The sequence below is a fragment of the Arthrobacter sp. NPDC056727 genome, from assembly GCF_042790555.1.
GTDB lineage: Bacteria > Actinomycetota > Actinomycetes > Actinomycetales > Micrococcaceae > Arthrobacter.
The window spans coordinates 1-57671 of record NZ_JBHTZA010000001.1 but is presented as its reverse complement, the minus strand read 5'-3'; the positions used below and the strand labels follow the sequence as shown (position 1 = coordinate 57671).

The window sequence follows — 57671 nt, the reverse complement described above, 5'->3', positions numbered from 1 at the left end:
ATCAAGTCCGCCCGGGGCCACTCCTTCAATGCCTGCGAACTCGCCGTCAGCCAGCTCGATTCACGGCGCTACCCCTTGGAGAAGCTGGCCACGCACCGCTATGGCATCGACCAGGTGGACCACGCCATCCGCGTGCTCGCCGGCGAAACCGATGAGGATGCCATCCATGTGTCGATGATGCCCGAACTAGTGGGCCAGCCGGGCGGAGCGGTGCGCTGATGGCCGGGCTCGTTGTCACCAACCCGCCACGGGCCGAACGCGCCGTCGTTGACGCTTTCGCCGAGTACGGCGTGGCCACCGTCCACGAGGCCCAGGGGCGCGAAGGCCTGCTGGGCTCGCACATCAACCCCGTGCAGACGGGAGCCCGGATCGCGGGCAACGCCGTCACCGTCACGGTCACCCCGGGCGATAACACCACTATCGGCGTCGCCGTCGAGCAGTGCGGCGAAGGTGATGTGCTGGTGGTTGCGCCCACCGCCCCGTGCGACATGGGCTACTTCGGAGACCTCCTTGCCACCTCGCTCAAGGCGCGAGGCGTACGCGGGTTGGTCATCGAAGCAGGAGTACGCGATGTGGCTGATCTCCAGGAGATCGGCTTCCCGGTGTGGTCCAAAGCGGTATCGGCGGAGGGAACCGGCAAGGGAAGCCTGGGTGACGTCAACGTCCCCATTTCCATTGCCGGCCGGATCGTCCGTCCCGGTGACGTTGTGGTGGCGGACGACGACGGCGTGGTGGTGGTGCCGCGACTGATGGCCGCCCAGGTCCTCGAGGCTTCCAAGGCCCGCGAGGAAAAGGAAGCGAGGGCCCGTTCGCGCTACCAAGCCGGGGAGATCGCCCTGGACGTCAACAACATGCGCCCGCTGCTTGAAAAGGCCGGCATCCGCTACATCTCCTACGAAGACTGGACACAGGAGGCCCAGAAGTGATCATCGACATCCACGGCCACTACACCACTGAACCTGCGCAGCTGTTCGCTTTCCGTAAGGCCCAGCTCAACGGGGAGAAGGCCACGCTCGCCCCCATCAGCGACGACGAGCTTCGCGAAAGCGTGGAACCCAACCAGTTGCGCGTCCTGCGTGAGCGCGGCGGGGACCTCATGGTCCTCTCCCCGCGGGCGTCGGGCATGGAACACCACGTCCCGAATGCAGCTACGGCCAATGCCTGGGCGCGGGCCTCGAACGACCTCGTGCACCGCGTGAGCGAGTTGTACCCGGAGCACTTCGCCCCCGTGGCCCAGTTGCCCCAGACCCCTGACGGCAACTTCGCCGGAGTTATCGCCGAGCTGCGGCGCACAGTGACCGAACTTGGTTTCGTGGGAGCGAACCTCAACCCGGACCCCTCGGGGACCTGGGCTGGAAAGCCGCTGACGGACGAGTCCTGGTTCGACCTCTACGAGGTGATCCAGGAACTCGACATCCCGGTGATGATCCACGTGTCCACGGCCTGCAACCCGAACTTCCACACCTTGGGCGCCCATTACCTGAACGCGGATACCAGCGTCTTCATGCAGCTGCTGCAATCAGACCTTTTCAACCGTTTTCCGGGGCTGCGCTTCGTGATTCCCCACGGCGGCGGCGCCATTCCCTATCACTGGGGCCGGTACAGGGGCTTGTCCATGCGCAACGGCTGGCAGGACCCGTCCGAGTTGCTGATCAACGTCTATTTCGACACTGCCGTGTACCACCAGCCCGGCATCGACCTGCTGACCCGCGTGGTTCCGGCTCGGAACATCCTGTTCGCTTCCGAGATGCTCGGCGCTGTGCGCGGTGCGGATCCGCAGACCGGCGTGGAGTGGGATGACACCCTGGTCTACGTGAAGAATGCAGGTTTGTCCGAGGAGAACGAACGCCGGATCCTGCGGGAGAACGCGCGCCGGGTCTACCCGGGGCTCGCCTCCCGCGTTCCTGCGGCCTCCTAGGACCGTCAGCAAAAGCGCCCCCCACCTCCGGCGAGGTGGGGGGCGCTTTTGCTTCGCCTGCTGGTTGGCTTGGCTCAGACCGTTACGGCGGCCGCGAGGTTCTTGAGCGGCACGTTGGTGTCCCCGGCCAGTTCAGCCCGGATGCTGCCGCCGGTTCCCAGGAGCTTGCGAACTGCCATGTAGTCACGGGGCGCATTGATCGCATCGATCGCGATCAGCCGGCCGCCGGCGTAGTAGAGGACGGAGAACTGTTCCTCATCCGGTTCGCCACGGACCACCACTTCGTCGTAGCCGTTGGAGAGGCCGGCAATCTGCAGCTTCAGGTCCGCCTGGTCCGACCAGAACCACGGCACAGCCGCAGGTCCCTGCGGGCGCCCCATGAGCGTCGCCGCGGCGATTTGTGCCTGGGCTATGGCGTTCTGGACCGACTCGATGCGGTAGCGGCCCTCACCGGTGAGGGGATGCGGGAGCGTGGTGCAGTCACCGGCGGCCACGATGTTGGGGTTGCTGGTGCGGGCCAGTGCGTCCACGACGATTCCACGATCGACTTCAAGACCGAGACTTGCGGCCAGGTCGGTATTTGCCACGAGCCCAACGCCCACCAGTACGACGTCAGCGGGCAGCACCGTGCCGTCGCCCAGGCGGACTCCGGTTACGCTGTTCTGCTCGTTCCCCTCGATGGCGTCGATCCCGGTGGACAGGAGCACCTTGGTGCCACGCCGACGGTGCGCTGCCAGGTAGAAGGCCGAGACTTCCGGGGCTACCGCACGGCCCAAAAGCCGGTCGGCGACGTCGACGACGGTCACGTCCTTGCCTGCCGCCGTCGCGGCCGCAGCCGCTTCCAAGCCGATGAATCCGCCGCCGATGACGACGACGTTGGACGCGGCCTCCAGGCGCAGCCGCAGATCGTCTGCATGGGCGATGTCGCGAAGTACGCACACGCCGTCGAGCTCTGCGCCCGTGATGGGGAGCCGGCGCGGCGAGCCGCCCACGGCGAGGGCGAGCCGGCGGAAGGGAACCTTCTCGCCGGCGCCGGTCACGGCTACGCCGCTGCCCGAGGAGGGGCCGTCAAGTTCGATGGCCTGGATGTGGGTGGACAGGCGGAGCTCAATGCCCTTCTCCGCATACCAATCAGGGGATCGGAAGCTGAGGGACTCGGCCGTGGCCTTGCCGGCCAGGTAGGCCTTGGACAACGGCGGGCGCTGGTAAGGGGCAACGTCCTCGTTGCCGACCAGGATGAGGGGATCGGTATTGCCGAATTCGCGCAACGACGATGCAATCTGCAGGCCGGCTTGGCTGGCGCCGACTATAAGGGTTCCGGTCATGTTATCCTCCATTGGTTAGACCATTATACCGTAGCGCGGACGTGGCGATTTGGCGAGGGGTGGAGGCGGAATTTAACGGAAAATTTTCTGTGGGGAACGCAGCCGGATCTGCAGCCCAGCCGGAATCGAGGCGCGAAGGAGCGCCCTGTCCGACCCAAGCGCTGTCAGGCTCAAGCGCTGTCAGGTAGCGGTGGGGTGGCGCCCCGCAATGCGGGCATGGCAACGAAGCCGGCTTTATGGCCGGCCCGGAGCCCTATGGGCCTGGCCTAGGAGCTGGGAAGAACGCGGGCCGCAGTCCGCTTGAGGTGCTCAGTCATCAGCCTGACTGCCGCGTCGACGTCGCGGGCCTGGATGGCCTCGGCGAGCTTGCGGTGCTCTGCCACGCCTTGTTCACCCATGGGTGCGGCAGTGTGCGACTCTTCGAGGGACATCCGCATGGGGCCGTTGAAGCTTTGCATCATCATCTCAATGGCCGGGTTGTGCGTGCATTGGGCAATGCGCGTGTGGAAGGCGGCAGAAAGTTCAATGTTGTACTGGCCGGCCTTCACGGCTTCCTCGGACTCCTCGACCATGGCGAAGAGGGCAGCGATGTCTTCCTCCGTTGCCCTCTCGACCGCCAAGGGAAGGGTGCCGAGCTCGACGATGAACCGGGCTTCGGTCACGTCGTGCGCCGAGACCGGCGCGAGCGAGATGAGGTCCGCGAGGCCCACGCCGAGCCGCTCGGCCGAAGGACTTGTCAGGAAGGCGCCGCCATGGGAGCCGACCCTGATGGTCAGCAGCCCTGTGGTCTCAAGAACCCGCAAGGCCTCACGGACCGTCACGCGGCTGACGTTGAACCTCTGGCAGAGTTCGCGTTCGCTGGGCAGGCGATCGCCCGACTGCAACTTGCCCGCGCGGATGAGCATCTTGATTTGGTCCACGATGACCTGCGATGCCCGGTCAACGTTGACAGGGACGAACAAATCCTCGGTACTGGTAGCCATTTGTCCCCCTGTCGACCGTCAATCAGACGGTTCGCCGAGTGCGATAAAAAGTAAGCCGGCCCTTCCGCCCATGCGCGGTAAGACAGCAGACAAATCATACCGCAATGGCCTAATGGATGGACTCATGCAGGGACAGCGTATGCGTCCCTGATCTCCTTGGCGGTGGCGACGTGCCCATACTTGGCATTCATCTCAAAGAGACTAACGTCATGGCTCAGCTTCGCCCGGTCAAAGACCCCCTCTTCCGCGACCACGACGGGCCAGCCGTGCGAGTGCCCGTCCACCACGGAGGCACGGACACAACCGGAAGTAGTGCAGCCGGTGACGATCAGGCTGTCCACCCCTTCCTTCACCAGCAGCGCGGCCAGCGGGGTGCCAAAGAAGGCACTGGCGCGCGACTTGGCGATGACCGCCTCGCCGGCCAGGGGCGCAATCTCGTCAGGGACCTCCGCAATCTCCGACCGGCCGGCCTCCCGCTCGTCAACAGAGCGCGTCAACGCGCCGCCCAGGATCCCCGAGTCCCCCACCGTGTAGATAACCGGAAAGTCCCGCTCGCGGGCCCACGCAAGCAGGTCCTTGATGTGCGCCAGGGCGGACCAGCCTGCCGGCCCGCAGCTGAGCGGACGGTCTGCAATCGACTCCTCCAAGGACAGCCCACGCTCCCCAAGGAACGAAGTAACCACGTCAATGATCAGGAGTGCAGGCCGCCGGCCCGGAACAACGGGGCGTTCCGCCGTGGCACCGAATGCTTTGTAGGCTTCGCCGGACATGACATTTCGCCAAGATTCCATTTTCTTTCCTAACGCTTGTAATCGATTTGGTGCGCACGGTCGCCAAGCACGGGCTACGGGGCCGGGTAGCTCGGTTGGTAGTGGCGTGCGATTTCGTCACTCGTAGTCAGCCAGACAGCCGGCTGGCTGGCAATAAAGCCCAGGATCAAATCCAGGTACTTTGTCCTGTGCTGCTGGCCAATAAACGTGACATCAATCATACCATCTTTTGGTTAGACCTTTGCGATTCGAGAGGCCAGTCAAGCCACTGTTGGTCGCCGCGAAAGAAGCCCAAAGAAACGACAACTAAGTCCCACCCTTGTGGCGGGACCGCGGACATGAGCCGCATGGGTTTGTCATGAAAGCCCGAAGGCCGGTACTGGGCCTAACGGGGTCCTGGGGTTCCTGCTGCTGTCCGAATTGAGCGCCCGCACACGCGACCGACGGAACGGGCGGTCTTACGGCATCGTCACCCCGCACGACATGCTCGAGGACTCGTCTGCCAGATCCGCGACAACAGCCGGGGGTCCAGGACAACCACGCCCAGGGCCTAGGAAAACCACGGCTGACGCGGACCCAAACTATATCCACCCGCGTCAGCCTGACCCCTCAGCCGAGGCCACAAGACATCCACCTTGCCACCGGCAGGCGAGACGTCCTGAACCGCCCCCCGGCCGTCGCGGCGGCCTGCCCCGTTACCCCCCCCCCCCCCCCCCCCGGCGACCATCCCCTAAAACTGCCCGTCGGGACAGACTGCACGCGGGTCCGTAACAGATCTCCAGCTGGTTATAACGACCTCAACGGTTGGCGACCCGGCGGCCCATGTAGCGTTAGATACAGTCCCGGATTTCCTTGTCCGTAAGACCTTCCCGGCGTCGTTTTTCCACGTACTCTCGGGTTTCGGCATCGTGGGTCATCTTCGTTACCGCGACTATGCCAAATGCGCCTTTCAGCGCCCTGCCGCCGCCTCAGTTGCAGCCAATCCCTGACCGTGTTGCAGGAAGGGGCTGGGACAGATTCACGCCAGCCAATGAGGCAAAAGCGGCCTCGTTGCGAACTCTTCCTTGGTGCGGCCGAGGTGTGATTTCATTGTCCTCCTCCGACCTGGCGCTCAGAGGTGGTCTGGTGGGGTAGGCAGTGGGCGGCCAAGAGTTTTAGGTCCTGCGATGTGTCGATGTCCAGCCCTGCTCCGATATCGCTGCAATCCGCATACGTAAGTATTTGCGGATGCAACCGAATGAACTTGCGGGCTCCAACATCGCCACTTGCCATGGCGGCTGCCTTCTGCGCTAGGACAGGGTCCATGTGGACCGGATGCCCTGGCTGACGGGAGAATACAGGGACGGTGCTTCGTCTCCAGCGGTGGTGGCCGCTCAGCCTAGGTCCAACCCCTAAACGGCGGCCCTGGCCGGCGGCGAGGATCGGTCCGGACAAGGGACCGGCCTCTCCCACTAAGCCTCCAGCCCTTCATACCTGCCCGGGATTCAGTGCACACCGCTGTCGCCGGGGAGTACGCTCTCACAAACTTGTACCTTGGTTTTAGCTTGGTTAGCTTCCCTCCCGGAGCACTCGGGCCCTATTCCGGCGCCCCACTGGTCCAGAGCTTGAGACGAATGTTGCGCGACTCGGTGAAGTGCTCGGCTGCGCGCTCAGCGGCCACATCGCCCTCGCGTGCCTCGATGGCGTCAAGAAGGGCACTGTGCTGATCGTTCGCCCGTTCCCAACGACCCGGGTATGACAGCGTCGTCGCTGGATACCGGCCCAGATGAAGGCTCAACCGGTCCAGCAAATCCATGAGCGAGCGGTTATGGCTTGCTCGCCAAACAGAACGGTGGAAACGGTCGTTCGCCTCTACCATGGCCTGCGGATCGCTGTTGTCCATCGCCTTCATGTGCTCCGCCAGCTCGCGCATCTGAAGCAGATCATGGAAGGTGCGCCGTTCGGCTGCCACCCTCGCGACCGTCGCCTCCAGCGCAATGCGAGTCTCGTACAGATCGAGCACGTCCTCGGGGCTGTCGTCCCGCACCATAAGACCCCGGTCGGTCCGTACCACAATTCCATCTTGTTCCAAGCGCGTGAGGGCCTCCCGGATTGGGGTGCGGCTAACCTCACACCATTCGGCAAGCGCCGTCTCGATCATCAGTTCGCCGGGCTTGAAATCCCCGGAGACGATTGCCTGCTTGATTCGCTCGTAGGCACTGCGGCGACGGTCCAGGATGGGCTTTTGGCCCTGGCCTGAAGCGGCTGCCCGTGGTCTGGCTGCCATGAGGATCTCCCCGTTGGGTTGTCTATTAACGATGGAAAGCCATGCCCAAGGCATGACCAGACACACGCCTGTGCCTTCTGTGTACAGTAGTATCCATTTTCACCCAACACAAGGAGGAGTGTGTTCATGGAACGTGTCACCCCGGACAGCGGCGCCCTCGCCGTCCTCGGCATCAAGCTCACCGACTGGGGCCCGGCCTTCGCGGACGCGGAGATGCTGGTCGGCGCCGAGAACCTCAACCAGCAAGGAAGCGTCCAGGGCGGGGTTTACGCCGTGTTCGCCGACGCGGCCGCCGGCTGGGCGACGGAAGCGGCACTCGGTTCGCCCCGCTACGTGACCATGGACTATTCGTGCAATCTCTTGGGCGCCGCGGGCGAAGGTGACCTGCTCCGCGCACGCGCCTCGCTGGTGCACCGTGGCCGGCGCACGGTGGTGGTGAACGTCGAGGTGGACAGGCTCCGGGACTCCGCCGAACCGCGCCGGGTGGCGTGGTTTACCTGCACGCAACTGGTATTTGAAGGTCCCCCGGCGCAGTAGGCGCGCGGCGCAAGGGGCCTGCATTCACATAAAAAATTTTTCGAAAAACCCCTGCATTATTCGGCATCCATGTGTATACAGTTTCCGCATGAGAACTTCGGAAAGCATGTTGGGCCGGTTAAAAACAGCCGCCCGTACAGCCAGTTGGCCGGGTATCGTCATGGCGTTGGCAATCTGGGAAATAGCCCCCCGCCTTGAGCTGGTGCCCTCCAACTTCGTGCCGCCGGCGTCCCACGTCCTGGCAGAGTTCGTCGCGATGCTCGTTACGGCACCGTTCTGGGCAGACGTCCAATCAACAATGCTCGCCTGGGGCGTCGGCCTGGCAATCGCCATGGTTGCCGCCGTCGCCGCAGGCATCCTGATCGGCAGTAACGTCTACGCCTACCGCGCCACCCGATTCCTGATCGAGTTCCTGCGCCCCATACCCGCCGTCGCATTGATTCCCCTGGCCGTCCTGATCTTCGGCATCACTACCGATATGAAGGTCTTCCTGGTGGTCTTTGCGACGTTCTGGCCCATCCTGTTCCAAGCCGTCTACGGCGTGAGGGAAACGGATTCGGTGGCCCGTGACACCGCCCGCTCCTTTGGTTTCACCCGCGCCGAGGTCTTCTGGCATGTCACCCTGCCCAGCGCCGCACCGTCCATAGCGACGGGCATCCGGCTCGCTTCGGCCCTGGCGATCGTGATCGCCGTGACGGCCGAACTCATCGCCGGCGGACCCGGCCTGGGCACGGCGATCCTGTCAGCCCAGAGTGCGGGATCGAACGTGCGCATGTATGCGCTGATCTTCGCTGCCGGCCTACTGAGCTACATCACGGGATTCCTGATCGTCACACTTGAACGCCGGCTACTGCGCTGGCACCCGAGCCACCGGGAGGCAGTTGTATGAAAACGCGCAAGCCGGGCCTGCTCGGCCTCGAAATACTCACCACGGTGGCGGTGCTTGGAGCGTGGTACGTCCTGTCCGCCGGGTCCAAGTCCCTGTACTTCCCGCCCCTGTCCGCCATTTTGGACAGCTTCCGTGCGGTGTGGGTGGGCCAGGGCTTCTTTGAACACGTGGTTCCCAGCCTGAGCCGGATGTTGGCGGGCTACCTCCTGGCAGCCGTGGCCGGCATCGCTGTCGGCCTCGCAATCGGCATGTCCTCCTGGGCTCGCCGGTTGCTGGCTCCCGGCATTGATTTCCTGCGCGCCCTGCCCGCTGTCGTGCTGGTGCCGTTCGGACTCATTGCCTTCGGCGTAGGCGCTCCGATGCAGATCTTCGTCATTGCGCTCGGATGCTCCTTCCCCATCATCCTCAACACCGCAGCGGGCGCAGCCTCCGTGGAACCGGTCCTGCACGACGTTTCCCGCAGCTTCCAGTTCTCCCGGGCAGAACGGCTCTTCCGGGTAGTCATGCCCGCTGCTGCGCCGAGCATCTTCGCCGGACTCCGGGCCAGCCTCGCACTGGCGCTCATCCTCATGGTGGTCGCCGAGATGGTGGGCAGCACCAACGGGATCGGCTATTCGATCCTGCAGTCGCAGCGGATGTTCGTCATCACCGACATGTGGGCCGGACTGCTCATGCTGGGCATCGTCGGCTACGTCGTCAACCTAATTTTCCTCGGTGTCGAGCATTTCGCCCTGCAATGGCACCACGGCCTGAAAGCGAGCACACGAGACGCATGACAGCTATTCACGAAACCACCACCGGGCAGGAACAAACCACCATGCTCATCAACGTCAAGAACCTGCAAAAGACCTACGGCTCCGGAAGTACCGCGCATGTGGCGGTGCGGGACGTAAGCTTCGAGGCCGCCGTCGGCGAATTTGTTTGCGTCGTCGGCCCCTCGGGCTGCGGCAAGACCACCTTGCTGCGGTGCCTGTCGGGACTCATGCCGCCCACGGGCGGAGCGGTAAACCTGCACGGCAAGCCCATCAGCGGACCGCCGCGGGAGATGGGCCTGGTGTTCCAGGAATACAACCGTTCGCTGTTCCCGTGGATGTCCGTACGCCGCAACGTCGAACTGCCGCTGCGCAAGCTCTTCCGCGGAGCCGAGCGTGCCGCGGCCGTCCAGGAAGCCCTGACCGCCGTCGGCTTGCAAGGCCACGAGGACAAGTACCCCTGGCAGCTTTCCGGTGGCATGCAGCAGCGTGTGGCGATCGCACGCGCGATCGCTTACCGGCCCGAGATCCTCCTCATGGACGAGCCGTTCGCCTCCGTCGATGCGCAGACCCGCATCGAACTTGAGGACCTGCTGCTCGACCTGAAGGCCAAGTACGGGATCACCATCGTCTTCGTCACGCATGACATCGACGAAGCGGTTTACCTCGCGGACCGCATCGTGGTCCTGAGCGAACCGCCGTGCGTAGTCCGGGAATACCTGAATGTCCCCTTGCCCCGGCCCCGCAGCCAGACCGAAACCAAAGCGTTGCCCGAATACAGCCGGCTGCGCAACCACGTCTACAACCAAATCGTCGGGGAACACTAGCGCCGGCGTCCCGGCATCCCCCCAACACCGTTAGAGAGGCTACACAGATGAAAAAACGACTTGCGCTCACGGCCGCGCTGGGGGCGGCCTCCCTGTTCCTCGCCGGTTGCGGCGGCCCGGCTGCCTCCGACGGCGGAAGCAAAGGGAGCGGTGCCCTCGCCGACATTACTGTCGGAACGCTGCCGATCGTTACGAACACGGTCCTCGCCTTGGGCGTCGAAAAGGGCTTCTTCAAGGAAGAAGGGCTCAACGTCAAGCTCGCCAGCGCCCAAGGCGGCGCCGCACTCGTGCCTGCAGTAGTCAGCGGCCAGTATGACTTCGCCTTTTCGAACAACGTGTCCCTGCTGACGGCGCGCGCCCGTGGCTTGCCCATCAAGATCGTGGCCGCGGCCAGCAGTGCCGGGACCAACCCCACCCCGCCGGATGAAGCCATCGTTGCCGGACCGAAAAGCACCGCCAAATCCCTCGCCGAGCTGAACGGCAGCACAGTCGCCGTCAACGGCCTGAAGAACATGGTGGAAGTCGCCGACCGGGTCGCACTCGAGAAAGCGGGTGTCGACGTCGGAAGCGTCAAATTCGTCGAAGTCGGCTTCCCGGACATGCCTGCGGCGCTCGCCAGCGGACGAATCGACGTCGCCCATGTCGCCGAGCCCTTCCTGAGCCAGGCCGTCAAAGGCGGGGCGCGCATCCTCTCGGCGCCCTACCGCGAGGTCCTGCCCGACGTCTTCATGTCTTCATGGTTCACGAGCGAGAAGGTGATCGCCGAGAAGCCCGACAGGGTGGCCGCATTCCAGCGCGCGCTGGAAAAGTCCCGGGCCTACGCCGTCCAGCACACTGACGAGGTCCGTGCCTATATGCCCACGTTCCTCAAGATGGACGCCACGGTGGCCAAGGAAATCGCCATGGGCAACTGGCCCGCAGGGATGCCGAGCAACGCTTCGCTGCAGGCCTGGTATGACGCCTGCGTCAAGTACGGCATCTTCGCCAAGGACGCCCTCAAGAACCCCACCGACATCCTGGCGCGCTGACCAGATGGCGAAACACCCAAACTCAGACGAAAGGGAACCGGCATGCAGGTCCTGAGACCGACGAGCGTCACCGAGGCGTTGGCACTGCTTGACGCCTCGGACGAAGACGCGAAAATCATCTCCGGCGGCACGGCCCTCATGCTCATGCTCCGCAACGGCTTGGTGTTCCCCAGCGGGCTCATCGCACTCGATCGCATCGAGGGCCTGGACTACATCAAGGCCGACGACGCCGAGATCCGCATCGGCGCGCTCACGACCCTCAGGACGATGGAGCGCTCGGCCGAGTTGCAGGCGCTGCTGCCGACCCTCACCCAGGCGCTGGGCATGGTGGCCAACCATCGTGTACGCAACCGGGCGACGATCGCCGGCAATGTTTGCGAGGCGGACTACGCCTCCGACCCACCCTCCATCCTGACAACCCTCGGCTGCCAGGTGCGCGTCGAGGGCCCGGAGGGCGAACGGCTGATTCCCCTGCCCGAGCTGCTGGTGGACTACTACGAGACAAGCCTCGAGCACAACGAACTTGCAGTGGAGGTCATCATCCCCACGCCGGTGGCCGGCACCCGGACCAACTACCTCAAGTACGTCAGCCGTTCCTCCGAGGACCGGCCGTGCGTCGGCGTCGCCGCCTCGCTCTCAACCGGCGACGACGGCCTGTGCCGCCGCGTCAACGTCCAGATCGCCGGTGCCACGGCAACGCCCTTCAGTATCCCTTCCGTCCTCAAGGAATGCGAGGGAGCGGAACCGAGCAAGGAAACCTGGGAGCACATCGCACGGTCCTACGCCGAGGCTATCGAGCCGATCGACGACGTGCGGGGCTCGGCGGCCTACCGCAGGCGCGTCACCCGAGTCCTGGTCGAGCGGGCGCTGCGCGAGATGAACGACGACTATGTGAACGGAGCGACGAAGCTGTGACCAATCACGCTGCGATCAATGAAGCGGGGGCTGTCCGGGTTGCGCCTGGTTCCAGTATCGGTACCCCGATCAACATGTATGAAGCCCGTGACCGCGTGGACGGAAGCATCAACTTCGCGCTCAACGCCGAAGTACCCGGAATGGTCCACGCGGCCATCCTGCGGAGCACGGTGCCGCACGCCGAAATCCTCTCCATCGACGTTTCGGCAGCGGAGGCACTGGACGGGGTCGTTGCCGTGCTCACGGCGGCAGACTTCGACGCACCCGGAGCCCCCCTCCGCCATTTCGGGCCGGTCATCAACGATCAACCCGTTGTCTGCGGCCGCAAAGTCCGCTTTGTCGGGGACCCGGTTGCCGCCGTCGTCGCCGAGACCGCGGAGCTCGCGCAGGCAGCCATTGCACTCATTGAAGTGGAATACGACGAGCTCCCCGTCGTGGCCTCAATAGACGACGCACTCGCCGCCGACGCAGTGCTCGTGCACGACACTCCCCCGCGTCCGAATGAACGCAGCTATTCGGACATCAAACTCCTGGGGCGCGGTGGAAACGTCTGCACGAAGTTCCAAGTGCGTCGCGGAGATGTGGACAAGGCCTTCGCCGAAGCGGACGTGATCGTCGAGGACGTCTACTACAGCCCCGCCGTCGACCACGTCACGATGGAGCCGCACGTGGTGTTGGCGACGTTCGCCCACGGGAAGCTGGACGTCCTCACCAGCAGCCAGGCGCCCTTCGCCGTCCGCGACACGCTCTGCGAGATGTTCCGGCTTCCGAGCTCCAAGGTCCGGGTGACCGTACCGCCCATCGGAGGCGGGTACGGAGGCAAGACCTACGCGAAGCTGGAGCCGATCACCGCCGCCCTGGCCTGGAAATGCCGCCGGCCGGTGAAGCTCGTCCTCTCCCGGGAGGAGGAGTTCTCCGCCACCACCACCAAGCACGCAGCACAGATCCACATGCGCTCGGCCGTGATGAACGACGGAAGCATCATCGGCCGCGACGTCGTTGTCTACTTCAACGGCGGAGCCTATGCCGACATCAGCCCCCGGCTCATCAAGAACGGCGGCTACAGCACCGTGGGCCCCTACCGCATCCCCAACGTGCGTATCGACTCATACGCGCTGTACACGAACCAGGTGCCGGCAGGTGCCTACCGCGGCTACGGCGTCTCCCAGGCCGCGTGGGGATACGAAAGCCAGATGGATCAGATCGCCGCGGCCCTGGGCATGGATCCGGTTGAGTTGCGGCACAGGAACCTGCTCCGTCCCGGCGACGAATTCGCCACGGGTGAGGTCATGACCGAGGCAAGCTACGCTGAACTCCTCGACATGGCGGCGGAAGCCATTTCCTGGAAAGAGGGCGTTCGCGAGGTCGTTTCTCCCGACCGGGTCCGTGCCAAGGGCATCGCGGTCATCCTGAAGTCGACCATCACGCCTTCCACAACCCATGCCTCGGTTCGGCTCGACGCCGATGGATCCGTCCAGGTGCTCGCCTCCGCCATCGAAATGGGCCAAGGAGCCCACACGGTGCTGGCCCAGTTCGCCGCCCAGGCGCTGGAAGTGGACGTCAACCGCGTCAACGTGGCCACCCCGGACACCGCATACACCCCGTACGACCAGACCACGAGTTCCAGCCGCACCACCCGGGCGATGGGCGGGGCCGTGACGAAGGCCGCCCACGAGGTCCGCGACAAGCTCATTGCACGCGCCGCCCCGATTCTTGGCTTCACCGGGGACAAGCTGCGGCTTCGCAATGGACGCGTCGAAGTCATCGACGTGCCGGAAACCAGCCTGAGCATCCAAGAGGTTTTCCACGAGACCCGGACCGGCAGCATCCAGGGCGAGGGTGAGGTGCTCACCTCCGGCGGTCTTGACCCCGAGACGGGTCAGGGCCTGGCCAGCGACCACCGGCACCAGGGAAGCGCCGCCGTCGAGCTGGAGGTGGATCTTGGCACCGGAAAGATCTACCTTGAGCACATCTACGCCGCCGCGCATGCCGGCAGGGTGATCAACCCGAAGCTCGCGAGGCTGCAGATGCACGGCAGCATCGTCTTCGGCATCGGCCACGCCCTGTACGAGGAGCTGATTTTCGAGGACGGCTTCGTGACCAACCCAAACCTCTCCGATTACGCGATTACGACCATGGGCGACATGCCGCGCAAGCTGGAGATCGCACTGTTGGAGGACGACGGCGAGGCCACCGTGCATGGTCTCGGCGAGACCGTGCTCCCGCCGGTCATCGCGGCAATCGGCAACGCCGTCGCGAACGCAACCGGTCACCGCGTGCGCCGGCTCCCCATCACACCGGAACGAGTGATCGACGCCATGGAGGCACGATGAATGAAATGAACGACGAAATCACGGTCACGTGCCGGATCAATGGCGGAGAGGCCACGCTGCAAGGCGACCCAGCCGGGTCTACCGTCTCGGCCCTGCGCGCCCGCGGCCTATACGGAGTGCGGGAAACCTGCGGCCTCGGGGTCTGCGGCACCTGCACGGTACTGCTTGACGGCGAGCCTGTGAGCAGCTGCATCGTGCCGCTCTATGCCTTGGACGGACGAAACGTCCAGACAGTGGAAGGCGCGGCCAACGGGGAAGAACTCAGTGACCTGCAAAAGCAGTTCATCGAGTCCCAGGCCTTCCAGTGTTCCTTCTGCACACCGGGATTCCTCGCCAGCGCCCAAGCACTGCTTGACCAGACCGAGGGCGAGCTCAGCTGGCAGGAAGTCGAGGAGGGGCTGCAGGGACACCTGTGCCGCTGCGGTTCCTACGAGGCGATCAATGAGGCCGTCCGCACGTGCAGCCGCAACCGAAACTGCGCCGCCGACTGTGCCGCGTCCTGAACGGAAGGAGGATCAGCCTTGACCTGGGACCATGAGCGGCCGTTCGCTCCGATCCATGACCGCTTGCCTTACGACGCGATAGTCGACCGCCCGGCTCCGCTGTGGCCGGGCGGTGCTCGGCTCGCTGTATGGGTTGTGCCCAACATCGAGCATTACGAGTACCTTCCGCCGGACCAGGCCGTGGACCCCTATCCGCGCACGCCCCACCCGGACGTGCGGAAGTACAGCTACCACGATTACGGCAACCGGGTGGGCTTTTGGCGGATGCTGGAAGTCCTGGACCACCACGGGATCCCGTGCACCACGTCCCTCAACGTGGCAGTGCTTGACCACTATCCGGAGATAGGCCAAGCCATGGCCGAACGCGGTTGGGACCACATGAGCCACGGGCTCTACAACACCCGGTACCTGACCGGCCTGGACGAACCTGCAGAAAGGGCCTTCCTGGAGGAGTGCAACTCGGTGCTGCGAAGGCACACGGGCCGCAATTTCTCCGGGATGCTCGGGCCGAACATCACCGGCAATGCGTGGACGCCGGACCTGATGGCCGAACTTGGCATGACGTTCCACGCGGACTGGGTGCACGACGAACGCCCCGCCCCGCTCATCACGCGTTCCGGCCAGCCGCTGGTGGCCCTGCCGTACACGTATGCCTTGAACGACGCACCCCTGCTCATGCGCTCGTGCGTGGAAGGTCCTGGGTACGCGGAGTACCTCATTGCCCAATTCGACGAGCTCTACGACCACCAGGAAAACACCGGACGCATGATGTGCCTCTCGCTCCACCCCTTTACCATCGGGCAGCCGCACCGGGCCCGCCACCTGGACCGGGTCTTTGCCCACATGCGCGCCCGCGACGACGTCTGGTTCGCCACCGGCTCGGAGATCGCCGAGCATTACTACCGGACGGCCTACCAGCAGGACCTGGAGCGGGCGACGCAGGCGGTGTGCGCATGAGCGGCTCCGAAATGAACGTCGTGCGCCGGTCCTCGCCTGCCGCAGCGGGATACGACCATCATTGGTTCCCCTACACACCGCTCCCCCAGCGGCCCGTGAAGCCCTTCGGCCAGGCAGGGCTCGCCCTCTCCGTCATCATTGACGTCCGGGCGGCCGAATGGGAAGACCCGCTGCCCGCCGTCGAGGTACCCGGGGGCCGGGGCCAAGCACCCTACCCCGACTACCCGCGCATGTCCCACCGCGAATTCGGACACAGGGCCGGACTGTTCCGCCTCGCGGGGATCCTGCGGAAAGCCGGCGTACCGTGGGCCGCGGCGGTGGATGTCCTCACTGCGGAGCACTACCCCCGGGTCTTGTCCCTACTGCAGGAGGAGGCTTCCGAAATCCTTGCCGGTGGCCTGAGTGGCAGCCGTGCCATCACCAGCCGGATGTCCGAACCGGAGGAGGAGCACTACATCGCACAGACCCTGGAGCGGTTGGAAAGCGCCTTGGGCACCCGCCCCCAGGGGTGGATGAGCCCACAAGGGTCCCAGTCCTTCCGGACTCCCGCCATCCTGGCCAGGCACGGCGTCGGTTACATGGCCGATTGGGCCAACGACGAACAGCCCTATGCGGTGACGGGCGCGGACGGACAGGCGACGGGCGCGGGCGGACTGTGGAGCCTTCCGGTGTCCTGGGAGCTCAGCGACGCGGCGTCGATGTTCGTGCGGGGCGTCGGCCCTGCCGCCTACGTGCGCGCGGTGTTCGACGCCGTCGATGTCCTGGCCGAGGACAGTAACCGCTCCCCCCGCACGCTGTGCCTGCACTTGCACCCTTGGATCAGCGGGGAGCCCTTCAGGGCGCGTGCCATCCGGGAACTCGTGGCGCAGTTGGCCTCGCACCCGGGGGTGTGGTGGGCCCCGCCCGGGGTGATTGTGGAGCGCGGCCGGAGCGCACAGCGATGAGCGGCCTTCCGCGCGTCGCCCTTATTTCCACGGGCGGCACGATCGACGCCGTCGGCGCTTCCCGGCTGGATCTGGCGTGGTACACCGAAACGAAAAACCGGCTTCCCGACGGCGAACTGCTTGCGGCCCTGCCCGAGCTCGGTACCGTCGCCGACGTCGTGCAGGTGCCTTTTGCACGCTTTCCCAGCTACGCGCTGTCCCTTGATGACTGGTCGCTGCTCGCGAGCACCGTCCAGGAGCTTGCCACGGGCGGCAGCTATGACGGGATCGTCATCACGCACGGGACGAACACCCTCGAGGAGACGGCCTTCCTCTTGAGCCTGACCGTCAGCACGCCGATCCCGGTGGTGTTCGTGGGGGCGATGCGGCCGGCCAACGGGCTGGGCAGCGACGGTGCCATCAACCTTTTCCAAGCGGTGCGCCTTGCCGCCTCGCCGAACGCCCGCGACCACGGAGTCCTGGTGATGCTCAACGACACCGTCTTCGCGGCACGCGATGCGACCAAGACGGCCACCTTCCGGGTTAACGCGTTCGCGGCCCCGGGCCTTGGGCCGCTTGGCCACGTCGACGCCGACGGGGAGGTCCGGCTTAGCCACATCCACAGCACCAACGGCGTCCCGGCCTTCGATGTGGGGGACATAGCCGGCATGCCGCGGGTTGACGTTGTGCTCTCGTATGTTGGCGCCGACGGTGCCTTGATCAAGGCCGCGGTGGCCGCGGGAGCCCAGGGCATCGTCAGTGCCGGCACCGGCGCCGGCCGCCCGACTCCGGCGGAGAGCGACGCCTTGGATGCGGCGGCGGCCGAGGGCGTGGTGGTGTGCCAAAGCACGCGCGTCCCGTCCGGGCGGGTGTCCTTGTCCCCTGCCATGAAGGCAGCGCGCCGGGTGACCACTCCCGGAATGCCCCCTTGGCAAGCGCGGATTGCGCTGGCTTTGGCACTGCAGCGCTCACGCGACGCTGATGAGATCCAGATCACTCTGGACAGCCTGTAATACCAAAAGTATGCTCATGTATGCAGCTGTATACGACCATCTAGGAGCGTTATGCAAATCGACACAGAGTTCACCGTGGCCGCCCCTCATGGGAAGGTGTGGAACTACCTACAGCGCACCGAGGAAGTCGTGGAATGCATTCCGGGTGCCGAGATCGACGAAAAGATCTCAGACGACGAGTACAAGGGCCACGTCACCGTCAAGGTAGGCCCCCTCTCCCTGACCCTCGAGGGCCTGGCCGAGATCACGGAACGCAACCATGACCAGATGATCCTGGCCATCACCGGGAAGGCCAAGGACAAGCGGGGACGCGGGGCCACTGACGCCACAGTGACAGCCCAGGTGCACCCGGCGCCGGACAACTCCACCCGCGTGGCGATCGTTTCGGACCTGCGGGTGAGCGGCAAGATCGCACAGTTCGGCCGCGGCGTCATGAAGGACGTGGCCCAGCGCATCGCGGAGGAATTCGCCCGCAACCTCGAGGCCCGCATCGCCGCGGACTCGGATCCGTCACTTGCGACGGCGGCAGCCGGGTCCGGCGCGAAGCCCGCCGAGGCGATCGGCGGCATCGGGCTCGTGGTCGGTGCGCTGACGCGCTCGGTGGGACGCGGCGTCCCGGGCCTGTTCGGCCGCGACAAGAGCTGACGCCGCCACAGCGCCCTCGGAGGAGACGACTACCACTATGACAAATCGAATGCTGACCCGCCTGGACCTGCCACAAGCGCACAGGTACTACGCAGAAGGCCACTGGCAGGACGAGACGATTTACGGACTCGCCCGGAAAGCGGCCACCCTCTACCCGGACAAGACCGCCGTCATGGAACGGTCCCGGAACATCACCTACCGCTCAATGCTCGACGCCGTGGATCGCCTCGCCGGCCACCTCGCCGACGCCGGGCTAACAAGCGGGGACCGGGTAGCCATCTGGTTGCCGAGCAGGGCCGAGGTCGCTGTCGCCCTGCTCGCCTGCTCCCGCAACGGCTACATCGCCTGCCCGGCGCTCCACCGCGACCACACCGTAGGAGACGTCCTTGCCCTCACGGAACGGATCCGGGCGAAGGCCTTCATCGGGCAGCACGGCTACGGGGCGGACAGCGACCGCGCGGACATCTTCACCCGGCTGGACGAGGTGGAGTCGGTCCGGACCCACATCCGGCTGGGGACCGCCGGGCCGGACACGGATTTGTTCCCCACGTGCCCGCCCAGGCCGGCACGCACTGCCCCGCATCCAGACCCCGATTCGATCGTGTACCTTGCGTTCACTTCAGGAACCACCGGCCTGCCCAAGGGAGTGATGCACTCGAGCAATACGCTCCTGGCACCGGTCCGGGCACTGGCGAAGGACTGGGACCTCGCTGCGGACATGGTCATCTACTCCCTCTCGCCGCTCAGCCACAACCTCGGATTCGGGGCGATGCTCCTGACCCTGACCGGTGGAGGAACGCTGGTGGCCCACGACCTCCGCCGGGGGGAAAGCGTGGCCCGCCGCATCGCATCAACGGGTGCCACGTTCGTCTTCGGCGTACCCACCCATGCGATCGACCTGCTGGCCGAACTCGAGCGCGGCGACATCGACTCGTTGCCCGAGCTGAAGGGCTTCCGGATTTCCGGCGCCGCGATTCCCACTGATGTAGCGGAGCGCTTGATCGCCTCGGGCGTGGTGCCCCAGAGCGGCTACGGCATGACTGAAGCAGGCTCCCACCACTACACGCTTCCCGACGACGGTGCCGAGCTGATAGTCGGCACGTCGGGGCGGCCGTTCGGAGGCCACGAGGCCAGGATCGTGGACCGGGAGGATCCGTCCGTTGAAGTCCCGGCGGGCACCGTAGGGCAGATCGTCGGGCGCGGACCCAGCGTCATGCTCGGCTACTTCGATGACCAAACCGCAACGGAGACGTCCTTTACTCATGACAGCTGGTTCCTGACCGGCGATCTTGGCTGGGTGGACGATGCCGGGTACATCCGGATCACCGGGCGCAAGAAGGACGTCATCATCCGCGGCGGCCACAACATCTTCCCCGCGAAAATCGAGAATCTCGCCTCGCGGTTCGAGGCCGTGGGCAAAGCCGCCGCCATCCCCGTCCGGGACAGCCGGCTCGGCGAACGGGTCTGCCTGGTGGTGACGCGTGCCGGGCTGTCCGATCCCGATCCCGAGGACCTGCTGGCGTTCCTGGACAAGGAAGGGTTGTCCAAGTACGACATGCCCGAATTCCTGCAGGTTGTGGATTCCATCCCCCTCCTGCCCTCCGGAAAGCTGGATAAGCGGAGCCTGGTGGCGCAGGTGGATTCCGGGGAAATCACCCCGACGCCCATCCGCTTCACGGCGGCCGTCCGATGAGCGCGGGCATGCGGGCGGTCCGCATCCGCGAGTTCGGCAACCTGGCCACTGCTGGCGTCGTCGATGGCGATGCGCCGGTTCCCGGCGCCGGTGAGGTCGTGATCGACGTTGAGGCGGTGCCGGTCAACTTCGTGGACCTCGTGACCATGCGGGGCGCCTACCAGTTCCGCCCGGCCCTGCCCTACACGCCCGGCAAGGGCCCTGCAGGCTATGTCAGCGCCGTGGGACCGGGGATCGAACACCTCAAGGTCGGCGACCGGGTCCTCGGCATGGCGGAGTACGGCGGCTACGCGGAGAAGTGCGTCGTTCGCGGGGACCAGGCCTATCTGCTTCCAGAGGATCTTGGCTTCGTGGACGCCGCCGCGATGTCCCTGTCGTTTGATACCGCTTGGATGGGCCTGGTGGAAAGGGGCCGGCTCGCACCCGGCGAATCCGTCCTGGTGCTCGGGGCCAGCGGGGCCGTAGGCGGAGCGGCGGTGCAGCTTGCCAAGGCGCTCGGCGCGGGCACGGTCCTGGCCGGAATCTCCGACCCCTCCCGGTTCCAGCAAGTGGCAAACTTCGGGGCGGACGACTACGTCCTGCAGTCCGGACCCAACCTGCGCGACACGCTGCGGGACCGCGTCATGGAGTTGACCGACGGGCGGGGCGTCGACGTCGTGATCGACGCAATCGGCGGTGATGCGTTCGACGGCGCCGTCCGGGCCGTGGCCTGGAGGGGCCGCCTGGTTATTGTGGGGTTCGCCGCCGGACGGATCCCCACGCTCAAGATGAACTACCCGATGCTGAAGAACATCGAGGTATCCGGCCTCCAGATCAGCGACTACCGGAAACGCGCGCCGGAACTCATGCGGGAGTGCTTCGACAGCATTTTCGGACTCTATTCCAAGGGGCTCCTGACCCCGCCGCGAAGCGAAACATTCGCGCTGGATGACTGGAGGAGGGCCGTGGAGGCACTCGCGTCCAAATCCACGAGGGCGCGGCTGGTCCTGACTCCCTGAGCCACAGGCCACCTAAGCAGCAGCCGGCCACCCGGCAGCCCACCAGCGTCCCAGGCCAATGGCCGACGACTGCCCCCAAATGTATACAGAAATATTCAAGTGAATCCACGAGGGTCGAAAAGGAGATCCACATGTCCCGTCAAGAAGATCGAACAGACGTCGTAGTTGTGGGTGGAGGCAACGCTGGTTTCAGCGCGGCCATCGCTGCCGCCGAGCGCGGCCGCCGTGTCGTCCTGCTGGAGAAGGCGCCCCATTCCGCCCGCGGCGGCAACAGCTACTACACGGCCGGTGCCTTCCGGATCACGCACGACGGACTGGGCAGCCTGGGCGACCTCATCGAGCCGGACCCCCGGCACGCCGCCACCGACCTGCCCAGCTACACGGCGTCGGACTTCCAACTCGACATGAAGCGGGTGACCAACGGCAGCAACGACCAGACCCTGACCGACGTCCTGGTGGACAACAGCGCCGACACCCTACGCTGGCTCCACGGCCACGGCTTGCGCTTCCGCTTGATGTACGAACGCCAGGCCTACCCGGACGCAGCGGGCAGGCACCGGTTCTGGGGTGGCCTTGCGGTGGGATCCGTCGGCGGCGGTGTCGGACTGATCGAACAGCACGCAGACGCAGCCGCGCGCCTCGGCGTCGAGGTCCGTTACGAGGCGGCGGGCGAGTCGCTCCTCGTTGAGGACGGTGCCATCGTCGGCGTCGTTTACCGGGACGCTGCCGGAAAGCAGGCCGAACTCCGGGCTGATTCGGTCATCCTCTCCGCCGGCGGCTTCGAAGCTGACGCTACCATGCGGCGGAAGTACCTGGGCGAGGGTTGGGAACGCGCCAAGGTCCGCGGCAACCCGCTCAACACCGGTGACATGCTTCGGGCAGCGCTCGACGCCGGTGCCGCACCTTACGGTGACTGGACCACCTGCCACAGCGTGGCTTGGGATGCGAACGCACCGGAGAACGGCAGCCGCGTCCTCACGAACCAGCTGACCCGCGGAGGCTACTTCCTGGGCATCGTGGTCAACATCAACGGCGAGCGGTTCATTGACGAAGGCAGCGACTACCGCAATTACACCTACGCCAAGTACGGTGCCGAGATCCTGAAGCAGCCGGAAGGACGGGCCTTCCAGATCTACGACGCAACCACCAGGCCCATGCTGCGCAGCGAAGAATACGACTCCGACGGCGCCAGCGTGCACGTGGCCGATTCGCTCGACGAACTCGCAGCCTCCATTGGCGTCAACGCCGATGCCTTCCTCAAGACGGTGCAGACCTTCAACGCCAACATCGACGCCGCACGGCCGTTCGACGCCAGCACCAAGGACGGGCGCTCCTCCGCCGTGGAACCGCCCAAGAGCAACTGGGCCGTGGAAATCAAGGAAGCACCCTTCTACGCATTCCCGGTAACGTGCGGTATCACCTTCACGTTCGGCGGCCTCCGCGCCGACGATCACGGCCGGGTGCTCAAGGACGACGGGTCCGGCATCCCCGGCCTCTACGTTTGCGGCGAAATGCTCGGAGGGCTGTTCAGCGGCAACTACCCGGGCGGTTCCGGACTGACCTCCGGCGCCGTCTTCGGCCGCCGCGCCGGGTCGCTCGCCTAAGAAGCGGCGACGGCGCCTGGAAGACACACGGGACTACACGGGAGGAACTGATTCATGCGCGACATCCTTGAGGACATCGCATCATGGCACCGCGACGGCAGGCGCTTCGCGGTAGCCACGGTGGTACGCACCTGGAACTCGTCACCGCGCCCCGCGGGGGCATCCATGGCGGTGGCCGAAACCGGAGAGGTGATCGGCAGTGTCTCCGGCGGGTGCGTCGAAGGCGCAGTGTATGAAGTGGCCCGGGAGGTCCTGGAGACGGGGGTTCCGCAGCTCGTCCGGTACGGCGTTTCGGATGACAACGCCTTTGCTGCCGGCCTGACGTGCGGCGGAATCCTCGAGCTCCTGGTCCAGGTGGCGGATTCGACGGCCTTCCCCGACTTGGGCGAGGTCATGGAAGCCGTTGCCGCCAGGCGCCCAGTGGCGATTGCCACCATCATCGTCGGTTCGGATTCGCTTGGACACCGCCTTGTGGTCGAGCCGTCCGGGACGCGCGGCTCGCTCGGCCCCGAGGGCTTGACAGAAGCGGTGGCCAGCGGAGCCCTCGGAATGCTGGAGCACGGAACCAGCGGCGTCCTGCACGTGGGAAGCGAAGGAGAACGCCGGTCCGATGAAGTGTCGGTCTTCGTCGAGTCGATGGCACCGCCGCCGCGCATGATCGTGTTCGGGGCCATCGACTTTGCCGCCGCCGTCGCCCGCATCGGAAAGTTCCTCGGCTACCACGTGACGGTCTGCGACGCCCGGCCCCTCTTCGCCACCAAGGCCCGGTTCCCGGAGGCCGACGAGATCGTTGTCGCCTGGCCGCACCAATACTTGTCGAAGACCGACGTCGACGAGCGCACGGTCCTCTGCGTCCTGACCCATGACCCCAAATTCGATGGCCCGCTCCTGGAACGGGCGCTGCGCACCCAAGCGGGCTACATCGGCGCCATGGGCAGTCGCCGGACTCACGACATGCGAATAGCCCAACTGCGCGAAACCGGCTTTTCGGAGGAAGCACTGGCCAAACTTCGATCCCCGATCGGCCTAGACCTGGGCGCCAGGACGCCGGAGGAGACCGCCGTGTCGATTGCCGCGGAAATCATCTCGACGTTTTGCGGCGGCAGTGGTCATCCATTGACTAACACGACCAAACCCATTCACCGACTGCCACTGGCCTCACACACGCTCATCGCGACAGACCATTAGACTCTTCAAATAAGGGAAAACTCGGTAACCTTTGTGTCTGTCCAAGTCCCCATTCTGAGTGTGGATAAGGTCTCACCTGAACCGGACTCAGTGGCTGGTTCGTAACGCCCCAGTGCATGCGCCGCCGGAAGTCGGCCGTCAAGCTTCACGCATGACGTCAGGGTGGGATACACCCCAACCTGACGTCAGGAACATGGCCGAAGGTTTGTCAGTGTAAGGTCAGACTCAGAATTTCTGGCAAAGGGCCAAGAAAATCTGAGACCCCATTCGACAGAAAAGTGTCTGTTAAGGCAGCGCGGACATACGGATCCAGCGCAGGTTGCTAGACAGAGCGACGAAACGACTTCTCCCCCGCCGGTGATGATGTCGTCCTGTCTCGGGTCAACGTCTCGCTACCCTCGGCTGAGGTCGCATGCGCTTCCTGGCGGGCGGCAGGGGGCCATTGCCGGCCATTCTATGACGAAGGGCGGCTAGGTCAGGGAGAGGCCATGGTCTTGCAGGCTTCCTCGATGACGCGGAGCGCCTTGGGCCCTACGCCATGTAGCTTTGACAGTTCGGCGCGGGACACGCCGGCCAGCCCACTGAGTGTGGTGTAGTCGGCAGCATTCAAGGCGCGGATGGCGGGAACTCCTACCCTCAGAATGGCGTCAAGTGTTGATGTTGTCATTCCAATACCGTCCGGCTCCGCAGCACCGACGGCCGCGGCTACCGCTCCCACGAGGAGAACCAGAAGGTGTCCTTGGACGTTGAGCAAATCGCCAAGGGCCTTCGGGCGCAGAACATCACCGCCTCGTAACCAAAGACGGTCCGCTCCACCGAACGTTGCGCTGGCAGAGTTGGCCTCGCCTGAGGGGGTGGCCCGGCAGGGCTCACCAGTCCGCCCAGGCCGCGCTTACATAGCGGGCTCCACCACGAACTCCCCCGCACGGGAAATCAGCCGAACGGGCTGGGCCTTGAAGTCGGCGCCAGTGGGGTCGTTGGTCCTGCGCTTTACCGGCGCGCCCTCCCTCCAAACCGGGCAGCATGGCCGGTCACCCCTTTCCGTATGAGCAGCCGCCCGTTAATCTTCCTGGCCCTGTTCTCTTGGCAGCCGAGGTGGCTGCCCCGCGAATCTCAGAGAGCCTGGGACAAAAGCCTAATAGTCATGCAGTCAGCCAGAAACCCAGCCATGAACAGTCGTGGAGGCAGAAACAGGCAACGTCACAGCACCGCGGCCGGCGGCAATCGCACTGGCTCTCGCACGGTCGGCTGCAGCCAGGATCTCCCGGGCTGATGCTGTAAGCGCCACTCCCGCCGCGGTGAGCTGGACAGTGCGTGTGCTGCGGATGAAAGGGTCAACGCCAAGGTCTCTCTCCAGCTGCCGCATCATCCGGCTGACGGGCGGCTGGGCCACGTGAAGCCGCGCTGCAGCCCGGCCGGTGGAAGTGGGCATCAAATCGTTTTGCCAAATCGACTTGGCGTCCAGATTAAGGGCGGTGCCGAAGTGTGTCAAGCGTCCGCGTTGACTCATTGAAAACCTCCGCGTAGCCGGATTCGTTGCCTCATTTGAATACCTCCGCGTAGCGGCGTGGTTGAAGGTGTTGGTGGCGGTTGCGGGCTATGCCCGTTTTCATGGAGCTAACGATGGCCCAGCGGCAAGCTGTGACGAAGAAGAAGGCCCTCGCCTATCAGAGCGCGGACCGTGCAGGGAAGTCCCGGATCCTGGACGAGCTGGTCGACCTGACCGGTTGGCACCGCGACTATGCCAGGGCTGCCCTGAGGGACGCGCTGGTGCTGAAAATCGTCAGGCCGAGGCCGGGCAGGACACCCGTCTATGGGCCGGACCTGCTGCCGGCGCTGATCAAGTGCTGGGCGGTGCTGCGGGCCCCGGCCGGCAGGCTGCTGGCGCCGATGCTGCCGGTGCTGGTGCCGTTGCTGCGGCGGGACCGGGAGCTTGAGCTCACCGATGAACAGGCTGTGTTGCTGATGCGGATGAGCGCGGCGACGATCGACCGCAAGCTCGCCGGCGAGCGGGCCAGACTGATCCCGCGGGGACGGTCCCACACCAAGCCGGGGACGCTGCTGAAGTCCCAGATTCCGGTCCGCACCTGGGCCGAGTGGGACGACGCGGTCCCGGGGTTTGTGGAGATCGACCTTGTCGGTCACGAGGGCGGGAACAGCTTCGGGGAGTTCTGCTGCACGCTGACCGTGACCGATGTTTGCACCGGGTGGACGGTGAACCGGTCGGTGCGGAACAAGGCCGCGAAATGGGTCTTTGAGGCCCTTGAGCACGTCACTGCCGTGTTCCCGTTCCCCATCACCGGCATCGATTCGGACAACGGTTCCGAGTTCATCAACGAGCACCTGCTGGCCTACTGCCACGCGCACCAGATCACCTTCACCCGCTCCCGCCCGGGGAACAAAAACGACGGCGCACACGTCGAGCAGAAGAACTGGGCCCGGGTCCGGGAACTGGTCGGCTACCTGCGCTACGACACGCCCGCGGAGCTGGAGAAACTCAACGAGATCTGGGAGGTGGACCGCGTCTTCACCAACTACCTGCTGCCCCAGCAGAAACTGCTCTCCAGGCAACGCCACGGCGCGAAGATCACCAAGAAGCACGACGCGCCGGCCACACCCCACCAGCGCGCGGTCCGGCACGAACGGGTGCACAAACGGCCGGTCATCCAGATGAACGCGGCCTTCAAACGCATCAAACCCGGCGCCCTCTCCCGCCAGATCCTGGCTCTGACCGCAGAGCTGGAAACACTCGCCCTGGCCAAGAAACCAGCCCCTCTCAAACCGGTGAACCGCGCCTGGAACGGCTAACCAATCCGGAGGTTTTTCAACGAGGCAACGAAGCCACCCATCCGGAGGTTTTCAAATGAGGCAACGTATTACCCCTCCCGGAGGTATTGCAATGAGGCAACAGGGCGTCACTCGAAGCTCTTCGGTCCCCTAGGCTGCTGCGGAAGAGCGGCCATAACGTGGGCGGCACACTAGGCGACAAATCGTTTTGCCAATATCGCCGAACGCCTGCTCCGCCATTTCCGGGCCACTGAGGAGCCTAGGCACGCCGCTGAGACCATGGCCAGGACACCGGCACGGAGCCAAGCAACCGGCCAGTACACCGCCCCGGCCGCCCGGCAATCAACCATCTGAGCGCTAGTTATCCGCGCGGCCTAATGGGTGTCGCCATCCACCGCGACCTTCTGTTGCCTTTAGGATGAGCCTCATGACATCTGACGATGAGAAGGATCCTCCTGTGCCCGCCGATTTGGTCGGGGCACCGAAGCGCATCCACCATGACGATGCCCCGAAGCATGGCCGGGCCGGCCACGAGGCCCCTTTCGGACGAGCCTGACGACGGAGACTGAGAAGCGGATCAGTTCCTGGCCATCAAGAACCAGTGTTAAGAATTTTTCTTGGTCCTTGTCGATCCGACGCTTGCCCTGAGGCAGTAACAGAAGGACGCATAAGACGTTCTCGGTACCAAGAAGAACATTGAAGTTCATTGCTGATCATGCGCGCCAGCGACGAGGCTAAAAAAGCTTGAAGCAGCGGACATCGAACAGGTCATCAATGCCAGGGGCGCCTAAAACGAATCCCCATGAACGCCGGGGTGCTGCTGGCCGGTGAGGGGGTCGCCGCTGACATGAGCGAAGCTTCTGTTGTTCATATTTCAGGTGAAATCCCCGTTGTCACCGATGGCCCATATAGGGAAACCTATGAGCTGTTCAACGGTTCTGGATCATCCAGACCGCCAGCAAGGAAGCCGACTGCTGTGGGGAACTCAACCAGCCCTGACGCCATGGCCGACAGCTGATGCTGTATTCCTTCATTGGAGCACTTCCGTCGTAGCAGCGCTCCCACATATGCGCCGGGGTGTGGACGCCGACGTGTATGCCGGGCGACCTCGGCCTGATCGGTTTCCGGGTCCAGCCACCTATCGGGGGCACCGGCTGGGTGTTCCCTGTGCCGGAACGTTCACCCAGGTCACTGTCCGGCTGCACTTCCGCGGCATTGCGGGGCGCCCACTGGCACGCGAGTTTGTGGAGACCCGCCCGGACCATCGCCGCCTTCGCCACCGACGACTGCAGTGGAGCCGCCGTCTCGCTGGAGCGCGACCCACGACTGAGCGGAGCTCGTCCAGGGCCCCATCCTGTCCCTCGCTCCGTTGTGGCGACGGGCGGAGCTGTCAATCAGAAGGTTACGTGAGACTTTGCCCGTCTCGCTGAGTGAGACCATAATGCTTAACGTGAATTCCACTGAACCGAAGCCCCCTGCCAGCATGATTGAGCGGGTTTCACTGCTCCTTGACGTCTTCAGTCCTGAAGAACCAGTCCTGACGGGTGGGGAGATCGCACGCAGGGCCGGACTTTCCCGGGCGACCGCGGCACGGATACTCTCGGAACTCGCCAAGCACGATTTTGTCGACCGGGTCAAGTCGGGATACCAGATCGGCATCCGGTGTTTTGAATTGGGGCAGATGGCGCAGCAGCCAAAGGATCTTCGGCGCCTGGCCCTGGCAACGATGTTCGACCTCCGGCGGGCCACGGGCTTGACAGTTCAGCTGGGTGTTCTCGAAGGTAACGACGTCGTCTATATCGAGATCCTGCGCGGACAGTACCGGGACTTGACCATCCCATCCCGGGTTGGTGGACGTGTACCGTGCTATGCGACTGCTGGCGGGAAGGCCCTGCTTGCCCACGCTCCTGACCAGCTGGTCGAGGATCTTCTGAACGGTGAGTTGGAGAAGATCGGGCCCAACACTGTTACCGATCCCCAGGAGCTTCGCGCCGAACTGGACCTGGCGCGACGTGAGGGAATTGCCTATGAGCGCGAAGAATCCCATGCCGGCCTGGCGTGCGCGGCGAGTCCCATTCTGCGGGGTGATGGGACTGCTGTGGCGGCCATTTCCATCACTGCTCCGGTGGGGGTGGTGGAGATGAGACTGGTTGGTCCCGCGGTCCATGCAGCGACACTGGGACTGAACCGGCAGATGGGGGCAGTTCCGCACTGGGCCAAACTATAGGCGTCTCACTGGGTGAGAGGAAGATTTTGACGACGGCGGTCCGGACCTGATGCTTATGCTCAGTTCCCGTGATTTCAAACACGGGGTATGAGACCTAAGCAACAAGGAGTGATCGGTGAAGGCCGCAATCATGAACCAAGCAGGCGCACCGCTTGCCGTCGTCGATCTTGACCTACAGGCGCCTGGTCCGGGCGAAGTCCGGGTGCGCGTTGACGCGGCGGGCATCTGCCACAGTGATTACCACTACATGGTCCAGGACCTGGCATGCCGGACGCCTATCGTGCTGGGCCACGAGGGCGCGGGCATCGTGCAGGAAGTCGGAGCCGGCGTCACCCATGTCAGGCCAGGCGACAAGGTCATTCTGACCTGGCGGCCAAGTTGCGGCCGGTGCGAGTACTGCAGCAGCGGTTCGCCTGCGCTCTGCCGCCTCGGCGCGGCGCACGCGACCCATAACGAACTGCTGCGCGGCGGAACGCGGCTGTCACAGGACGGAAAGCCCGTACATCACCTGATGGGGGTGTCCTGCTACGCGGAAGAATGCGTCGTATCCGGCGAATCGGTGATCAAGATACCCCAAGAGGTTCCGGCCGCTGTGGCAGCCATCATGGGCTGTGCAGTGATCACAGGGATGGGTGTTGTGCTGAACGGAATGGGGGCTCCCGCCGGTGAGTCGATCCTCATCGTTGGAGCCGGCGGAGTGGGGCTTTCGGCGGTCATCGGCGCCGCAGCAGTCGGGGCCCACCCGGTGATCGTTGCCGACATTGACGACGAAAAGCTCGCGAAGGCGCGGGAGCTTGGGGCAACCCACACGATCAACACGCGTGAACACGATCTGGCCACCACTGTGCACGAGATCACTGGCAATGGAGCCCACTGGGCTGTCGAGGCAATCGGTCGGCCCCAGTCCATTCGCGAGGCAGTCATGGCACTTCGCCCCCGCGGCACGGCTTTCGTGGTGGGACTGTCCAACGCCGAGGCCGAGATCAACGTGCCCCTGAACCAGGTTGTCCAGCAGGAGAAATCGGTGAGGGGGAGCCTGTACGGTTCCTCCAATCTGTCAGTGCAGATACCCCAGATCCTGGACATGTATCTGGCCGGCCGTTTGCAGCTTGATGCCCTTGTCGGCGAGAAGTTCAGCCTGGCCCAGATCAACGATGCATTCGACTCGCTGACGAACGGAAACATCGGTCGTTCGGTGGTCCTGATGGGCAGCAGCAACTAATCCATACCTTCAACGTCGAAGGCCTTCCCTTAGGAGAAAAACATGTCATCAACTGTCGCAGCGCCACAGATCGTGGTCTCCGACCAGGATCGGAAGCGCGCCCTGTGGGGCAGCGCAGTCGGTAGCACAATCGAGTGGTACGACTACTTCCTTTATGGCACCATGTCCGGGCTGGTATTCGGCCCCTTGTTCTTCCCGTCCAACGATCCGACCGTCAGCCAGCTCTTGGCCTTGGCGTCCTTCGCCCTGGCCTTCTTGATCCGTCCGATCGGCGGCATTCTGTTCAGCCATGTCGGAGACCGGATCGGCCGGAAGAAAACACTGGTCGTCACGCTGACCCTGATGGGCGTCTCTACTGTCGCGATGGGTTTGATGCCCACCTATTCAGCTATCGGCGTCGCGGCTCCCATCATTCTGACTGTGCTCCGCCTGCTCCAGGGCCTTGCCCTGGGCGGCGAATGGGGAGGGGGCCTGCTTCTGGCCGTCGAGTACTCCCCCAAGAACCGGCGCGGATTCTTCGGCGCAGTCCCGCAGACCGGTGCTATGCTCGGCCTCGCTCTGGGCAACATGATCACCCTGGCCGCGGGCGCGGTCTTCTCTGACGAAGCGTTCCTGGCCTACGGGTGGCGGATACCGTTCCTTCTGTCGGTTGTCCTGCTGGCTGTCGGTCTTTGGATCCGCCACAAGGTCGACGAGACACCCTCATTCCGGATGGTGAAAGCCGCGGGTGCGACGAAACAGGTCCCCCTCGTCGACACCCTGAAGCACCACTGGCGTGAAGTCCTTATCGCAACGGGCGCCAAGATCGTTGAGACCTCGACGTTCTTCATGTTCGCGACGTTCACCGTCTCCTACGCCATGACCTTGGGGTACAAGCGCGAAGCCGTACTCTCGGTGCTGCTGGTCTGCGCCGTGATCGGCGTGTTCTCGATGGGCAAGTTTGGTGCGCTCTCGGACCGGATCGGCCGGAAAAAGGTTTTCCTCTGGGGCACCGTGGCCCTGATGGTGTTTATCCTCCCGTACCTCTGGATGCTCAACCAGAAGTCCCTGCCGTTCCTTGCCGTTGCGCTTTTCATCGGGTTTGCCGTCATCTGGCCCACCTATGGGTCACTGATCGGCACCGTGATCGCAGAAAGCTTCTCCCCGGACATCCGCTACACAGGCGCTTCCCTGGGCTACCAGCTGGGAGCAGCTATCGCGGGCGGGCCGGCTCCGCTGATCGCCACAGCACTCCTCGCAGCCTTCGGCGGCAGCTATCTTCCGGTGGGCCTTTTCATCATCCTCTGCGGCGCCATCTCACTCGTGGCTGTGTTGTTCGCCAAAGAAAAGAGCAACCAGGAGATCGACTAGGGCCCAAGTGTCCGCCGACCATCTTGGATACAAACAAGAGAGCAAGTCAAGATGACTATCGAAACTATTGAAAACCTGAGCCTGGACGAAGTCCTGAACGCGGCCGAAACCGCCTTCGAGAGCTGGTCCCGGATGCCCTCCACTGACCGTGCCCGCCACCTTGAGGCGATGGCTGCAGCCATGGAGACGCACGCCGACGAGCTCATCGAACTCGCCATGGCAGAGACGCATCTGACCGATGCGCGGCTGCGGGGAGAATTGACGCGGACCGTTTTTCAAATGCGGCTCTTCGCCGAGGAACTACGGATCGGCCGCTACGTTGACGCACGCATCGACCACTCCGATCCCGAATGGCCCATGGGTGCACCCCGCCCCGATCTTCGACGGATGCTGCTCCCGCTGGGGCCGGTGCTGGTCTTCGCCGCCAGCAATTTCCCCTTTGCCTTTTCCGTCGGTGGCGGCGACACCGTTTCAGCCCTGGCGGCAGGCTGCACGGTCATCGTCAAGGCGCACCACGGACATCCGGGGCTCTCGGCGCGCACCGCCGCGATTCTCCTCAGGGCCTTGGAAGAGTCCGGGGCACCTGTTGGCGTGCTGGCCCTGATCCACGGAACAGAAACCGGCGTCCGGGCCCTGAAAGATCCCAGGATCCAGGCGGGCGCTTTCACCGGAGGAATCCCCGGCGGGCGGGCACTATACGACATCGCCCAACAACGGGATGTTCCGATTCCGTTTTATGCGGAGATGGGCAGCAACAACCCGGTTTTTGTTACCCCCGCGGCGGGAGCAGAACGTCCGGCTGCCATCGCTGAGGGCTACGTGGCCGCAGTGACCGGCAGCGCCGGCCAATTGTGCACCAAACCGGGAACCCTCTTTGTTCCGTCGGGAAGCCAAATCATCGAACACCTGCGCACCGCGGAACTGCCGGGCGCCACAAGGCTCCTGACCGAACGGATACAAGCGGGCTACACCCGGGAAGTTGCCGAGCTCGCAGGCCACCGGCAGGTCCGCATCCTGAACGGGAACATTCCCGGCGAGCCCGCCGGCCCGGCGCCACTGATCCTGGCCACCGACATCGCAGCAGTCCTCGAGGATCCGGACCTGTTCCTGGCCGAGCGGTTCGGGCCCTTCTCCCTGGTGGTTGAGTACGAGGACATAGATCAGCTCCTGACGGTTGCCCGGAGGATGGACGGCCAACTCACCGCCACGGTACAGGCCACAGACCAGTGCGACGTCCGCCAACTGCTCAGTGTTCTGGCCGGCAAGGCGGGACGCGTCCTGTGGAACGGCTGGCCCACAGGCGTCTCTGTAACACATGCCCAGCAGCACGGCGGACCATACCCGGCGAGCACTGCCGTCCAAACCACATCTGTCGGGACGGCAGCGATTCAACGGTTCCTGCGTCCGGTGGCACTGCAGGGGTTCCCCGACCATGTCCTTCCCGCGGAGTTGCAGGGCAACAACCCGCTGGGGATTCCGCGGCACCTAGGATAATCCCGACGGCTTGAACTTCGGGGCCACATGGACCGGGTCCGGCCCGCGGACACAATGAACAGATCTCGTAGAAGGATGACCTGATGCACGACAACCCCGTCAAGGTGGCTCTGCGCTCCGGCGCCACCTCAACCGGAACTTGGTTAACGCTGGGTTCACCTGCGGTGGCCGAGGCCCTGGCCCATTGCGGGTTCGACTGGCTCGTAGTCGACCTTGAGCACGCCCCTAACGATCCCGCCAGCGCTGTGGAACAGTTGAGGGCCGTCGACGCCGCCCGGGCTAACGGCGGCCGTGCCGAGGCAATCGTGCGCCTGGCCGAAAACGATCCTGTCCTGGCCAAGCGGGCCATGGACATTGGTGCGCGCACTCTTATCTTCCCGAATGTCAACAGCGCGGACGAAGCGCAGGCGGCTGTCCGCGCGATGCGTTACCCGCAGAACGGTAACGCTGGCGTGCGGGGCGTGGCAGGATTGGTCCGGGCCGGCCGGTACGGTCTTGACCCGGTGTACGTGAAGAACGCCAACGAACAAGTGTGCACCATCGTGCAGATCGAATCCCGATCCGGCGTGGACAACGCTGCGGCCATCTGTGCAACCGAGGGTGTCGACTGCGTTTTCCTGGGCCCGTCCGACTTGGCTGCGTCCCTCGGCCATCTGGGCGACACCTGGCATCCAGAGGTCGTCGAAGCCATGCGGTCGGTTGTGGCCCAGGCACGCAAGGCTGGAAAGGCCACCGGCGTTTTCGCGAACGACGCAGACGATGCCAAGCTGTTCATCAGCTGGGGGGTCACTTTCATCGGGCTCCACTCCGACGTTCGCTGGCTATGCCAGGGAGCGCAGCAAGAGGCCGGGCGGCTGGAAGCCGGACTGCAGGCAGAGCAGGCAATCAAGGTCCACACCGCCTCATGACCTGACGGCGAGGAAAAAATACCTTGTAGCAGGTGTGGGCCCCCGGAGGATGCCCTGCGGCCCGCCCCAAAGGGGCGGGACCGCCGTCGTCGGCTGTTCTTGTGCTACTTCGTGAGTGCCCCGTCCAGCCAGGACCTCAGTGCGGGGGCGGGAGCTGCGCCGGCCTGCCTCGCGACGATCTCGCCGTCGACGATGACCATCAACGTTGGCACTGCCTGAATCGCGAATTTGGCGGAGAGCTGCGGTGAGTGGTCGACGTCGACCTTTACGAGTTTGATCTGCCCCGCGCGTTCGTGTGCCAACTGGTCCAGCACGGGGCTCACCATCCGGCAGGGTCCGCACCACACCGCCCAAAAGTCCACCAGTACCGGAACGCCGGAACGTTCGGCGATCTCGCCGAAGTCGTCGTCGCCCGCTTCAACCACCCAGGGAAGCTCCCGGTGGCAACTGCCGCAGCGTGGCCGGCCGTCGGCGACGGCCGGCACGCGGTTGGATTTGCCGCAGTGGGGACATTTGGTGATGGCCTTGTTCATGCGGTTCCGGCCCCTTCCAGTTCCATCGTGCTGTAGTCAACCACTAGTTCCCCTCCGGATGCGGTCACCGTGACCACTCCGCCTTCCGCGATGCTGCCACGCAGCAGGGCCCGGCCCACTTGCGTTTCCACCACATGGGAAATGTAGCGGCGCAGGGGCCTGGCTCCGTAGACCGGGTCGAAGCCGCGTTCGGCTATCAGAAGGCGCGCTTCCTCGGTCAGGTGCAGCTCTATTTGCTGCTCGGCCAGCCGTTGTCGCAGCTGTTGGAACTGCAGATCAACGATGCGCTCGATTTGCGGCAGTCCCAGGGGCGCGAACAGGACCGTATCGTCCACGCGGTTGAGGAACTCGGGGCGGAAATGCGCCCGGAGCTCACCCATCACCATGCCGCGCGCATCGTCGGTGATCGCCCCGCCTTCGGCCGAACCCTCCAAAAGGTACTGGGAACCGATATTGGAGGTCATGATGATGACGGTATTGCGGAAATCGACGGTCCGGCCCTGCGAGTCCGTAATCCTCCCGTCATCGAGTACCTGCAGCAAAGTGTTGAAAATATCCGGGTGGGCCTTTTCCACCTCATCGAACAGCACCACCGAGTACGGCTTCCGGCGTACCGCCTCGGTGAGCTGTCCTCCTTCGTCGTAGCCGATGTAGCCAGGTGGCGCCCCCAGCAGTCGGCTCACAGTGTGGCGCTCCTGGTACTCGCTCATGTCCAGCCGGATCATCGCGTTCTCGCTGTCGAAGAGTGCCGCAGCCAGAGCCTTTGCAAGCTCGGTCTTCCCGACACCGGTCGGGCCGAGGAAGATGAAGGAGCCGATGGGACGGCGGGGATCCCGGATACCGGAACGGGCGCGGATGATGGCGTCCGACACCGCGCTAATCGCTTCTTCCTGTCCCACGACGCGGGAGCGCAGGATTTCGTCCAGGTGCAGGACTTTTTCACGTTCGCCCTGCTTCAGACGTGCGACCGGTATGCCTGTCCACGCCGCGACGATGTCGGCGATCTCGTCCTCCGTCACCACCTCACGGAGCAGGCGTTTTTCACCCTGTTTCGCGGTCAGCCGGTCCTCCTCGGCGGCCAGCCGCCGTTCGAGGTCGGCAAGTCTGCCGTAGCGTAGCTCAGCCGCCCGGTTGAGGTCGTAGTTCCGCTCTGCTTCCTCGGCCTCCTGCCGCAGCCGCTCCAGTTCACTGCGAATTTCCTGCAGTTTGTGGATCGCCTGGCGCTCGGCTTCCCATTGGGCCCGCTTCGCGTCAGCCTCAGCCCGCAGGTCCGCCAATTCACGCCTCAACTCCTCGAGCCGGGTCTTGCTGGCCGGATCGGTCTCCTTGGAGAGTGCAGCCTCTTCTATCTCGAGCCGCGTGACCTTCCGGGTGAGCTCATCCAGTTCTGCCGGCATCGAATCAATTTCCGTCCGCAAGCGGGCGCACGCCTCGTCCACTAGGTCAATGGCCTTGTCCGGAAGGAACCTGTCAGTGATGTACCGGTGGGAAAGGGTGGCCGCAGCCACCAGAGCACTGTCCTGGATCCGTACACCGTGGAAGACCTCAAGGCGCTCCCGCAGCCCGCGAAGTATGGAAATAGCGTCCTCGACGTCGGGCTCGTCAACCGTGACCGGCTGGAAGCGGCGCTCCAAAGCCGCATCCGACTCAATGTGCTTGCGGTATTCGTCGAGGGTGGTGGCGCCGATCATGTGCAGTTCCCCGCGGGCCAGCATTGGCTTGAGCATATTTCCGGCGTCCATCGACCCCTCAGACGCGCCTGCCCCGACGACGGTGTGCAGCTCGTCGACGAAGAGCAGGATCCTGCCTTCTGCCGCCAGCACCTCGGCCAGGACCGCCTTCAGCCGCTCCTCGAACTCGCCGCGGTACTTGGCACCGGCCACCAGGGCGCTCAGGTCGAGCGAGAAGATGGTCTTGTTCTTCAGCCCTTCCGGCACATCCTGCCGGACGATCCTCTGGGCCAGTCCCTCCACAATGGCGGTCTTGCCGACTCCGGGCTCGCCGATAAGCACCGGATTGTTCTTGGTCTTGCGGGAAAGTATCTGGACGACCCGCCGGATTTCCGCGTCGCGGCCGATGACCGGATCCAGCTTTCCGGTGCGGGCGTCCGCCACCAGATCGCGGCCGTACTTCTCCAGCGCTTCGTAGGTCTGTTCGGGTGTTGACGAGGTGACGCGCTGATTTCCCCGTACCTGGGTCAGGGCCGACAGGAATGCCTCGCGGGTGACCCGGTGATCAGCCAGCACCCTTCCGGCGGCAGTGGACCGTCCTTCCTCCGCCAGGGCAACCAGCAGGTGCTCCACCGAGACGTACTCGTCTTTGAGGCGCTTGGCTTCACGTTCGGCGGTATCCAGGAGTGCGCCCAGCCTGCGGCTCACATACACCTGGCCCGGTCCCGCTCCGGGGCCCGTGACCTTTGGCTTGCGCCTCAGCTCGGCTTCGACGGCCGCTCTCAGCTCGTGCACATCCACCTGCATGGCCACGAGCAGGCGCGGGACAAGGCCACTTTCCTGCTCCAGCAGGGCCAGCAGCAGGTGTTCACCGTCAGTCTCAGTGTGCCCATTGCGTTGGGCTATCCGTTGGGCCTCCGCCAGGGCCTCCTGCGACTTCTGGGTCAAACTCTCCATGTTCATTTTGAAGCAGTCCCTTCCACCTGCGTGATTTCAACCAACCGTCGTTCAAGCGAGTCGACCCGCACCAACAGATCGAGTACCAGCGGGATTGCCGCGTAGTTCAGCGACAGCTCCGAATGGAGTCTCATGACGCGCGCTATGAGTTCCGGGGCCTGCGGGCTGAACCATGGTCCGCCCGCGGCATCGCCCAGCGGCCGGATCAGATCCAGATCCACGAACCGCATGACGACGTCTGGGTGGACGCCGCTGCTGCGCGCCACCGCCTCGAGATTCAGGCGCCACGGATAGGCGAGCGGATATTCTCGGCTCATAAGAGCCCCTCTCTCGGGTGAAAGTCGGAGACAGCGGCAAGCTGCTCGTATAGCTTGCGCACCTCACTGCTCAACCGCGGGGGCACCATGACACGGATCTCCGCGTAGAGGTTCCCGGGCTGGCCCTTCGGGTCGGGCACACCTTGGCCGCGAAGCCGAAGTCTGCGCCCGCTGGAAGACCCGCCGGGAACGGTGATGGTGACCGGCCCCGCAGGCGCGTTGACCTTGATCTTGGTCCCGAGAGCGGCTTCCGACGGCGTGACGGGAAGGTCGAAGTGAATGTCCCGGCCCTTGAGCCGGTATCTGGCGTCCGGCTGGATGCGTACGGTCAGGAACAGATCCCCCGGCGGACCCCCGCCGCGGCTAGCGGCGCCCTCCCCCGCGAGGCGGATGCGCTGGCCGTCCAGCACACCGGGGGGCACGTCGACGTCATAGTTCCGGGCTTCGCCGCCCGGCTGGGCCAGGCGGACGGTGCGGCGTCCGCCACGGATCGCTTCGTCGAGGGTCAGCCGAAGCTCGGCTTCGTGGTCCGCTCCCTGTACTGGACCTGCTCCCTGCTGACGGAACCAGCCACCCAGCAGGTCCTCCCAATCCACGTCGCCACCCATATCGACGTCGACATTTCCGTACCCGCCGCGTCCCGGCCGCGGACCTGGCCGGGGGCCGCCGGGCCCCCACCGCTGACCGCCTCCGGCCGGTCCGCCACCGCTGCCGGCGTACTGCCGGAAATCGGCACCGAAGCGATCGTAACGGGCCCTCGTTTCGGCGTCCGAAAGAGTGCTGTAGGCCTCCCCGATTTCCTTGAACCGCTCAGCGGCGTCCGGATCACGATTGACGTCCGGATGATATTTCCGTGCCAGTTTGCGGTAGGCGCGCTGGATCTCGTCAGCGTCCGCCGTCCGGGAGACGCCGAGAACGGTATATGGGTCCTTAGCCACGGTCAGCGTTCACCGCCCGGCTGACAACGACCGCCGCTGGCCTGAGGATGGTGTCCGTGCCGCCGTAGCCCGGGCGCAGTACGCTCAGCACCGTCCCTGGGGGAACCTCGTCCGTTTCCGACACACTGACCACCTCATGAATCCGCGGGTCGAAGGGAACGTTCTCGGCGTCGATCCGCGGGTAGCCAAGGCGGGACAGGGTATCGATGGCCTGGGATCGGATAGCGACTATGCCATCGACGAGCGGGTCCCCGGCAGCCGGGGCGTGAGCCAAGGCCAATTCCAGATTGTCGAGGACGGGCAGCCACGCCAAAGAGACCGCTGCGCGCTCTTGTGCCCTTACCTGTGCGCCGTCCCGGGCGGCGCGCTTTCGGACGTTGTCTGCGTCAGCCAGCGCACGGCGCCACAGATCCTCCATTTTGGCGAGCGCGTCCGCCTGTTCCGTCGCTTTGGTTTCCCTTTCACCGAGTGTGGCGGCCTCTGCCTCGTTACTTCCTGGAGCCGGCCCTGCCTGGTCGCTCATGGCCGTTCCTAGCCACGGTCGAATTCCGCGTCGACGATGTCATCCTCATCTACATCGTTGGACGCTGCGGGCTGAGATGCGGATTCCTGACCCGCCCCTGCGGTGGCCGCGGAGGCAGCCGAGGCGCTCAGCGCCGACTGCAGCTGCTGAAGCTCGGAAATCAGTTCCCTGGCGGTGCCAACGTCTGCCTGGTTGCTGACGGCGTCGCGCGCCTGACCAACGAGCAGTTCCGCTCGGGCCTTGTCGTGCACCGGGACTGCGTCACCTAGCTCATTGACGGCCCGCTCAACGCGGTAGGCCACTGCATCGAGTTCGTTGAGGGTGTCGATCCGCTCCCGGTTCTGCAGGTCCTCGCTTCTGTGGGACTCAGCCTCGGCGATCATGCGCTCGACTTCCTTGGTGTCGAGGTTGGAGCCTTCGCTGATGGTGATGCCCTGTTCCTTGCCCGTGTCCTTGTCGCGGGCGGTCACGTTCAAAATGCCGTTGGCATCTACATCGAACGTGACTTCGATCTGCGGTTCTCCGCGGGGCGCTGGCCGGATATCGGTCAGCTGGAACCGGCCCAGCACCCGGTTATCCGCTGCCAGTTCCCGCTCCCCCTGCAAGACCACCACGTCCACGGCGGGCTGGTTGTCGTCCGCGGTGGAGAACACTTCGCTGCGCCGTGCGGGGATGGTCGTGTTGCGCTCGATGATCTTTGTCATCACACCGCCGCGGGTCTCGACACCCAGGGAAAGCGGCACAACGTCCAGAAGCAGGACGTCCGAGACCTCTCCTTTAAGCACACCGGCCTGGATCGCAGCACCGATAGCCACGACTTCGTCCGGATTGACGCTCATGTTGGGATCTTTGCCGCCGGTCAGGCGCCGGACGACGTTCTGCACAGCGGGAATGCGGGTGGAGCCGCCGACCAAAATGACTTCATCGATGTCGTTGGCGGTGACCTTGGCGTCCGTCATCGCCTGCTTGACAGGATCCATGGTGCGTTCCACCAGGTCGTGGGTGATGTCTTCAAAAACGGAGCGCCTAACGGTGGTCGTCAGATGCTTGGGCCCCGTGGCGTCGGCAGTGATGAAGGGAAGGTTCACCTGGGTCTGGGTCACAGAACTCAGCTCGACCTTCGCTTTCTCGGCAGCCTCGAACAGGCGCTGCAACGCCTGCGGGTCCGACCGGAGGTCGATGCCCGCCTCCTTCTGGAAGTCGTCGGCCAGGTAATCGACAAGCCGGCGGTCAAAATCGTCTCCGCCGAGATGCGTGTCCCCCGCCGTGGAGCGGACCTCAACAACCCCGTCCCCCACGTCCAGCAGGCTCACATCAAAAGTTCCGCCGCCAAGGTCGAAAACCAAAACCGTCTCATGCTGACGTTTATCGATGCCATAGGCCAGGGCCGCTGCAGTAGGCTCGTTGATGATGCGCAGGACTTCCAGCCCGGCAATCCTGCCCGCGTCCTTGGTCGCAGTGCGCTGTGCATCGTTAAAGTACGCGGGAACCGTAATGACGGCCTCCGTCACCTTTTCGCCCAACTGCTTCGCGGCGTCGTCCACTAACTTGCGGAGAACGAGCGCACTCACCTCTTCGGGTGCGACTTTCTTGCCCTGAACCTGAAAACGCGCCACGCCGTTGTCGTCCGCGACGACGTCGAAACTCACGGCTTTGGCCTCATCCGTGATCTCGTCAAAGTGTCGGCCGATGAACCGCTTGGCCGACGTGATAGTTCCCTTGGGATTGAGAATCGCCTGGCGTCGGGCCAATTGCCCCACAAGCCGTTCCCCGTTGTCCGTATACGCGACAACCGACGGAGTGGTCCGGGCTCCTTCGGCGTTGGGGATAACGCGGGCTTCCCCGCCTTCCCAGACGGCGATCACCGAGTTGGTTGTTCCAAGATCAATCCCTACTGCTTTGGCCATGACTCACTCCGGTCCTAGAGGGCGCGCGACCGGTCCTGTGGCGACGTCCGCCCGAGGTTGCACCACATGACTCCACGCCCTGTCCTGCTGGGCCAGGGGGCTCACAGGGCTTTTGTCACGGGGCCTTATAGGGTTGAGTCTGCGCCTTGCACGGGAGCGACGGCATGCCCTCGAGGGTCCAAATATGCTCCCGGGAATTGCCCTATCGGGATAGATTGCACAGGCGTAGTCTGGAAATCGCTGGGATGATTGGGGATCCGCCGCCACGCATCTCGCCCACGAACGAGGCCCTCAGCCGCGGACAGAGAGACCGGCAGGTAACGTGGATGTTCGATCGACTAAGGGCCGAGGAGACTCTCCTCAAGGCCGCACAATCTGTTTCTTCACTGGAATTTTGCCATGTGGCAGCTTGCTTTCTAGTGGTGGACGGTCATCTGCTTCCGGGCCCGAACCGGGCGCCGACGGCCCAGGACCCAGGTGTCCGCCGGTCCGACGCCAGGGATGCCGAACTTCCCTCCACAGGGCCGGGGTGGCGATACGCACTCTCGACCTATGACGGCAGCGGAGAACTGATCGGGTGCCTTGTCCTGCAGGCCCGCACAGCTCCGAGTCCGGCGCAGATGATCGAGCTACACGCAACGGCGGAAACTCCCCCCGGCGTAGTCGAGGAAGCGGCAAGAGCACACCAGCAGGAGCACGCGGCCCCGCTGTCCAATGCCGCCGACGTGGACAATCGCCTGCGTATCCTCACGGCAACGGTACTGCAGCTCGAAACCCGGACGTCGATCCAGAACGCCCTCAATGGCACTCTCACAGCCCCCCTCGGACAAATGAGCTCCCGGGAGTCCCTTCTGGCGGAAGTGCTGTCAGTGCTGACGGGGCACCCGGTCTGCATCGAGGACGCGTTCGGCAACATCCGCGCCGCGGCCGGTACCAAATCCGGGCGTCCGTATCTCCGGCCCAGTGCGGCCGACAGGTCCCGGACGGTGCAGCTCTGGCACGCCTTCGGATTGCCGGTCCAAGAACCCCGAGGGCTCGTGGCGCTGGTTCTGCCGGACCGGGACGTGCTCGGAGCAATGTGCTTGCTCGAGAACGGCAGGCCCTACACGGCCGATGACGTCTTCGCTTTGGAGTATGGAACGCGGCTCTTGCAGATCGAGTTGTCGCACCGCCGCAGCATTGCCCAGCTGGAACTGAAACTGGGGCGCGACCTGGTGGATGAACTGGTGTCGGGAATGGATGAAGACACCGCAGCCATGCGTGCCGAGGCGATGGGATATGACATCACGGGCCCGCAGCACGTAATCGTTGCTCAGTGGCAACCGCCAAGAACCGACGATACGGTCGTGGTCGCCCTGCGCAGAACACTGCGGGAACTGCAGACGCCTGCCCTCGTTTCACGGCGTTCGGACATAACACTTGCCGTGGCTACGGGAGATCCGCTCGATACAAAGCTCTTCACCGTTGCGGCAAGGACTCTGCGCAGCGCCACCGGAGCCGTGGGCATCGGAGGTCCGAGCCACGATGTCACTCAGCTCCCACGCTCTTACGCGCAGGCCCTGCGTGCGCTGCACATCCGGGTACATTCCATCGACCCCTACGGACTCACCCGCTACGACCAGCTGGGGATCTACCGCATCCTTGACATGCCCGGCAGCGAAACTGACCTCTCCGGCTACGTCGCGGAGTGGCTAGGTGCACTGCTGAGTAACGACGCCCGCAGGGGATCCGATCTGGTGCACACCTTGGCGCAGTATCTGGATCATGGCGGCAACTACGACGACACGGCCGACAGCCTTGCCATTCACCGGAGCACGCTGCGATACCGGCTGAAGTCAATCCGGCAGGTCACCGGTTTAGACCTTGCTGACCCCGAGACCCGCCTCAACCTGCACGTTGCCACGCGAGCCTGGCGCCTACGTCCGCACGAACGCGATGAGCCATTGCACGGCTCAGATCAAGCGCGAAATAAAAGCGCCCAACAGTTGCCTCGGATTTGACCTGGGGGACTCAAATTCGGGCCGTTTTTAGGCGTCGCGGGGCCATGCGGGCGCCACGGCGGCGGAGGAGACTCAGACTGGTACATGTCGCCGTCGACATCCAGAGAAGGCAACGGGCATCCAATGAGTATGAGCAGACGAACGGCCGCCGAGGGCAAGGCCCCGCTCCCGTCTCCAGGACGCATGAGGGCGTGGACCGCCATTCTCGGCGCGGGGTTACTCATATTCGGGTCGGCGTGCACAGCGTCGCCTCCGGCTCCGCCATCACAGTCCGCCAGCGCTGGGGGTTCCAGTTCCACAGGGGACCTTTCAGCCGTTCCTGGGATCGTCAGAGAAGTTGAGCCCTCTGTGGTCACGATCCAGACATCAGGGGGCATCGGCAGCGGAGTGGTCTACCGCAGCGACGGCACCATCGTCACGGACGCCCACGTGGTGGAGGACCAGCAAAAGAAGCCGTTCAAGAGCGTCCGGATCCACTTCGCAGACGGATCCCAGGCACCGGCCACCGTCGTCGGTGTTGACGACCCAACCGATGTGGCAGTGGTGAAGGCTGACCGGGGCAACCTTCCGGCAGCCAAGTTCTCGACGACGCTTCCCGAAGTTGGGCAGCTGGCAGTTGTTCTTGGCAGTCCGCTGGGGCTGGAGCAGACCGTCACGGCCGGCATCGTTTCCGCACTTCACCGTAATATGCCACCGTCAGAGGGGTCGCCGCAGGGGCTTATCGACCTCATCCAGACGGACGCGCCCATCTCCCCGGGCAATTCCGGTGGAGCCGTGGTCAACAGCAGCTCTGAGATCATCGGGCTCTCAGAAGCGTATCTACCGCCCAGTTCGGGGGCCGTGTCCATCGGGTTCGTGACTCCCGCGGCGACGGTGACCGACGTAGCGGACCAGATTCTGAAGAGCGGGGTGGCCACGCACGCGGTCATGGGAATTATTCCGACCGACATCTCTCCTGAGGTCGCAAGCCGCTTTGGCCTCCCCACCACGTCGGGCGCGCTGGTCATCGAAGTTGCCCGCGGAGGACCGGCAGCCAAAGCGGGACTGCAACCAGGAGACATCGTCACGCAGTTCGACGGGCAGAAGATCGCGAGTGTGACCGACCTCCTGGCCGCTATCCGCAAGAAAGAGCCGGGGCAGCAGTCCGATGTCGAGTTCCAGCGCGGGCACGACACGAAAACATCGAAAGTCACACTGGGGAGCACCGCCAAGGAATAGACCGTGTTCGAAGGCGCTGGGCCGGCAAGTTTACGAATGAAGCATTTCGAGAAACAGAGGTTTGGCTATGTCTGACGCACTGGCAGGACAATTGTTTAAGGGATCAGGAACTGCGTTGATTATCCGGGGCATTGCGGCCGTCCTTTTCGGTATTCTGGTTGTCGTCTGGCCCGGTGTTTCCGTACTCGCGTTGGTGACCCTCTTCGGAATATACGCTGTCTTTGACGGCGCCACGAACATCGCGCACTACGTCACACGTAAGAGGCGCAGATCCGCCTGGCAGCTGGTAGGCGGCATCATCTCCGTGCTCGCGGGTCTGGTCGCGTTCGTCTGGCCGGGCATCACCGCCCTTTCGCTCGCGCTCGTAATCGGCGTGTGGGCGGTTATTCTCGGTATCTCTCAGATGGCTCTGGCCTTCGAAGTCAAAAGGACCGTTGGGCTGTGGTGGCTCTGGCTGGTCACAGGCATCGTCACCACTCTTTTCGGCCTCTTCCTGGTCATCTTTCCCGGCCCGGGCATCCTGAGTCTTCTGGGTCTGCTCTCGTCCTTCGCAATTCTCCTCGGCATACTTCTGATCGTCTCCGGAGCCGGACTGCGCAGGCTGGGCGAAAGCCCCGACACGAGGCTCTCGATGGGCTAAGGCTTGTCAAGGGGGCAAGGGCCTCCGGGCTTGCGCGAGGGCCTGATCCCCCATCTGTCTGGGCCCGCTCGGCTGAACCGAAATAGGAGCCAACATGATTGCTGGAATTCATGATCCGCATCTGGCGCGGATTCGTCCGGTTCGCGTGCGAACACCTCAGGGGTGCGAGGAATGCCTGACTTTGGGCACTGCCTGGGTTCACTTGCGTTTATGTCTCACCTGCGGCCACGTCGGGTGTTGCGACTCCTCACCGATGCGGCACGCCAGGGCTCACGCCACCGAGTTGCATCCAATCGTTCGTTCCCTGGAGCCCGGCGAGGATTGGCGCTGGTGCTACCCCCATGAGACATTCGTCTAGAACGCCGACAGGTGCGACCAACTGATGGAACCTGTCGCACGCTCTAAGCTGACCGAAACGCCGGATGATTCCGGCGCCTACCCACGGCTCGGCCAGACCCAGATCGAATTTCTGGGCCGTGTTGGCGCCAGGCGGGCTACGCAGTCCGGGGAAATCCTCGCACGCGAGGGAGAACCAGACGCTGACTTCTTTGTGATTCTGCAAGGCACGGTACTGGTCGTGGAGGGACTGCAGGCCGCCGAGGGCCGGCATCCGGCCGAACCGGGCACCAGCACGCGGATCCTCGAAGTTCACGGTCCCGGACGGTTCCTCGGGGAATTGGGCCTGATCGAGGGGCAACCGGCCTTTGTCAGCACTGTGGCCGCCGAGGCCGGGGAAGTGCTCCAGATTCGCGGGGACGATCTGCGCCGTGTCGTACTGACGGACGTCGCCGTCGGCGAGACCATCCTGCGGGCATATCTGCAACGCCGGATCCTGCTGATCAGCGCGGGTGCGGGCATCCGTATCATTGGATCCCGCTTCAGCCGTGACACGCTTCGTCTCTTGGAATTTGCAGCCGCCAACCGCCTGCCCCACCGGCTGGTCGATCTGGAGGACGACGAGCAGACGCAGGCGATCCTGAAGCGAGCCGGGATCCTCGAGCATGACCTGCCGGCAGTGGCGCTAAACGCCTCGCAAATCCTTCGAAACCCCTCCAACACAGAGCTGGCCCTCGCCATGGGCCTGCGCACGGTGAAAGAGCATTCTGCCCCATACGATCTCATGGTGATCGGGTCTGGCCCGGCTGGCCTCGCGGCCGCTGTCTACGCGGCGTCCGACGGGTTGTCGGTCGTCCTCAAAGAAGCCCATGCGATAGGTGGCCAGGCCGCCACATCCCCGCGGATCGAGAACTTCCTGGGCTTTCCAGCCGGAATCTCAGGTGGGGAGCTCACTGAAAGAGCGACCATTCAGGCCCGAAAGTTCAGAGTGCAGATCAACGTCGCCTGCCGGGCTCACACCATTGCGTTGCGGGAAGGCGAGTTTCACGCCGAGTTCAACGAGGGCAGCCCCGCAGTGTCGCGTGCCGCGCTGCTGGCTACCGGGGTGCATTACCGCCGGCTGCCTGTCCCCGGTCTGGAGGAATTCGAGGGGATCAGTGTCTTCTACGCCGCCACTGTCCATGAGGCCAGGCTCTGCGGACTCCAGCCGGTGGCCGTCGTCGGGGGTGGAAACTCCGCGGCACAGGCCGCGCTTTTCCTGGCCGGAACGGGAGCACCCGTGCGGCTGGTCGTGCGCGGGGCGGACCTCCGCGCAGACATGTCGAGGTACCTCGCGGAACGGATCGAACAAACCCCGGGCGTAGAGGTGCTGCTGGGGGCAAACATCGTTGACATAGCCGGTTCAGGCGCCCTTGAACGGATCGTCGTCGATCTGGCAGCCACAGGCGAACAACGCACCTTCGACTCCCGGTACCTCTTCATTTTCATCGGGGCTAATCCGCACACAGAATGGCTGCAGGATACGCTCGCCCTGGATGATCACGGCTTTGTTCTCACCGGGGCTGATCTCAAGGAGCTTCCTTCTGGGTTCAGCCAGCTGGGCCGCGGCCGGCTACCCTTGGAAACCAGCGTCCCCGGCATGTTCGCGGCCGGTGATGTCCGGCATGGATCAGTGAAACGCGTAACGGCCGCGGCCGGCGAAGGCTCAACGGCTGTAGCAATGATCCACGAGCACCTGCGCCTCCTTCGGGATGGACCGGCCAGTGTGCGCGGGTGAACGACAGCGAAAGTGGCAGGACAGTGCCTGACCCTAGGTGTGACATAAAGCATGGGCACTGAACCGCAGGAGGCCGGGCGTGCCAGAAAGTTCAGGTGACGTGAACCCCACCAGAGCACGTACGCTGGGCGTGCTCGCCGAACCGGAGGTCACCGCCGAGTTTGCCGAGCGTAACGGCCGCGAAGTGGGCCATCTGCTCAACCGTGCCGATGAGCGCCACGACTGGTCCGTGATCATCGAGTACCAGGATTTTACGGCTGGCAATGGCCTGGCGCCGATGCTGGACTCCTTGGCAGCGCACCGGATCCGCCGAGCATGGGATGTCATGGTCTGCCTGACCGATCTTCCGATTCGTCTCGAAGGCCGCACTGTGGTCGCGGAAGTCGCGCTCGGGGAGTCGATTTCCCTGGTTTCCGTGCCCGCGCTCGGCGCCGTCAACATCGACCGCCGGGTCCGTACTGCCGTCGCCGACCTCGCCTGGGCGATACACCGCCACTTCGATCCGGACGATGACATCAGCGAATTCGGTCCGCCCTCACTGCACCAATCGCGGCATATCGAGACCGCGGTTCTTGACGACGGGCCCATTGGGTTCCGCTACGTCTCGGCAACCCGCCTCGGCCGCGGACGGTTGCTGGCGGGCATGCTGCGGGCGAACCGTCCGTGGCGGCTGGTTTTCGGATTGAAAAGCGCAATGGCCGCCGCGATCGCCACAGGCGCCTTCGCGCTTGTCACGAACACAATCTGGCAACTCGCAGACCTGCTAGGGGCGCCGAGGCTGACGTTGCTGGCGGTCCTTGCTATCAGTTCGATGGTGTTCTGGATAATCACCCAACACGATCTCTGGGAAAGCCCGCGGCGCGACGATCTCCTCGAGAGATACAAGGCTTCCCTGTATAACAGTTCTACAGTGTGGTCGTTGATAATCGGCGTCGTGATCAGCTACGTCCTGCTGTTCGTAGTCGTGCTGTTGGCCGCGGCTTTCACTATTGACGACGGCCTATTGGCGCTCACCCTGCAACATCCCGTGGCTGTTTGGGATTTTGTGGAAGTGGCCTGGATGACGACATCAGCGGCGCTCATGGGTGGAGCGTTGGGCTCGGGATTCGAGTCAAAGGACGACATTCTTCGGGCGGCGTACGGCCAACGGGAACGTCATCGTCGCCAGTCGGCCGCGGAGGGCGAATAATCCGGGGTGTTTCGCTACCGGAAGCAGCCTGAATGCCCCTGCGCGTGGCTCTCGCTCTAGGTTGGCGCGTGAGTAGCCGTTTGCTTGCAGTTGTTTCGAAGCCAACCACGGCCCAAGGCGTCCGCGCCGGGGCTGCCTACTTGGGGATTGTGATCCCCAGTCTGGCCATGCGGCGGTAGATGGTCGCCCTGCTGATGCCCAGTTCTGCTGCCGCCCCGCTGACTGTAGCCCCGTGCTTGGAGAGACAGCGGACGATCTCGTCACGTTCCACCGCCTCGATCCGGCTCAGGTGCAGGCTACTCCCCCCGCCCAGAAGGTAGGCAGGCAGATGGCTGACGTCGATGGTCTCTGTCTGGACAGCGGCGGCGTTGATGACGGTGAAAAGCTCGGCTCAAGCGCCCGAAACGCGCATTGGGCCCGTCCCTCCAAATCCCGGATGCCCTGCCATGGGGCTACGGCGACAGAATCTCCACCCAAGCCGCATTAGGACGGTTCCTGTCCGACCTGAAAAGGGCAGCGCCGGAAGTGGCCCACCGTCTCGTCACCTGCAGCCCCGACGTTGCCTCCTCCACGAACCTCGGCGGCTGGATCAACAAAACCGGCGTCTGGTCTGTCGGCGAACGCCATGACTGGTTCGCGGACGACCAGGAACGGGTCCTCCGCTGGATTGAGAACTCCCACGGCCAACACATCGAACTCGGCATCGCCGAAACCAACCTCGTGGGCCTCGTCTCCGAGCTCGGAACGACCTGGAGCCGCTGGGGCCGGCCGCTGATTCCTCTCGCCACCATCTACGACCCGTTCGTGGCCCGCGCCCTCGAACCGTGGTCCTTTGGCATGTACGCCGGGGGCCAGGCCATCCTGATCGGGACTCCGTCAGGGGTGACCCTGGCATCGGAGGGCGGCGCGCACCAGTCCCTCACCACTCCGTCCATCGGATTGGAACAACCCGAGTGCACAGCCTGGGAGCCAGCCTTCGCCCAGGATCTGGAATGGTGCATGCTCGAGGCAATGAGCCGGATCGGCATTCCCGGAGGACGCTCAGCCTACTTCCGGCTCACCACCCGTCCACTGGACCAGGCTCAGGCTGCCATCCCGACGGACCCGCTGCTGCTGGAGCGGCGCCGCAGGCACGCGGTGGCCGGTGGGTACAGGCTGAGCCGGACAGCGTCACTCTGGTCGGCGTCGGGGCGATCATGCCCGAAGTCATCGCCTCGGCCGCACGGCTGAAGGCACTTGGCATCGTGGCCGGGGTCGTCTGCCTCACCAGCCGTGACTTGGTCTTTGAATCCCTCCAGCGCCGCAACTCACTGAACCAAGGAATCCCGGCGATTGGATTCGACATCATAGACGGCCTCTTTCCACGACACGCACCGGCGCCCCTCGTCACGGTCCAGGACGGACACCCCCACACTTTGTCCTTCCTGGCCGGAGCCCGTGGCGACCGCACAGTCTCCCTGGGAGTAAAGGATTTCGGGCAGTCCTCTGATCTGCACGACGCATACCGGATCCACGGCATCGACGAAGCATCCATCGTCACCGCGGCGCTGAACCTGGTGCGCTAGCATCGACCGTCAACGGTACGGGGGCGGGAGACATTCGTCTGTCGGGTCAGGAAAGAGGGGCCACGTCACTGGCTAATCAAGCCTAGGGTGCGAGGGCTCGGGCCCGGTATTCCAGCGGCCAAGCCCTCGAGTCAGCGGATCGGCCGCTCAAGGGGCGCTACTGATGCAGACGCTGGCCCGCGTTAACCGCAGGTTCCGTGCGAAGGAGGACGGGCTGATGGCGAGAATCGCCGCGTCAAGGCCATAGTCCCTGCCGAGTTCCCCCTTGACTTCCCTGCTGACCGTCGTCAGTCTTTTCGACAACAGGAGGGGGCGGCCGTCCGCTCCTGAAGGCCAGTGGAGGATACAGATGATCCGTGCCAGGTCGCTGATGCGTTCCACGACTTCCGGAAAGGACGTTTCGCGCCTCGAGCTGTTTTTCGATCTGGTCTTTGTTTTCGCCCTATCGCAACTGTCCCATCATGTGCTGGAGCATCCCTCGTGGGTGGGGGCCGGGGAGACGTTTGTGCTTCTCCTTGGTGTTTATAAGGTGTGGGTGTACACGACCTGGGCGGCGACGCTGCTGGACACTTCGCGGCTTCAGGTCCAGTGGATGCTGCTGATCGTCATGCTTGTCTCACTGTTCATGAACGCCTCAATCAGCTCAGCGTTTGGCGCCTTCGGCTGGCTCTTTGCTGCAAGCTATCTGCTGGTCCAGCTTGGCCGAGGTGCGTGGATGCTTACTGTCGGACTTCACCGGACAACCCACAACCATTTCGTGCGCACGCTGATCTGGGGGTGTATGAGCGCGCCGTTTTGGGTTGCCGGCGCCTTCCTCGGCCCGGGGCCGCGTTTGGTGCTCTGGGGTGTCGCCGCCGCGATCGATCTGGGCGGCCATATGCTGGCGCACCGGCTGCCGGGCCAGCAAACCCAAGGCAGCCAGGTCCCGGTCCCGGGAGAGAGGATCTTTGAGCGCTTCGCATTGTTCTACCTGATCGCACTCGGCGAGACGATCATTTCAAGCGGCCTGGCCATAGCGGGCAACCTGGAGGACCCGTTGATACTTTTGACCGGGACCGTCAGTTTGGCCGGCAGCGTCGCGATCTGGTGGTGCTACTTCCACGGCCTCGAGCGCGAGGTTCTGGAGAAGCTTGATTCTGTCGACGATCACTTCCGGCCCGGGATTTTAGCGGGCAACACCTTGCTCGTGTTGCTGGCGGGCCTGATCCTGGTGGCGGTGGGTGATCAGCTCGTGATCAGCGATCCGGCCGCCCGCCCTGAGCTGGCCACCGTACTGTTTCTGTATGGTGGGCCGGCTCTTTTCCTTGCCGGTCGGGGCTTTTTTATTCGACGGGTGCTCGGCCACCGCCAACCGTCTGATCTCGTCGGCATCGGAGCCTTGGCGGGCCTGGCAGGCTTGAGCTTTCTCCTCCCGGCCTTCGTTGCCGCTATGGGGGCCGTTCTTCCCCTCATAGGCGTAGCAGTTTCCGACGCCGGGAACCGACGCCGCCGCCGAACGCAAGTGGGAGCCCACTGACGGCCTATTCGATGCCAGGGAACGTATCCTGGGCCGGCATTGACAGCCTAAGAGGGCATTTTGCCTGTCCCGTCCCGCGTTGCACCGTTACATCTTTCGCAGCCCGGGTCCCGTTGCACGGAGACGGCCCAGTAGGCATGTTCTAGTCCGAACAACCCGCCGAGGGTGCCCGTCAGGAGGGCTGCCGTTCCCCTCCGGGACGATGACAAGAAGTGATACCGCTCGGGCTTGCGCCGTCGGCGCGAGCTGCGTCCAGGCACCGGGTGCCCCGATTTTCCCGGTCCGCACCCTGCCCGCTTCTGCCCCCGGGAATAAATCCGTTTTCCCAACGTTGAGTCAACTACACTCAACTCTCTTACGGAGGTTTCATGGCTGCATTTTTTGGACCGGCCGAGTCCGGCCACGGCTCGTTCGACGAATTCCTTGCCCGTTACCTGCAGGGCCAACGCGCGGCCGGCCCCGGGCACCCGATGGACATCACCCGGCTACTGAGCCGGCGCACCCATGACGTGCTCGCGCGTGCCGCACAGTTCGCCGCGCAGCACGGTCACATCCATGTGGACGCGCTGCACATCCTGCGTGTCATGGTCGAGGGGGAACCCGCCGCCGACTATATCCGCCACGCAGGCGCGGAACCTGCTGCCATCGCCACGGCGGCCGAGGAGTGTCTCCCGGGGCAGGCAATCGCCAGGGCGGAAACGACGCCGGCCCTCACGCCGTCGGCCCAGCGAGCCCTGCTCGACGCCTACCAGGTTGCCCGGGCATTCGGCTCGACCTACATCGATCCCGAACACGTGTTCTTCGCGCTCGTCGTCAACCAGGAGGCCCCGGCCGGGCAGGTGCTCGCAGCGGCCGGGGTGACGCCGGAGTCCCTGCAGTCGGGTCCGCGCGAGCAGTCCGCTCGACGTGGAGCCACGCCGACCGGCGCGGAGCCGGGAGGGCCGCAGGCAGTTGCCGCCGGATCTGACACCCCGACCTTGGACACATACGGCAGCGACCTCACGGCACGTTCCCGCGAAGGCGGCCTGGACCCGGTGATCGGCCGGGGTGACGAGATCGAGCAGACCATCGAGATCCTGGCCCGGCGCACCAAGAACAACCCTGTCCTGGTCGGGGAAGCCGGTGTGGGCAAGACCGCGATCATCGAAGGGCTGGCCCAGGCGATCATCGCAGGCGCCGTGCCCGAACAGCTCCGCGGCAAGCGCGTCATTGCCCTGGATCTGCCGGCCATGTTGGCCGGGACGCGGTACCGCGGGGACTTCGAGGAGCGCCTGACCAAGGCGTTGGACGAGGTCGGTTCACACGCCGGGGAAATCATCCTGTTCATCGACGAACTTCACACGGTCGTCGGAGCCGGCGGCGCAGGGGAAGGCGGCATGGACGCAGGAAACATCCTGAAGCCGCGCCTGGCCCGTGGTGAACTTCATCTCGTCGGCGCCACCACCCTGAGCGAATACCGCACGGTGGAGAAGGACGCGGCACTGGAACGCCGCTTCCAGCCCGTACAGGTCGGCGAGCCGAGCATCGAGGACGCCGTACAGATCCTCGACGGCCTGCGCGGACGGTACGAGGAACACCACGGCGTCCGCTTCACCGACGAGGCGATCCGCGCCGCCGTCGAACTCTCCGCACGCTACGTGAGGGACCGCTTCCTGCCCGACAAGGCCATCGACCTCATCGACCAGGCGGGTGCGCGGCTGAGCCTCAAACTCGGCTCCCAGACCGATGCGACCGTCCTTCGCGAGCAGCTCGCAACCTTGGAAAAGTCCAAGGACGATGCCGTCGCCGCGGAACGCTATGAAGAGGCCTCGCGGCTGCGGGATGAGATCGAAGCAGTGAATGGGAAGCTTTCCGGTGCGATTTCCCGCGCACCTGAGGCGTCCGACGTTGCCGAGGCGGTCGTCGGCGAAGCGGAGATTGCAGGGATCATCTCCCGGTCCACCGGAATCCCGGCCAGCCGTCTCACGGAAGACGACCGGGAACGTCTGGCCAGGCTCGAGGAGGAACTGCATCAGCGGATCGTCGGGCAGGACGACGCCGTGACGCTGATCGCGAAGGCGGTCCGGCGCAGCCGCACCGGCATGGGGGACGCGGACAGGCCTGTCGGCAGCTTCCTGTTCCTCGGCCCAACGGGTGTGGGGAAGACCGAACTCGCCAAGGCCCTGGCCGGGTCGTTGTTCGGGGATGAGAATGCAATGGTGCGCTTCGACATGAGCGAGTTCGGCGAACGGCACACCGTAAGCCGGCTGGTCGGAGCCCCTCCGGGCTATGTCGGCTACGGCGAAGCCGGGCAGTTGACCGAACGCGTCCGTCGTAACCCGTACTCCGTAGTGTTGCTCGACGAAGTGGAGAAGGCCCACCCGGATGTGTTCAACCTGCTGCTCCAGGTGCTCGACGACGGGCGGCTGACCGACGGACAGGGCCGCATGGTGGACTTCCGCAACACCGTGATCATCATGACCTCCAACCTCGGCTCGGAGTTCCTGGCCAGCAAGGGCGGCGCGATGGGCTTTGTCTCCAAGGCGGACGAGGGCAACGGCTTCGGCTCAGAGAAGGCGCTGCGGGACCGGGTGCTGGGCCGGCTGCGCGAGACGATGCGGCCGGAGTTCCTCAACCGGATCGACGAGATCGTCCTTTTCCGCAAGCTGGACCAGGCGCAGCTGCGCCGGATCGTTCGGCTGATGCTGAACCAGACGGAAGCCCGCCTGCAGGGCCAGGGCATCACTCTCGAGGTCAGCGAAATGGCTGTCGACTGGATCGCCGAACGCGGCTACGAGCCCGAATACGGAGCCCGGCCGATGCGCCGCGTGATCCAGCGCGAGCTGGACGACCGGATCGCGGATCTATTCGTGGCGTCGGACCTTCAGTCCGGCGGCCAGGTGGCCGTCTCGGTCCACGGGCAGTCACTCCTCGTCGAGGCCCGTCATGAGGCAATGCCGCTGGCGGCGTAAGCCGCCTCCGGATCCGCCAGCAGGCGGATCCGGTACACGGCCGGGTACACACGCCCACCCTGTGTGCCCGGCCGAAGTTGTCTGCACCATGCCGTAAGGCCGTGCCGTATCACCAAACCGCGTCCACAGAGCGGCAGAGGGTCAAGGACACTGACACCGGAGCTCGCTGGCTATGACCGGGCGGAGCCATTTACGTGTTGCGGTGAGCCGGGGAGAATTGCTTCGCACGGTCGGTTTCTTCCGCGCGAATGAGGTGCATGAGCGCGTTAATGACGGCCAAGTGGGTGAACGCCTGTGGAAAGTTGCCGAGGTGACGGCCATTCACGGGATCCAACTCCTCGGCGTAGAGCCCGAGTGGGCTCGCGTGGGACAGCAGGCGCTCGCACAGTGCTTTGGCGCGAGCCACTTCTCCGATCTCAACGAGGGCGGAGACGAGCCAAAACGAGCACATGGTGAAGGTCCCCTCAGCACCGGTGAGTCCGTCGTCGGTCTGCTCGGGGCGGTAGCGCAGGACGAGTCCGTTCTGGGTGAGTTCATCGGCGATGGCCAAGACCGTGGCACGCACGCGTGGATCATTGGCGGGCAGGAACCGGACGAGCGGGACAAGGAGCAGCGAGGCATCGAGGTTCGTGGTGCCGTAGGACTGGACGAACACTCCGCGATCGTCGAGGCCGTTACGGCAAATATCATCGCGAATCTCCTCCGCGAGTGAGTCCCATTTCCGGGCGTAATCGGCCTCGCCGTGCAGCCGCGCCAACCGCGCGCCGCGGTCCAGCGCCACCCAGCACATGAGTTTGGAGGACGTGAAGTGCTGCGGTTCGCCACGGACCTCCCAGATGCCGTGATCGGTGTCACGCCAGTGCGAGGCGGCCTGCTCGACCTGGCGGAGCAGGACGGGCCATAGCGGCTCGGGGAGCTGGTCACGGGACTTGGTGTGAAGGTAAACGGAATCCAGCATCGTGCCCCAGACGTCGAGCTGCCGCTGGTGGACCGCCGCGTTGCCGATGCGGACGGGGCGCGCCCCGTCGTAGCCGCCGAGTCCCTCAACCATGGACTCGGGCAGGTCCCTTTCGCCGCCGACGCCGTACATGAGCTGCAGGTCGTCCTCGGCGGCAACGTCGCGGATAAAGGAGAAGAAGTCATCGGCCTCCCGGTCCAGGCCGAGGGTATAGAGGGCCCACAGCGCGAAGGTGGAGTCTCGCACCCACGTGTACCGGTAGTCCCAGTTTCGCTCTCCCCCGGGCGTCTCGGGCAGCGACGTTGTGGGGGCGGCGATCAACGCTCCGGTCGATGCATAGGTGAGCCCTTTCAACGTCAGCGCGCTGCGTTGCAGCTCCTCCCGCCACGGGTGGTCCGGGAACTCCCCCACCGTGATCCACTGCCGCCAGAACTCGGTGGTCTGCCACTGCTTCTGGGTGGCTTCCTCCCATGTCCTCGGTGGAGGCAGTGATGTCCAGGAGAGCGCGATGAACGCCTCCTCGCCTTCGGTCATCCGGCTGCGAATGATCGCGATGGCGTCCTCGATGCCCAGCCGTCGGTCGGTGGTCAGACGAAGCACCGGATCCCCCTCATCGCCGCTGACGGTCACCGCCTCTCCGTATCCGGGACTGGAGAACTCCCACCGTGCCCGGCGCCGGCCGTAGTCGAAGACCGGCTCGCACAGCACGGAGAGCTCAACCGAACCGTTGACGCACCGGACGGTGCGCAGCAGGCAATGCTCGGCCTCGTAGTTCGTCGGCGGCCGGCGGTACCGGCCGGCCCTATCGTCGGTATGGTGCCACGGACCCATCACCAGGGCATCCCTCACGATCATCCAGCCCGTCCTGGTCTGCCAGGTGGTCTCCAGGATCAGGCTGCCGGGAAGATAGCGGCGCGCCGTGGGCTCGCGGACGCCGTGCGGAGCCACCTTGAAACCGCCTGCCGCCCGGTCAAGCATGGTGGAAAACGCACTCGGTGAATCGTGACGCGGCAGGCACATCCACTCCACCTGCCCGCTCGGGGCGATAAGGCAGTTGGCCTCACAGTCGGACAGGAACGCGTAGTCTGCGATCGGAGGGAACGGGCTCATGCCCGGCGCGGGCAGCTTCCCGCCCGCAGCCCCGGATCCGCCGCCGATCTTCATTCGACCAGTATGGCTCCACGACGCTACAGATGACACTCCCCACCGCTCCACACCCTTGAGATGCTCTTCCTGTTCCCGCTGCCGTGTATGCAGCCCCAGCCCCGACCAGGACGAACAGCGCACAGTTGATCAGGAACGCGGACAGCCCAAACGACGCCAGATGACCCCGGCGGTGCCAACCGGGAGGTCGGATAAGTCAGCGGGGGCGCTCCCTGGAAAGTAAGCCGCGGCCAGCCGACACCAGTCCCCTATCGACATGTAGACACGCCCTGACCAGCTAGGGGTAACGGACGGACCCCCGCAGGGTTGCCGAGTTCGGAGGAACGGTGGCGGTAGTAACCGCACGTCTCATCGTCGTGCCCTCCGGTCGGGGCGGGACCCCGCAACGGCCCGGACGGGCTAGGCCACCGCCTCCAGGGCTGCAGCGATGGGCTGGCTGCCGTCGCGGAACCCGATAGTCCGGCCGATTGCGGCGGGCAGCTCCAGGACGGCCGCAGCGACGAGGGCGACGTTGGCGCGGGCGGTTTCGGCAGCCTGCCAGGGCTCGTTGACGTCGATGTCTATCAGGCCGCTGCCCGGCTTGTCCGTGAGCGCCCCGGGGCCGAGGATGGTCCAGTCCAGGCTGGTGCCGCGCAGGTAGGACTCAGCGGCGGCCTTGGCCTCCGCGTAGGGGAAGAAGGGGTCGTCCGGGGGCACTCCGTGGTCCGGTCCGGCTCCAAGATAGGAGACCATGACGTAGCGGCCGACGCCGGACTGGGCAGCAGCATCCATCGAGCGGACCGCGGCGTCACGGTCCACAGCGTAGGTCCTCGCGGGGTTCCCGCCGCCGGCACCGGCCGACCATACGACGGCGTCGTGACCGGAGAGCGCCCCGGCGATTTCCGCCGTCGTCGCATTCTCCACGTCCAGGACGACGGGGGTGGCGCCAGTTGCCTCGACGTCGGATGCGTGTGCGGGGTTCCGGAAGATGGCAGTGACCTCCTGCCCGTCCGCAGCCAGGACCTTGGAAAGTTCCCTAGCCACTTTGCCGTGGCCGCCGATGATTGCGATTCGGGTCATGGACCCATACTGTCCCCCGCCCCGGCATCCCGACACCCTTTGCGCTATCCGGTTCGGGAGTGTTGCCGGCGGCTTGGCGTCCACAGTGACCGCGCAACCGGGTTATGTGCATTGACGACGACGTCGTCGATACAGTTGTCGCCCAACTACCGAGGGTGCTCCGCGCCCAGTGCACACAGGTCAGAGTTGTCGTTTGGGGTGTGAGCCGGCCGCCGCGGTTAGCCTGCGTAGGGGTCGGCGATGCCGATGTACTGGGTGTAGAGGTATTCCTCGATGCCTTCGAGGCCGCCTTCACGGCCCAGGCCTGACTGCTTGACGCCGCCGAACGGTGCGGCGGCGTTGGAGACGACGCCGGCGTTCAGGCCGAGCATGCCGGTCTCGAGCCGCTCGCCCATCCG

At 64.6% G+C, this 57671-nt stretch carries 50 protein-coding genes and 2 pseudogenes (1 of these 52 running past the window's edge); 35 read left to right on the top strand and 17 right to left on the bottom strand.

From position 1 onward, the window contains the following. The 3 genes in view from ACFRAH_RS00260 to ACFRAH_RS00250 are tightly spaced (each overlapping or abutting the next) and all read left to right on the top strand, a layout consistent with a single transcriptional unit that may run on beyond the window. On the top strand, nucleotides 1–219 hold the end of the coding sequence (locus tag ACFRAH_RS00260; protein WP_377988797.1) for a zinc-binding dehydrogenase. 933 nt of this gene lie to the left of the window's left edge; 219 of the gene's 1152 nt are visible here — the last part of the coding sequence; the start codon falls outside the window, past its left edge; the stop codon is at nucleotides 217–219. After that, the gene (locus tag ACFRAH_RS00255) at nucleotides 219–926 is read left to right on the top strand and encodes a 4-carboxy-4-hydroxy-2-oxoadipate aldolase/oxaloacetate decarboxylase (RefSeq protein ID WP_377988796.1); all 708 of its coding nucleotides are present in this window, start codon (nucleotides 219–221) and stop codon (nucleotides 924–926) included. The genes ACFRAH_RS00260 and ACFRAH_RS00255 overlap by 1 nt, the downstream gene beginning before the upstream one ends. After that, nucleotides 923–1918: an amidohydrolase family protein gene (locus tag ACFRAH_RS00250; RefSeq protein WP_377988794.1), complete on the top strand. Its 996-nt coding sequence runs from the start codon at nucleotides 923–925 to the stop codon at nucleotides 1916–1918. Before ACFRAH_RS00255 ends, ACFRAH_RS00250 begins: the two co-directional genes overlap by 4 nt. 74 nt (nucleotides 1919–1992) lie before the next feature. Here the strand turns inward: ACFRAH_RS00250 and ACFRAH_RS00245 are convergent, their stop codons facing one another. From ACFRAH_RS00245 to ACFRAH_RS00225, 5 genes and pseudogenes are all read right to left on the bottom strand, one after another. Beyond that, on the bottom strand, nucleotides 1993–3243 hold the full coding sequence (locus tag ACFRAH_RS00245; RefSeq protein WP_377988792.1) for an NAD(P)/FAD-dependent oxidoreductase: 1251 nt from the start codon (nucleotides 3241–3243) through the stop codon (nucleotides 1993–1995). Nucleotides 3244–3509: 266 nt separating this feature from the next. Further along, complete coding sequence (locus ACFRAH_RS00240; RefSeq protein WP_377988791.1) at nucleotides 3510–4226, bottom strand: FadR/GntR family transcriptional regulator; 717 nt, start codon at nucleotides 4224–4226, stop codon at nucleotides 3510–3512. Between the two features lie 122 nt (nucleotides 4227–4348). Beyond that, a complete protein-coding gene (locus ACFRAH_RS00235) occupies nucleotides 4349–5017 on the bottom strand; it encodes an isochorismatase family protein (protein WP_377988789.1) in 669 nt (222 codons plus the stop codon). Between the two features lie 812 nt (nucleotides 5018–5829). Further along, nucleotides 5830–6066 (bottom strand): annotated as a pseudogene (locus tag ACFRAH_RS00230) (transposase); the annotation flags it as partial. 506 nt (nucleotides 6067–6572) lie between these two features. After that, nucleotides 6573–7262 (bottom strand): GntR family transcriptional regulator, encoded by a 690-nt coding sequence (locus ACFRAH_RS00225; RefSeq protein WP_377952565.1) that lies wholly within the window; start codon nucleotides 7260–7262, stop codon nucleotides 6573–6575. Nucleotides 7263–7388: 126 nt separating this feature from the next. On the opposite strand from ACFRAH_RS00225, the gene ACFRAH_RS00220 reads away from it, so the two are divergent. The 16 genes from ACFRAH_RS00220 to ACFRAH_RS00145 all read left to right on the top strand — a co-directional run bounded on the left by ACFRAH_RS00220 (nucleotide 7389) and on the right by ACFRAH_RS00145 (nucleotide 24067). Beyond that, a complete protein-coding gene (locus ACFRAH_RS00220) occupies nucleotides 7389–7799 on the top strand; it encodes a PaaI family thioesterase (protein WP_377988787.1) in 411 nt (136 codons plus the stop codon). A 160-nt stretch (nucleotides 7800–7959) separates the two neighbouring features. Continuing rightward, complete coding sequence (locus ACFRAH_RS00215; RefSeq protein WP_377988785.1) at nucleotides 7960–8688, top strand: ABC transporter permease; 729 nt, start codon at nucleotides 7960–7962, stop codon at nucleotides 8686–8688. Then, a complete protein-coding gene (locus tag ACFRAH_RS00210) occupies nucleotides 8685–9464 on the top strand; it encodes an ABC transporter permease (protein ID WP_377988784.1) in 780 nt (259 codons plus the stop codon). The genes ACFRAH_RS00215 and ACFRAH_RS00210 overlap by 4 nt, the downstream gene beginning before the upstream one ends. Then, nucleotides 9461–10267 (top strand): ABC transporter ATP-binding protein, encoded by an 807-nt coding sequence (locus tag ACFRAH_RS00205; RefSeq protein WP_377988782.1) that lies wholly within the window; start codon nucleotides 9461–9463, stop codon nucleotides 10265–10267. Before ACFRAH_RS00210 ends, ACFRAH_RS00205 begins: the two co-directional genes overlap by 4 nt. A 47-nt stretch (nucleotides 10268–10314) precedes the next feature. Then, the gene (locus ACFRAH_RS00200; protein ID WP_377988781.1) at nucleotides 10315–11295 is read left to right on the top strand and encodes an ABC transporter substrate-binding protein; all 981 of its coding nucleotides are present in this window, start codon (nucleotides 10315–10317) and stop codon (nucleotides 11293–11295) included. 42 nt (nucleotides 11296–11337) lie between these two features. After that, the gene (locus ACFRAH_RS00195; protein WP_377988779.1) at nucleotides 11338–12210 is read left to right on the top strand and encodes an FAD binding domain-containing protein; all 873 of its coding nucleotides are present in this window, start codon (nucleotides 11338–11340) and stop codon (nucleotides 12208–12210) included. Next, a complete protein-coding gene (locus ACFRAH_RS00190) occupies nucleotides 12207–14543 on the top strand; it encodes a xanthine dehydrogenase family protein molybdopterin-binding subunit (protein WP_377988777.1) in 2337 nt (778 codons plus the stop codon). The genes ACFRAH_RS00195 and ACFRAH_RS00190 overlap by 4 nt, the downstream gene beginning before the upstream one ends. Beyond that, nucleotides 14540–15046, top strand: a complete 507-nt coding sequence (locus ACFRAH_RS00185) for a (2Fe-2S)-binding protein (protein WP_377988775.1) — start codon at nucleotides 14540–14542, stop codon at nucleotides 15044–15046. The genes ACFRAH_RS00190 and ACFRAH_RS00185 overlap by 4 nt, the downstream gene beginning before the upstream one ends. A gap of 18 nt (nucleotides 15047–15064) precedes the next feature. After that, nucleotides 15065–16003, top strand: coding sequence for a polysaccharide deacetylase family protein (locus ACFRAH_RS00180; RefSeq protein WP_377988774.1), 939 nt, complete (start codon nucleotides 15065–15067; stop codon nucleotides 16001–16003). Next, complete coding sequence (locus ACFRAH_RS00175) at nucleotides 16000–16947, top strand: hypothetical protein (protein WP_377988772.1); 948 nt, start codon at nucleotides 16000–16002, stop codon at nucleotides 16945–16947. Before ACFRAH_RS00180 ends, ACFRAH_RS00175 begins: the two co-directional genes overlap by 4 nt. Continuing rightward, nucleotides 16944–17939: an asparaginase gene (locus tag ACFRAH_RS00170; RefSeq protein WP_377988771.1), complete on the top strand. Its 996-nt coding sequence runs from the start codon at nucleotides 16944–16946 to the stop codon at nucleotides 17937–17939. The genes ACFRAH_RS00175 and ACFRAH_RS00170 overlap by 4 nt, the downstream gene beginning before the upstream one ends. Nucleotides 17940–17990: 51 nt before the next feature. After that, the gene (locus ACFRAH_RS00165; protein WP_377988769.1) at nucleotides 17991–18584 is read left to right on the top strand and encodes an SRPBCC family protein; all 594 of its coding nucleotides are present in this window, start codon (nucleotides 17991–17993) and stop codon (nucleotides 18582–18584) included. Nucleotides 18585–18621: 37 nt separating this feature from the next. After that, nucleotides 18622–20277, top strand: a complete 1656-nt coding sequence (locus ACFRAH_RS00160; protein WP_377988767.1) for a class I adenylate-forming enzyme family protein — start codon at nucleotides 18622–18624, stop codon at nucleotides 20275–20277. Continuing rightward, entirely contained in the window at nucleotides 20274–21275 is a 1002-nt protein-coding gene (locus ACFRAH_RS00155; RefSeq protein ID WP_377988766.1) for an NADPH:quinone oxidoreductase family protein, read from the top strand. The genes ACFRAH_RS00160 and ACFRAH_RS00155 overlap by 4 nt, the downstream gene beginning before the upstream one ends. Nucleotides 21276–21406: 131 nt before the next feature. Next, nucleotides 21407–22879 (top strand): FAD-dependent tricarballylate dehydrogenase TcuA, encoded by a 1473-nt coding sequence (tcuA, locus tag ACFRAH_RS00150; RefSeq protein ID WP_377988764.1) that lies wholly within the window; start codon nucleotides 21407–21409, stop codon nucleotides 22877–22879. Nucleotides 22880–22933: 54 nt separating this feature from the next. Beyond that, nucleotides 22934–24067 carry an XdhC family protein gene (locus ACFRAH_RS00145; RefSeq protein ID WP_377988763.1) on the top strand — a complete coding sequence of 378 codons (1134 nt, stop codon included), beginning with the start codon at nucleotides 22934–22936 and terminating at the stop codon, nucleotides 24065–24067. Between the two features lie 475 nt (nucleotides 24068–24542). Here the strand turns inward: ACFRAH_RS00145 and ACFRAH_RS00140 are convergent, their stop codons facing one another. After that, nucleotides 24543–24734 (bottom strand): helix-hairpin-helix domain-containing protein, encoded by a 192-nt coding sequence (locus ACFRAH_RS00140; protein ID WP_377988761.1) that lies wholly within the window; start codon nucleotides 24732–24734, stop codon nucleotides 24543–24545. A 483-nt stretch (nucleotides 24735–25217) separates the two neighbouring features. After that, nucleotides 25218–25499, bottom strand: coding sequence for a LysR family transcriptional regulator (locus tag ACFRAH_RS00135; RefSeq protein WP_377988760.1), 282 nt, complete (start codon nucleotides 25497–25499; stop codon nucleotides 25218–25220). 191 nt (nucleotides 25500–25690) lie between these two features. Here ACFRAH_RS00135 and ACFRAH_RS00130 point away from each other — a divergent pair, with 191 nt between their 5' ends. From ACFRAH_RS00130 to ACFRAH_RS00100, 7 genes are all read left to right on the top strand, one after another. Then, nucleotides 25691–26875 carry a DDE-type integrase/transposase/recombinase gene (locus tag ACFRAH_RS00130; RefSeq protein ID WP_377988758.1) on the top strand — a complete coding sequence of 395 codons (1185 nt, stop codon included), beginning with the start codon at nucleotides 25691–25693 and terminating at the stop codon, nucleotides 26873–26875. 781 nt (nucleotides 26876–27656) lie between these two features. After that, nucleotides 27657–27872 (top strand): hypothetical protein, encoded by a 216-nt coding sequence (locus ACFRAH_RS00125; RefSeq protein WP_377988756.1) that lies wholly within the window; start codon nucleotides 27657–27659, stop codon nucleotides 27870–27872. A gap of 423 nt (nucleotides 27873–28295) precedes the next feature. Continuing rightward, complete coding sequence (locus ACFRAH_RS00120; protein ID WP_377988755.1) at nucleotides 28296–29081, top strand: IclR family transcriptional regulator; 786 nt, start codon at nucleotides 28296–28298, stop codon at nucleotides 29079–29081. 115 nt (nucleotides 29082–29196) lie between these two features. After that, nucleotides 29197–30303, top strand: coding sequence for a zinc-binding dehydrogenase (locus ACFRAH_RS00115; RefSeq protein ID WP_377988753.1), 1107 nt, complete (start codon nucleotides 29197–29199; stop codon nucleotides 30301–30303). A 42-nt stretch (nucleotides 30304–30345) separates the two neighbouring features. Then, nucleotides 30346–31653: an MFS transporter gene (locus ACFRAH_RS00110; protein WP_377988751.1), complete on the top strand. Its 1308-nt coding sequence runs from the start codon at nucleotides 30346–30348 to the stop codon at nucleotides 31651–31653. Between the two features lie 51 nt (nucleotides 31654–31704). Then, nucleotides 31705–33147 (top strand): aldehyde dehydrogenase (NADP(+)), encoded by a 1443-nt coding sequence (locus ACFRAH_RS00105; protein WP_377988749.1) that lies wholly within the window; start codon nucleotides 31705–31707, stop codon nucleotides 33145–33147. 83 nt (nucleotides 33148–33230) lie between these two features. Continuing rightward, nucleotides 33231–34055: an HpcH/HpaI aldolase/citrate lyase family protein gene (locus ACFRAH_RS00100; RefSeq protein WP_377988747.1), complete on the top strand. Its 825-nt coding sequence runs from the start codon at nucleotides 33231–33233 to the stop codon at nucleotides 34053–34055. A 104-nt stretch (nucleotides 34056–34159) separates the two neighbouring features. Here the strand turns inward: ACFRAH_RS00100 and trxA are convergent, their stop codons facing one another. Genes trxA through dnaK form a run of 6 tightly spaced genes read right to left on the bottom strand, consistent with a single transcriptional unit; the run spans nucleotide 34160 to nucleotide 40900 of the window. Then, nucleotides 34160–34588, bottom strand: a complete 429-nt coding sequence (gene trxA, locus ACFRAH_RS00095) for a thioredoxin (RefSeq protein ID WP_377988746.1) — start codon at nucleotides 34586–34588, stop codon at nucleotides 34160–34162. Beyond that, complete coding sequence (clpB, locus tag ACFRAH_RS00090; RefSeq protein WP_377988744.1) at nucleotides 34585–37221, bottom strand: ATP-dependent chaperone ClpB; 2637 nt, start codon at nucleotides 37219–37221, stop codon at nucleotides 34585–34587. Before clpB ends, trxA begins: the two co-directional genes overlap by 4 nt. Continuing rightward, nucleotides 37218–37532 carry a chaperone modulator CbpM gene (locus ACFRAH_RS00085; protein WP_377988742.1) on the bottom strand — a complete coding sequence of 105 codons (315 nt, stop codon included), beginning with the start codon at nucleotides 37530–37532 and terminating at the stop codon, nucleotides 37218–37220. The genes clpB and ACFRAH_RS00085 overlap by 4 nt, the downstream gene beginning before the upstream one ends. After that, nucleotides 37529–38470 (bottom strand): DnaJ C-terminal domain-containing protein, encoded by a 942-nt coding sequence (locus ACFRAH_RS00080; RefSeq protein ID WP_377988741.1) that lies wholly within the window; start codon nucleotides 38468–38470, stop codon nucleotides 37529–37531. Before ACFRAH_RS00080 ends, ACFRAH_RS00085 begins: the two co-directional genes overlap by 4 nt. Next, nucleotides 38463–38993, bottom strand: a complete 531-nt coding sequence (locus ACFRAH_RS00075; RefSeq protein WP_377988739.1) for a nucleotide exchange factor GrpE — start codon at nucleotides 38991–38993, stop codon at nucleotides 38463–38465. Before ACFRAH_RS00075 ends, ACFRAH_RS00080 begins: the two co-directional genes overlap by 8 nt. Before the next feature lie 8 nt (nucleotides 38994–39001). Beyond that, nucleotides 39002–40900, bottom strand: coding sequence for a molecular chaperone DnaK (dnaK, locus tag ACFRAH_RS00070; RefSeq protein WP_377950839.1), 1899 nt, complete (start codon nucleotides 40898–40900; stop codon nucleotides 39002–39004). Nucleotides 40901–41226: 326 nt separating this feature from the next. Here dnaK and ACFRAH_RS00065 point away from each other — a divergent pair, with 326 nt between their 5' ends. The 6 genes from ACFRAH_RS00065 (at nucleotide 41227) to ACFRAH_RS00040 (ending at nucleotide 48060) form a co-directional block, all read left to right on the top strand. Beyond that, entirely contained in the window at nucleotides 41227–42900 is a 1674-nt protein-coding gene (locus tag ACFRAH_RS00065) for a PucR family transcriptional regulator (protein ID WP_377988737.1), read from the top strand. A 348-nt stretch (nucleotides 42901–43248) separates the two neighbouring features. Beyond that, nucleotides 43249–44118 carry a S1C family serine protease gene (locus tag ACFRAH_RS00060; protein WP_377988736.1) on the top strand — a complete coding sequence of 290 codons (870 nt, stop codon included), beginning with the start codon at nucleotides 43249–43251 and terminating at the stop codon, nucleotides 44116–44118. Between the two features lie 67 nt (nucleotides 44119–44185). Beyond that, nucleotides 44186–44758 (top strand): HdeD family acid-resistance protein, encoded by a 573-nt coding sequence (locus tag ACFRAH_RS00055; protein ID WP_377988734.1) that lies wholly within the window; start codon nucleotides 44186–44188, stop codon nucleotides 44756–44758. A 94-nt stretch (nucleotides 44759–44852) separates the two neighbouring features. Next, a complete protein-coding gene (locus ACFRAH_RS00050) occupies nucleotides 44853–45116 on the top strand; it encodes a UBP-type zinc finger domain-containing protein (protein WP_377988732.1) in 264 nt (87 codons plus the stop codon). 24 nt (nucleotides 45117–45140) lie between these two features. Next, nucleotides 45141–46871, top strand: a complete 1731-nt coding sequence (locus tag ACFRAH_RS00045; protein WP_377988730.1) for an FAD-dependent oxidoreductase — start codon at nucleotides 45141–45143, stop codon at nucleotides 46869–46871. Between the two features lie 79 nt (nucleotides 46872–46950). After that, a complete protein-coding gene (locus ACFRAH_RS00040) occupies nucleotides 46951–48060 on the top strand; it encodes a hypothetical protein (protein ID WP_377988728.1) in 1110 nt (369 codons plus the stop codon). 136 nt (nucleotides 48061–48196) lie between these two features. Here the strand turns inward: ACFRAH_RS00040 and ACFRAH_RS00035 are convergent, their stop codons facing one another. Further along, a complete protein-coding gene (locus ACFRAH_RS00035; RefSeq protein WP_377988727.1) occupies nucleotides 48197–48331 on the bottom strand; it encodes a helix-turn-helix domain-containing protein in 135 nt (44 codons plus the stop codon). Between the two features lie 116 nt (nucleotides 48332–48447). Here ACFRAH_RS00035 and ACFRAH_RS00030 point away from each other — a divergent pair. The 3 genes and pseudogenes from ACFRAH_RS00030 to ACFRAH_RS00020 all read left to right on the top strand — a co-directional run. Next, nucleotides 48448–49625, top strand: a pseudogene (locus ACFRAH_RS00030) (pyruvate dehydrogenase); the annotation flags it as partial. Nucleotides 49626–49890: 265 nt separating this feature from the next. Continuing rightward, nucleotides 49891–51141 carry a low temperature requirement protein A gene (locus ACFRAH_RS00025; protein ID WP_377988725.1) on the top strand — a complete coding sequence of 417 codons (1251 nt, stop codon included), beginning with the start codon at nucleotides 49891–49893 and terminating at the stop codon, nucleotides 51139–51141. Between the two features lie 368 nt (nucleotides 51142–51509). Continuing rightward, the gene (locus ACFRAH_RS00020) at nucleotides 51510–54092 is read left to right on the top strand and encodes an ATP-dependent Clp protease ATP-binding subunit (RefSeq protein WP_377988724.1); all 2583 of its coding nucleotides are present in this window, start codon (nucleotides 51510–51512) and stop codon (nucleotides 54090–54092) included. 190 nt (nucleotides 54093–54282) lie between these two features. Here the strand turns inward: ACFRAH_RS00020 and ACFRAH_RS00015 are convergent, their stop codons facing one another. The 3 genes from ACFRAH_RS00015 to ACFRAH_RS00005 form a co-directional block, all read right to left on the bottom strand. Then, nucleotides 54283–56214: a glycoside hydrolase family 15 protein gene (locus ACFRAH_RS00015; RefSeq protein ID WP_377988722.1), complete on the bottom strand. Its 1932-nt coding sequence runs from the start codon at nucleotides 56212–56214 to the stop codon at nucleotides 54283–54285. 399 nt (nucleotides 56215–56613) lie between these two features. Further along, entirely contained in the window at nucleotides 56614–57273 is a 660-nt protein-coding gene (locus tag ACFRAH_RS00010; RefSeq protein ID WP_377988721.1) for an SDR family oxidoreductase, read from the bottom strand. Between the two features lie 218 nt (nucleotides 57274–57491). After that, nucleotides 57492–57671: aldehyde dehydrogenase family protein (locus tag ACFRAH_RS00005; protein ID WP_377988719.1), on the bottom strand; the 180-nt coding region annotated here is incomplete at its 5' end.

Coding starts and splice junctions, on each gene's coding strand:
- ACFRAH_RS00160 (WP_377988767.1), top strand. CDS start 18,622: ATGACAAATCGAATGCTGACCCGCCTGGACCTGCCACAAGCGCACAGG.
- ACFRAH_RS00185 (WP_377988775.1), top strand. CDS start 14,540: ATGAATGAAATGAACGACGAAATCACGGTCACGTGCCGGATCAATGGC.
- ACFRAH_RS00170 (WP_377988771.1), top strand. CDS start 16,944: ATGAGCGGCCTTCCGCGCGTCGCCCTTATTTCCACGGGCGGCACGATC.
- ACFRAH_RS00220 (WP_377988787.1), top strand. CDS start 7,389: ATGGAACGTGTCACCCCGGACAGCGGCGCCCTCGCCGTCCTCGGCATC.
- ACFRAH_RS00055 (WP_377988734.1), top strand. CDS start 44,186: ATGTCTGACGCACTGGCAGGACAATTGTTTAAGGGATCAGGAACTGCG.
- tcuA (WP_377988764.1), top strand. CDS start 21,407: ATGTCCCGTCAAGAAGATCGAACAGACGTCGTAGTTGTGGGTGGAGGC.
- ACFRAH_RS00215 (WP_377988785.1), top strand. CDS start 7,960: ATGGCGTTGGCAATCTGGGAAATAGCCCCCCGCCTTGAGCTGGTGCCC.
- ACFRAH_RS00225 (WP_377952565.1), bottom strand. CDS start 7,262: ATGGCAGCCAGACCACGGGCAGCCGCTTCAGGCCAGGGCCAAAAGCCC.
- ACFRAH_RS00195 (WP_377988779.1), top strand. CDS start 11,338: ATGCAGGTCCTGAGACCGACGAGCGTCACCGAGGCGTTGGCACTGCTT.
- ACFRAH_RS00010 (WP_377988721.1), bottom strand. CDS start 57,273: ATGACCCGAATCGCAATCATCGGCGGCCACGGCAAAGTGGCTAGGGAA.
- ACFRAH_RS00100 (WP_377988747.1), top strand. CDS start 33,231: ATGCACGACAACCCCGTCAAGGTGGCTCTGCGCTCCGGCGCCACCTCA.
- ACFRAH_RS00110 (WP_377988751.1), top strand. CDS start 30,346: ATGTCATCAACTGTCGCAGCGCCACAGATCGTGGTCTCCGACCAGGAT.
- ACFRAH_RS00135 (WP_377988760.1), bottom strand. CDS start 25,499: ATGCCCACTTCCACCGGCCGGGCTGCAGCGCGGCTTCACGTGGCCCAG.
- ACFRAH_RS00245 (WP_377988792.1), bottom strand. CDS start 3,243: ATGACCGGAACCCTTATAGTCGGCGCCAGCCAAGCCGGCCTGCAGATT.
- ACFRAH_RS00015 (WP_377988722.1), bottom strand. CDS start 56,214: ATGAAGATCGGCGGCGGATCCGGGGCTGCGGGCGGGAAGCTGCCCGCG.
- ACFRAH_RS00200 (WP_377988781.1), top strand. CDS start 10,315: ATGAAAAAACGACTTGCGCTCACGGCCGCGCTGGGGGCGGCCTCCCTG.
- ACFRAH_RS00125 (WP_377988756.1), top strand. CDS start 27,657: ATGAACGCCGGGGTGCTGCTGGCCGGTGAGGGGGTCGCCGCTGACATG.
- ACFRAH_RS00205 (WP_377988782.1), top strand. CDS start 9,461: ATGACAGCTATTCACGAAACCACCACCGGGCAGGAACAAACCACCATG.
- ACFRAH_RS00075 (WP_377988739.1), bottom strand. CDS start 38,993: ATGAGCGACCAGGCAGGGCCGGCTCCAGGAAGTAACGAGGCAGAGGCC.
- ACFRAH_RS00130 (WP_377988758.1), top strand. CDS start 25,691: ATGGCCCAGCGGCAAGCTGTGACGAAGAAGAAGGCCCTCGCCTATCAG.
- ACFRAH_RS00105 (WP_377988749.1), top strand. CDS start 31,705: ATGACTATCGAAACTATTGAAAACCTGAGCCTGGACGAAGTCCTGAAC.
- clpB (WP_377988744.1), bottom strand. CDS start 37,221: ATGAACATGGAGAGTTTGACCCAGAAGTCGCAGGAGGCCCTGGCGGAG.
- ACFRAH_RS00050 (WP_377988732.1), top strand. CDS start 44,853: ATGATTGCTGGAATTCATGATCCGCATCTGGCGCGGATTCGTCCGGTT.
- dnaK (WP_377950839.1), bottom strand. CDS start 40,900: ATGGCCAAAGCAGTAGGGATTGATCTTGGAACAACCAACTCGGTGATC.
- ACFRAH_RS00065 (WP_377988737.1), top strand. CDS start 41,227: ATGTTCGATCGACTAAGGGCCGAGGAGACTCTCCTCAAGGCCGCACAA.
- ACFRAH_RS00145 (WP_377988763.1), top strand. CDS start 22,934: ATGCGCGACATCCTTGAGGACATCGCATCATGGCACCGCGACGGCAGG.
- ACFRAH_RS00120 (WP_377988755.1), top strand. CDS start 28,296: ATGCTTAACGTGAATTCCACTGAACCGAAGCCCCCTGCCAGCATGATT.
- ACFRAH_RS00255 (WP_377988796.1), top strand. CDS start 219: ATGGCCGGGCTCGTTGTCACCAACCCGCCACGGGCCGAACGCGCCGTC.
- ACFRAH_RS00020 (WP_377988724.1), top strand. CDS start 51,510: ATGGCTGCATTTTTTGGACCGGCCGAGTCCGGCCACGGCTCGTTCGAC.
- trxA (WP_377988746.1), bottom strand. CDS start 34,588: ATGAACAAGGCCATCACCAAATGTCCCCACTGCGGCAAATCCAACCGC.
- ACFRAH_RS00210 (WP_377988784.1), top strand. CDS start 8,685: ATGAAAACGCGCAAGCCGGGCCTGCTCGGCCTCGAAATACTCACCACG.
- ACFRAH_RS00175 (WP_377988772.1), top strand. CDS start 16,000: ATGAGCGGCTCCGAAATGAACGTCGTGCGCCGGTCCTCGCCTGCCGCA.
- ACFRAH_RS00240 (WP_377988791.1), bottom strand. CDS start 4,226: ATGGCTACCAGTACCGAGGATTTGTTCGTCCCTGTCAACGTTGACCGG.
- ACFRAH_RS00085 (WP_377988742.1), bottom strand. CDS start 37,532: ATGAGCCGAGAATATCCGCTCGCCTATCCGTGGCGCCTGAATCTCGAG.
- ACFRAH_RS00165 (WP_377988769.1), top strand. CDS start 17,991: ATGCAAATCGACACAGAGTTCACCGTGGCCGCCCCTCATGGGAAGGTG.
- ACFRAH_RS00140 (WP_377988761.1), bottom strand. CDS start 24,734: ATGACAACATCAACACTTGACGCCATTCTGAGGGTAGGAGTTCCCGCC.
- ACFRAH_RS00235 (WP_377988789.1), bottom strand. CDS start 5,017: ATGGAATCTTGGCGAAATGTCATGTCCGGCGAAGCCTACAAAGCATTC.
- ACFRAH_RS00045 (WP_377988730.1), top strand. CDS start 45,141: ATGGAACCTGTCGCACGCTCTAAGCTGACCGAAACGCCGGATGATTCC.
- ACFRAH_RS00155 (WP_377988766.1), top strand. CDS start 20,274: ATGAGCGCGGGCATGCGGGCGGTCCGCATCCGCGAGTTCGGCAACCTG.